This is a genomic window from Arthrobacter terrae (assembly GCF_015708085.1).
Lineage (GTDB): Bacteria > Actinomycetota > Actinomycetes > Actinomycetales > Micrococcaceae > Arthrobacter_M > Arthrobacter_M terrae.
This window is the reverse complement of record NZ_JADNYM010000026.1, coordinates 1-55,822: the sequence shown is the minus strand read 5'-3', so window position 1 is coordinate 55,822 and position 55,822 is coordinate 1. Positions and strand designations below refer to the sequence as shown.

Sequence of the window (55,822 nt, the reverse complement as noted above, 5' to 3'; positions counted from 1 at the left end):
ACCGTGGCGAACGCCTGGCGAAGCTCCCATACGGACGGCCCGGAGATCTTTAGATGGGTATCCCGCCACTGGGTGGCATAGAGGGAACCAATGTTGTAGCCGCCGACGAAACCGATTTCCTCGTCGACGATCAGGAGCTTGCGATGATCCAGCCCCGTGCCGCGGACATTGGTGAAGACGATGGAGGGCCGCAGAACGGGGAAAGGCAAAACGTGGATCGCCGGATGAAAACGGAAAAATGAACGTGGCACCACCAGATTCGCAAAGACATCGTAAATCACGAAGACCTCCACGCCGCGTTCCGCGGCTTCCGCCAGTGCGGCTTTGAATTCCCTGCCGACCTTGTCGTTCTTCCAGATGTAGGTTTCCATCAGGATCCGCTGCTTGGCCTGCCGGATCTGCGCCAGCATCTCCGTATACAAGTCTTCGCCGTAGGTATAGATCGTGGTGGTGGAACCGGCCACCTCGCTTTCGAACGTCCCCGGACGCGGGAACCCCACGCGCTTGCGTCTGCCGTGTTTACGGATGGTGTCCATGACGACCAGTCCTGCGATGACTGCGCCCTGGAGGGCAAAAAAGCCGACTACAGTGCGTTGGATGGTGAGTCTGAGGATCCCGGTTGCGCTCTTGAGTTGGTGCAATCTCATGAAAGAACCTTAGCAAGCCCGCAGGCGCACCCTGTGACGGAGGAAATGCCGGCGCTGGATGCCACCGCGCGCCAAAGCATCCGGACCGCCGTCAATGCCGCGGCTGTCCGCCCACTGCCGTCGAAATGGGCTTTGGGGAAGCATCCTGTCCTTCAGCCCGGCGCGATGCTAGCGTTGAAGTGACGAGTAATTTGGGCTGTTCGCCGAAGGTTTACGGCGCGGCGGGGCCGTCCAACGGAAAAGGAGCGATGCCATGAGCCAGTATGTTTACGGAATTATCGAATGGATTTTCTGGATCATTGCCATCGGGAGTGCGTGTCTGGCCTTATTCCGCGCGGACGTCGTATCGGCCGGAAGCTCGCCGGGCGTTCGTCAGCGCAACGGTCTCCTGTTTGGTTTGTGGATCCTGGCGGCAGTGACCGGAGTGCTCGGTCTGGTCACCGCTGCTATGGCCATGCGGGCATCCCTCTAGTCGCCGCCGTGACAGACAGACTGTCTGTGTGTCTGTGTGTCTGTCTGCCGATCATGGCACGGTCTAAGCGGTGCCTCCGACGGCCAGCAGTCCGCCGTCGAGGTTCAACACCTGACCGGTGATCCAAGCGGCATCGCTGCTGGCCAAAAATGCGACGGCGGCGGCTACGTCTTCTGGTGTCCCTAGCCTGCCGAGCGGATACTGCGCGGCAACGGCTGCCTCGCGTCCGGCATAGAGCGCCCGCGCGAACTGCGTCTTGACCACGGCGGGAGCGACAGCATTGACGCGCACGGTCGGTCCCAACTCGGCTGCAAGGGAATGGGTCAGGTGCTCTACGGCGGCTTTACTAATACCGTAGAAGCCGAGCCCGGAGGCCGGTGTCTGCGCGGAGACGGACGACATATTGATCACGGCGCCGCCGCGGGAGGCGAAGTCGAGTTCGGGATGATGGTAGGTGTCCTGCACCCAGGCCAGGGTTCCAAAGATGTTAACCTCAGCAATCTTTCTGGCCGCGGCCAGGTCCAATTCCATCAGCGTTCCGTAGACCGGATTGATGCCGGCGTTGTTGACCAGAATGTCCAGCCTGCCGAAACTACGAGCGACGGCGTCCAGCACCTCCCGCCGATGCTGCGGATCGTCGGCTGCTCCGGCGAGAGCGAGTACCGACCCTTCGGGGAACTGCGCTGCCGCTGCGGCCAGCGGTTCCGGTGACCGTGCTGTGATGCAGACCCGGGCGCCCTCGGCTACCAGCCGGTGCGCCACGGCCAGCCCGATGCCGCGGCTCGCCCCCGTGACAATCGCTGTTAATCCGTCCAGGCGGTTGGAATCCATGATAATCAAGGTCTCCGTTCGGAGGTGTTTGCCGGCCAAGCTCTGTGTTTGTGAGCCGAGCCCTGTGTTTGTGAGCCCGGCACCGTATTTGTGAGCCGAACCATGGGTTTGTCAGCCCGGCACCATGGGTTTGTCAGCCCGGCACCGTGTTTGTCAGCCCGGCACTGTATTTGTCAGCCCGGCACTGTACAGGTGCCGGGCTGACGCTGGGGGAAGAGGCCGCTCGACCACCACCCCTGTCGCTCCCATTCTACGTCAACGATGCGTGACAAACGTGTCACGCACTGTGGCTGTGTAGACCCTACATGAATACCGCTGCAGTTGATAGCCGGTAACTCTCCTTCGAGCCACGCTTGGGCCCCAGCACCGTCGGCTCGGTTACGGCCAGCCGGTGCTCAAATGGCTATGCAGCGGAGGGGTGCGGTTCCGGACCGCGATTCGAGCGTCTGCCGTCTGGTCGTCCTCGCACGTGGCTGACTCGGTCCCGCAGCTGTGGTCCCTGACCAGACCGGTCCCGCCGATTTCGCGCAGGACCTCAATACCGCGCACGGCTGCAGCTTTGCTGGGATAAGACATAGAGACCGCCAGGAGCGAGCCACCGCCACCAAGCATCTTGATCCGATACCCACCGTCGGACGCATCAACCAATTCGAAACTGCCAGCCAATGTCGGGCTCCTGACCGCAACGGGGACGTTACCCTGCCAATACTAAGCAGGCTGACTACCAAGGCGCGAATCCGGAAGCTGCCTGAACTCTTTTACGAAGCCAGGCATCCGCAGCGAGCCTAAGCGTCAGGCATACGCAATCAGGAGAAAGGCCAGACCGCCGGCGACTAATGCTTCCGCTAGTCCTTGGGGTTTAGCCACCGCCTGTGCCGAAGTGTCCCGTCGCGGGGTGGCAAAGGTGGCAAGGAGCCAGATGACCGCCGCGATCACCAATAGCACCCCACCGTAGACAGAGAGCAGAATGGAGCCGAGCAGGTGGACGGGCGGGCCGGGCTTGCCGGCGCTCACGGAAAACACCGTGACAATCCAGTAGCTCAGAGCCAATTGGGTAGCGCGGTATATTAGCCAGCCGCGGTGCTGGTGTCTGGCCCATTCGGGACGCCGGGGGAGACATTGCAACAGGAACCAGGCCGCCGCGAGCAGCAGGACGGCGCCGACGGCCGTCACGGCGCCGCCGGGCATCAGATGGAGTGCTACCGTCGCCAGCGACAACGCCATCAGGGCCGTCAGCAGCTGGTTGAGCCGGGCCGGCCAGGATTGCAGACGAACCGCACCGGCTACAGAATTCAGTGCAGACAAAAGAAAAGCAATGGCCACAATGGACCAATAATCGAAGTTAAGCTGCACTACAGGCGTCCTTTGCGCAAGGGGCTCCAGAAGCACCGGCACCGGTACGAACACCGGCAAGTGTTAAGAGCGTCTTACTGTTGTATCCGAATAAGATATTTATCTGCTGGGAGTGCCGCGGACTGGTGTAAGGAGGCGTGCATGGTTCAGCGACGAGCTGCCGCTGCGCCGGTGAGTCCCGCTTGGCCCTATCCGTGCGGGACGGGGCCATGTCCGTGACGGTTCCGTTCAGCGCCACATCCAGACCAGACTGGGGACGGCGCAGTTGCTCGGTGGTGCTGGCCGGGGAGGGTCAAGGTGTCTGAACTGTCCATGAACGCCGTCGACGCCGCTGGCGGTACGTTCGCCAAGCCGGTGCCCAGCGCCCGGGGAAATTCCGGACTCCACATGGGTGCCGGCGGTTTCGTAGCCGTTAGCCTCTCTACGGCCTGCCCCCTGTGGATTGCCGGAGAGGGTCGTCGGCAGTATGGCGGGTGAACAGGCACAGGCGCACGACGACGACGTGCTGGCGCAGCAAGTTACGCGGCTCTACCGCTTACCGGCCGCGGAATTCACTGCCGCCCGGAAGGAAGGCGCTGCGGCTGCGCACTCCGCCGGGAGGACGGGATTGGCGCAGCGCATCGGCACCTTGGCAAAACCGTCAGCGGCGGCATGGTTGGTGAATATGTTGGTCATCCATCGCCCACAGGAAGTTGACGGGCTGCTGCGAGTGGGGGAAAAGCTCCGGCAGGCCCAGGCGGAGTTGGACCAGGCGAAGATGCGCAGCCTCAGCCGGGAGCGCCGCGGGCTGCTCGCCAAGCTGTTGAAATCCGGCCGGGAGCTGGCCGCGGACCTGGGTTCAAAGGCCAGCGACGCCGTACTCCGGGACGTTGAACAGACGCTGCGCGCGGCCACGACCGACGCGTGGGCCGCCGCCGCTGTCCGGACCGGAACGCTGACGCGCGCTATATCAGCAGACGGCTGGGGCACGGTGGACCTTTCCGGAGCCGTGGCGGCGCAGGTGCGCCAGGCCGGGAAGACCGCGTCGGGTGAAATAGCGGACGAATCTGCAGACGGCGAATCTGCGGGGCCACGATTGACAGCCAGGATGCGGGAAGCGGCACAACGGAAGACCGAAGCAGCAGATCGCGCGGCAGCGGAGGCGGAACGGACCGCGGAGGGCCTTCGGCAACAGAACCGCGAACTTACAGCAACGCGTACTGCGTTGCGCACCCGGCTCGGTGAGCTGACGGACCTTGCCGACGAAGCAAAGCGCAACATTGCCGCCGCGGACCGGGAAGTGGAGCGCCTGCAGCGGCAGCAGGAGCACGCGGCGCGCGCCGCAGCCACGGCCCGGAACGCTGCCGAGCGGGCGGCGGAACGGCTGCGGGAGCACTGACGGGCAACGGTCTACCGGGGGAGCCGGTTTAGGAAAGCGGCTGCGGAAGGAATGGGTGCGAAGTGGCCGCCAGCAGGGTCCCGGCGGGCAAAGCAGGGTGTGAAAAGATTGAGCATGCCCCAGATGCAGCATTCCAGCAAACTCCGAGACGTCCGTTACGAACTCCGTGGCCCCATCCTTCAGGCAGCCAAAAAAATGGAGGCGCAGGGACACCGGATTCTGCGGATGAACCTCGGTGACCCGGCACCTTTCGGTCTCGAAGCTCCGGAATCGATCGTGGTGGACATGATTCATCACTTACGCGGGTCCCAGGGATACAGCGACTCCAAGGGCATTTTTTCCGCTCGGACCGCGATCTCGCAGTACTACCAAACCAAGGGCCTGATGCAGATCGGCGTGGAGGATATCTTCATTGGCAACGGCGTCAGCGAACTAATCTCGATGACGCTCCAGGCCTTCCTGGAGAACGACGACGAAGTTCTGATCCCGGCTCCGGACTACCCGCTCTGGACGGCCGCGGTGACGCTGACCGGAGGCCGCGCGGTGCATTACCTATGCGACGAGGCCAATCAGTGGTGGCCGGACATGGCAGATGTCGAGGCCAAAATCACCGATCGGACCAAGGGGATTGTCATCATCAACCCCAATAACCCCACGGGTGCCGTCTACCCGCGGCACATCCTTCAGCGGTTTGCCGACCTGGCCCGCAAGCACGACCTGGTGCTGTTCTCCGACGAAATCTACGAGAAGATCCGCTACGAGGACGCGGTCCACGTGCACACCGCGTCGGTGGCCACCGACGTGTGCACGCTGACATTCAGCGGTTTGTCCAAGGCCTACCGGATGCCCGGTTACCGGTCCGGCTGGGTAGCCCTGAGTGGTCCGCGCGCTGCCATGTCGGAGTACCGCGAAGCGCTGGAATTGCTCGCTTCCTTGCGGCTGTGCCCCAATGTCCCGGCCCAGCACGCTATTCAGACGTCCCTGGGCGGCTATCAAACGATCGATGATCTGGTGGCGCCCGGCGGCAGACTGCGCCAGCAGCGGGACCGTGCGCACGAATTACTCACCGCGATACCCGGCGTCAGCGCCGTCCCTGCCGCCGGGGCGATGTACCTGTTCGCGCGACTGGACCCGCAGCTGTACCCCATCGAGAACGACGAGCAGTTCGTGATTGACCTGCTGCAGGAACAAAAAATCCTCATCTCGCACGGGACAGCGTTTAACTGGCCGACGACGGACCACTTCCGTTTTGTGATTCTGCCGGCCGTGGCGGACATCGAAGAAGCAGTCCGCCGGATTTCTGCTTTCCTTGGCGCCTATCGGCGCTCGTCGGCAGCGCGTGCCATCCGGCTGTCCGGCACCAGCCGGAGCAGCACGACGGCGGTATAGCCGGCCAGGCCCTGTGGGGCTGGAGCAGTGAAAGTCCCTGTTCCGGCGGTCAGTGAGTATTCTGGGCCCATGGACAAACCCAACCGGCAGAGACTGAGCCAGGGCAGAGCACTGTCCGGCTCAATGGCGGAAATACTCCTGCGAAGGCCAGAGACTCGGGGCTGCTGACCATCCTGATTGCGTTTGGCGCCAACTTTTTGGTCGCCGTCGCGAAATCGGTGGCCGCCGCGCTCACCGGTTCGGCGTCGATGACGGCCGAGGCGGCCCACTCCTGGGCGGATACCGGCAATGAGGTCTTTCTGATCATTGCGGACAAGAGATCCAAAAAGAAGGGCGACCCGGCGCACCCTTACGGCTACGGCCGTGAGGCCTATGTCTGGGCCATGCTCGCCGCATGCGGGCTCTTTACCGCCGGGGCCGCGGTGTCCATCATGCACGGAGTCCAGCAGCTTTTCACACCGGAACCGGCATCGGATTTCCTGATTGCCTATATTGTCCTGGCGGTCTCGTTCGTCCTGGAGGGCATGTCCTTTCTGCAGGCCCTCCGCCAGGCCAGGAAGCTCGCGGCCCGGCACAAGCGGGGCGTTCTGGAGGATGTCATGCTCGGCTCCGATCCCACCCTGCGGGCCGTGTTTGCCGAAGATTCGGCTGCCTTGGTGGGCCTGGCCATTGCTTTCGCGGGAATCTTCCTTCATCAGGTGACTGGATCGGCAGTTCCGGACGCGCTGGGTTCGATCCTGGTCGGCCTGCTGCTGGCCGTCGTCGCCGTCGTGCTCATCGACAGGAACCGCCGCTTCCTGGTCGGCCAGGCGGTTACTCCTGAGCTTGAACAATCCGCTCTACGGATGTTGCTGGAGCATCGGGACATTGAGCGCGTCACCTATATTCACCTTGAATTTGTCGGCCCTAACCGGCTGTACCTGGTGGCTGCGGTAGACATGGCGGGCAATTGCCCGGAGAGCGACGTCGCGCTCGCTCTCCGCCGGGTGGAAAGGGAAGTGGAGGCCAACGATCTCATCGAAGAGGCCGTGCTGACGCTTGCGACCAACGAAGAGACCTCCCTTGAGGAGGATGCGCTGTAGCCAGCCCGGACGGCGCTGAGTAGGGTTGCTGAAAGGAAACAGCAGTAAACCTCGGAAAGGGTCCAGTATGAGTGAAGAAAACATTCCCGAAGAGCAGGTTCAAGAAATGGGACTGAACATATTCAGCGATACGTCGGGCATGCCGGATGCGGCTGGTGCCGGCACAGGCGACCCGGCCGCGGACGATGATCCCTCAACACCCGGGGCTAACGGCCCCGATCCGCTCAGCGGCCGCGGCCCGGATGATTATCCAGGGGCAGCCGAAGCCAACCCGGAGCGTTGGCGCGATGATCCGCTGATAGAAGGCGGTGAAGCGGCGCCGGATGGTTACCGTTCAGAGCAGTACCTGGAAGACCAGACGGAGGAAGCCCGTTATGAGTCCGGCGAGGAGCAGATTCCGCCGGATGAACCCACCATGGGCGAGGCAGCTGAAGACGTGGACTTTGGTGAAACACCCACCGGGAACGAGGCCGACGGCAGCGACGATGATGCGAACTTCGGTGGCTCACCGCTGGGCCGGTTCGGAGCCGGAATCCTCGATCAGGACGATCTATAGGGCTATCACTTCGGCCTCCGGTGCCAGAAGTCCGGAAGGCGTCTTTGGCGGGTAGCTGTCGGCAACATAAGATCATTACTGTTTGGTGAAATCCCGGCGGGCACTGTCCGCGGGTAACGACAGCCAGATTTTTTGACAGTCCGCAGTTGACCTCTCAGATTGGATCACGGGTGGATCTCACCTTCATGGTCGTGCTTGTCATAGCGCTGGCTCTCTTCTTCGACTTTACGAACGGGTTTCACGACACAGCCAATGCCATGGCTACGCCCATCGCCACAGGAGCTATTAAACCGAAAACTGCAGTGGCGCTGGCAGCTGTGCTAAATCTGGTGGGTGCCTTCCTCTCAACCGAGGTGGCCAAGACTATCTCCGGCGGGTTAATCCGGGAGGGCAGCGAAGGCGTCCAAATAACCCCTGTGATGATTTTTGCCGGGCTGATGGGCGCAGTTTTGTGGAACCTTGTCACCTGGCTGTTCGGTTTGCCCTCCAGCTCTTCGCACGCGCTGTTCGGCGGCCTTATCGGTGCAGCCGTGGTAGGGATCGGTTTACACGCGGTGGACCTGAGCGTGCTGCTTTCAAAGATCATCCTGCCCGCCGTGGTGGCGCCGCTGATTGCCGGCGGCGTTGCCTATCTGTGTACCAAGCTCGCCTACCGGATCACTCGGCGGACGGACCCCGACTCCGGGGACAAACTGGTGCAAAAGCGCGGCGGATTCCGTTATGCCCAGGTGTTCTCCTCCTCGCTGGTTGCGCTGGCACACGGCACCAACGATGCGCAGAAGACCATGGGGGTCATTACACTTGTGCTGATTTCCGCGAACATGCAAAAGGTCGGATCCGGACCGGAGCTCTGGGTGGTCGGTGCCTGCGCCCTGGCCATCGCCCTGGGAACGTACACGGGAGGGTGGCGGATCATCCGCACTCTCGGCAGCGGTCTTACAGACGTTAAGCCGGCCCAGGGCTTCGCCGCGGAAACGAGTACCGCAGCAGCCATTCTGGCCTCCTCGCACCTCGGTTTTGCGCTTTCCACCACCCATGTGGCTTCGGGGTCAGTGATCGGTTCCGGTCTCGGACGAACTGGTTCCACCGTACGGTGGGGGGCCATCGGCAAGATCGCGCTGGGCTGGCTCTTTACTCTTCCGGCAGCCGCCATTGTCGGCGGCCTGGCGGCCTTTATCGCGGGCGTGGGGACCATCGGCGTGCTGATTGACGCCGTCGTCGGTCTCGGGGCCATTCTCTTTATCTTCGTCCGATCCCAGCGCGGCCACGTGGACCACGCGAACGCCATCAGCGACGTCGACGCCGTCGGTGAGACGGTCCATATCCCGAGTAAGAAAGAGCGCGACAGGCTTGCAGCCAAGGCCCGTGCCGCCGAACGTGCCGCTGAAAAGGCCGCCGCCAAGGCAGTGCAGAAAGCGGCAGCCAGGGTCGCGGCACAGGCCGCAGTCGAACAGGCCACCCGGGCCGCGGACGGGCCCGGCGCCGGCACCGGTTCGTTGCCGGCAGTACAGTCCAAATCCTCGGACGCAAAGCAGAACGGCAAATCATGATTAATTGGGGAGCCTTTCTCGTCGTGGCCGTGACCACGCTGATCTCGGCCGTGCTTGTAGTCGGTGTTTACGCAACTGGTGTACGGCTCTACGCGGTGAGCGTGGACGAGCAGGTGCCCAGCACGAAGGTTGCACGAGCGGCTGCATATCTTTGTTTCGTCATTTGCATCGCGGCGGTGCTGTTGGGAGTCGCCCTCGTCGTGCCGGCGCTGTCCGGGCCGATCCTGGGGTTCTTTGGTTTTCCGTCATGATTGTGCCAGCCCTGCATTAGGCAGGCGTCACCCGAGCAGGGGACCGGGGCCTTGGGCCCCGATACCCAGACGAATCAGCCGGGAGAGCGTGTTGCCGTCGTCGTGAACCGGAACTCCGTTCAACTCGGCGATCGCATATCTTGCTCGCCGGTCGCGACCTTGGCGCGGCGGTGCCGAATGTCTCCGTCAGCGGTAAGAACGAGCTGGCCCGGCCAGCGTACTATCGGTACAGTGGTTGGCGCTAAGCGTGTGATCGTGGTCCCCGACTGCGGGTCTTCGGGTGCCGTTGAAGTTGAAGTCACTCGCGGAGGTCACTCTCTTCGGGCATGTGTCTTTCTCAGAAGTCGACTGTACTGGGTCCATAGTCGGCTGCCTTTCGCTGGGGCATCTGGGATCACTGGCCCTTGACGGATCCGGCGTTTTGTCCGAGGTGGCGGTACAGCGTCGCGCGGCTCTACCAGATGAGGCGTGCTGCGTCTTCGGCGGTGCGTCCCTTCAACCGGGCGTCCTTCGCATCCCGGCGTTGACGCGTCCAACGATCAGCCCGCGCTCGTACTCAGCCTCGTACTCAGCCAGGGAAGCCAGCAGGTTCAGCATCATCCGCCCAGTCGAGGTCGCCGGGTCAATCCCGTCCGGCTATCAGGGTGACATCGGCGAACACATCCCGCTTTTACACCCCTGCAGTGACCAGCGCGTCAAGTTAAAGCTGCACGTCCTCATTTGACTCAAAAACCCCGGACCGGGAAGCGGCTAAGACGCTTTACGGCACGACGTCCACAGCGCAGACGCTGCTCCATAGATAGTGTGCACGCGACAGGAGAACAAAAGTGCCTCGTGGAGCGGGCCTTCTACGTGTTCTCACTGCGTGTCATTACGGGCTGCAACTTCAGGAATCGATCCCTCCGTGACGAGAATCGACCCGGCGGGGGAGGCGGCTGGCACACGATGTCCAGTGTCCGCGCGGAACCGGAGCCAATTAGCGACCCTTGTATTCGTCGTCGGTGATGTGTTCGCCCCAGGTGGTGGCCTTGGCGGGGTCCTCTCCGTTTTGAAGCATGGCGATGTGTTCCATGAAGCAGCCCGGTGCAGCAGCGTGCCGGTGCTCCTCGCCTGGCTGGGTGTAGAGCGTCTGGCCGGGGTGGACCTCGATGATGGTGCCGTCACGGCCGCCGAAGCGGCCTACGCCCTGGGTGACGCGGAGGTATTGGCCGTGCCCGTGGGAGTGCCAGGTGGTTCGGGCGCCGGGAGCGAACCGGACGGTCGCGACCACCATGGTCTGGGCAGCCTCGCGGGGCAGCGTGATCGGGTCGAGCCGGACGTCGCCGGCGAACCGGGCTGCCGGCGGCGAGGGCTGCCATAGTGCCTACCAGGGGCTCCCCGTTCGACGAGTACTTGACAGCGTCCGACAAATGCCTCGTCGCCGTGGCCCCCTCTTTTGTTGGTCCGGCCATTCAACTCGGTACTGGCCGCCACAGTGCCGCGCTCATATTCGAAAGTGGTTTTTTTGAGCGAAATGCCTACGACTTGTGGATGTTGTCAAAGGCCACCGCAACGGAGCCGCTCTTGTGGATCGACGGTGATGAGGCAAGTGCAGGCCCAGCGACGGACCCTGCCGCACATACGGCCACTGCCAAGGCGACTAATAGACGATGCATGACATTCTCCTTAGGACGAGGTGCCGGGATGTCCCGGCACCTTCATTGTGTCTGTGTCTGACGGGGGCGTCTGTACGCGCTTTCGCGTAGTGACCGTGCCCGCGACGAGTTGGCCCAGACGCGCAGGCTGCAGGCGGGATGCTCTGCGTCCTCCCTCCGCCTACGCTGCGCAGACTCCCGTTAGGAGCGAGAAAGTGGCAGAATGATGGAGCAACCTCGGCAAGGTGGTTTGTTATGCGCGATCGCAGCGGCGAAAACGTGGAGCTCGGGCTCAGCTACGAGCTATGCGGCATTTCCGACAGTGACGCATTTTTCGCCGCGACCTCAGCCATGCTTGTTGCCGTGTTCCATTGCGACGGTGCCACCTGGAACCACCTCGACCTGGACCGGCAAAGCGCAGTCCTGCGCGGGACGCCAGCCGAGCTGGAGAAGGCGCCCGTAGCTTCTTTGCTGGCCCATCACGCTCGAGATCACCCAATCATCCAGAGTTACCTGGCGTCCCCGTCGTTCGCGCCGCGGCGGATGAGTGATTTGGCAAGCCAAGTGCAGTTACAGCGCACCGGGAGCTACAGCGAGGTTCTTCGCCCTCTCGGCATTCATTTTCAGTTGTCGATGCTGACCGTACGCTTCGGCCGGATGACCGGAGATGGTTGGGTGCTGAACCGGGTTTCGCGCGACTTCACCGATGACGACATGGAGCTAGCGCCGCGCGTTCAGGCGATGCTAAGCCTGCTCACCTGCCGGGGCACCGGGCCGGAGGTACTGCGCGCTGGTGAGGCGCAAGCAGCCAGTGGTTTGACCGACCGGGAGTTGGAGGTTCTGCAACTGATCGCGGGCGGTCTTACCGCCGTCGCGGTCTCCAGGGTTTTGCGGATAGCGCCGGCCACGGTCCGCAAGCACTTGGAACGGGTGTATGCCAAGCTCGGCACGCACGACCGGCTCCTGGCGGTCCATCGTGGTCAGACGCTGGGTTTACTCACGGCGACCCGCGCGGATCTGGATCTGACGTCGTAGAAGTTGACCGAAGGCAACGTGCGTGGCGCAGGCAAGGTCACTGATACGACAGATCGTCTCATACTCCGGTCGCCGGAACTGTCCCTGGTACAGCCAGGCGAAATACGCCAAAGAGCGTACCGCTGGAGCCATCGTGCGGTAGAGATTGTTGCCAGGGTTGCTCCCGCTTAGAATTTTGTGCACAACCATGACGATAGGGTGCTGCGCATGGAACGTGCCTACGATTTAACGGGCAGGCAGAGGCAGCTGCGAACTTCCGACAAGAACGACGCCGCCGGCGCCATGGACGCGCTCATCGAACTCCTTGACCGGCCCGAAGACCCCGATGTGCGGGCGGTGGAACGTTCACTGGGACAGTGACTCACCAGTTTCCGGACCGGATTCCGGGCCGGCGGCAGCCAGAAAATGTTTAGTGAGTTGTTCGCCCTGGTGATAGCACACAAGTTCTCCGTGCCGGCCCAGATCGGTGCTGCATTCCGGGCCCTGGCCGCTGTGGAGGGAACATTGCTGTTCATTGATCCGGGCATGGATTTGGTGGCCGCAGCCCGCGCCGAGGGTAGCAGGCTGGTATCGGGGAAATTGGGTATGGCAGCCTGAAAGATGAGTTTGAGCAACGCATGGTGGCCCTGCTGCCAATGCTTGACCGGCTGCCCCCGCCGGATCAACAAGATCAGCGAGGATCTGGAGCAGGGCCGTTTCTCCATCAACGTACGCATGCTGGCCCACTCCGCCGACCGCCGCTACCTCACCGGCCTGTGCCAGCAGCTCGTCGTCGCCGTCCTCGCCGGCGCAGCGGTGTTGGGTGCCATCATCCTGATTACCAGCAACAAGGGTCCTTTGCTGACCGGACAAATCCGCCTCTACGCTGTCTTCGGTTTTGCACTGCTCTTTGGTGGCTTCGTCCTCGGCCTGCGGGCCCTGATGCTGGTCTTCAAGCGCAACGCCGACGGCTGAGGCGGGAGGATCGGGCAGCTCCAACATCCCCGTCCTGTTGACGTCGCAGGTGCTGACCGAAGGCACCGTGCGCGGCGCAGGCAAGGTCACTGATGCGACAGATCGTCTCATACTCCGGGCGCCGGGACTGTCCCTAGTACAGGCAGCCGAAATACGCCAAAGAGCGTATATAACAGGCCACGAGAGTCTGCAACGCTTGGAACGTGCAGCCGGGGGACTGCACGCTTTTGCTAGCAGACACGACGCTTGAGAGGTGCATTACTATGACCAATTTTCCCATCAACCACGAAGCACAGTGGCCCGATCAAGAGGGCAAGGGTTTTCACATTCACGCACTCGGTCATGTCACATCCCAAGGTCAACTGTGGCTCCAAGTGACTACCTCGACCAACAGTTGGGGGCTCGGTTTTACGAGCGGCGCCTCGGCGCAACTGACTTCCGCGGACGGCACTATCATCTGGGAGTCCGGCCTTCACACCGCTGGCGTCGACGCCAAGTCTGTCTTTTGGGGTCGCTCGATCCGGACGGACGCCTATTCCAACGAATGGGTGCCGTCCGACAAACTCAGTCAGGCAGTTGGTCTGTCTTTCCTGCTAGGGCACACCCCGCATGACCGGTGGGCCGAGGACTGGAAGAAGATCGATGACGGCGTCAATCAGGCCGGCAAGTCCCTTGCGGACGTTCTGGCGCTCGCCGCCAAGGTCATGTTGGCGGTCAAAGTCCTCTAAGGGGACGGACACTCAGCAGGGAACGGCGAGCACGCGGAGCCTGCTGGCTGCCCCGGTGCCGGGAGCGGCACCGAGCGCGCCGACGTCGGCGCCGGTATTGTCCGGCGCCGACTGCCGGAAATCATAGATTACCGTGGGGAATCATCGCCAGATTGAACGATGGCGTGCAGTTTCTCACCTTTCAGGGAAACGAGACGTAATGGTTCAGCAACGGCCCAGCGACGGCACTCCGTTTGCGGGCGAGAAGATGGGATGCGACACGGGTGAAATGGTGGTCATCCATCGCATGTTCCGACGTGTCTTCACCGATGCCCCTGCACTCGTGCGCAGGGTGCCGATTGGAGATACTCAGCGTTCCAGGGTGATCGGCGACCACGTCGCAGAGATTGCCCGGAACCTTCACCAGCATCATGACGGCGAGGATCTCCTGCTCTGGGATCGACTTCGGACCCGCTCCCCATCCTGCGCGCTTCACGTCGAACACATGCGGGCGCAACACGCCGCCGTCGCCGAAATATTGAGAGAACTCGAAGCGGAACTGCCCGCTTGGCAACGCGATGCTGATAGTGAAGGGGCCGACAAGGTGGTAAGAATCCTCGAAGCACTCAACACAATGCTCTTCACCCACCTCGGCAATGAAGAAACACTTATCCTTCCGGCCGCCTCAACGTCCCTTTCGCAGCGCGAATGGGACGAACTCGGGGAGCACGGCAGGACTAGCATTGCGAAGAATCGGCTGATGATCCAACTCGGTTTCATCCTCGAGGCTTTCACGCCGCAGGAACGAAACATATGGATGAAGGCGAACGTCCCCGGAATTGCCCGGGTACTCTACAACCTGCTCGGCCGCCGACAATACGAGTCATATTACCGTCTGATTTACGACGCAAGGCCGTCATAAACCAAAATAATGGCAACCGTCGCGCCAACACCGCAGAGGCGGCCGGCGCGGGGGACCAATGATGCCAAGAAGACCATGAGCGGCGCTTTGCCGTGTGCGCCGCGGCGGCACTGTTCGGCATTTATTTGATTGTGCCCGCGCTGCATTACGCGATTAGCCGCCCAGAATGCTGCGGAGCGTGTCGGCATTGCGGACCGCATTCCCGCCGCCGTCGTTGTTGAAGTATATGAACACGTCCTTGCCAACGGCCTGCCATTCGCGGATCCTCTCCGCCCACCACCGTAGGTCCTGGTCTGAGTAAGACCCGCCGTAAAGATAGTCGGAGTCGGGACCATGCATGCGGACATATACAAAAGGCGCTGTGGCCCGCAGAATGCAGGGCAGACTGGCCCCGCTCATGACGCAGTAGGCTGCCTGATGGCGTTCGAGCAGGGTGTAAACCGCGTCGTCGTTCCAGCTGTGGTGGCGGAATTCGACGGCGACCTGGACCCAGGTCGGGAGCAGCGTCAGAAAGTAGTCCAGCCGGGCATCATCGCGTTCCAAGGTCGGCGGGAGCTGGACCAGCAGGATGGCTCGCTTATCGCCCAGTTCGTGCCATGACCGTGCGATCCGGTCAATCCAGACCTCCGGGGCATAGAGCTTTTTGCCGTGCGTCAGGCCGCGCGGAGCTTTGACCGACAGAAGGAATTTTTCCGGCAAGCGGCGGCGCCATCCCGCGAAGGTTGATTCCCGGGGCCAGCGGTAGAAGCTGGCATTCAGTTCGACCGTTCCGAACCTCCGGCAGTAGTAGCGGAGTCGGTCACGGGCGGCGGTCCCAGGTGGGTAGAGAACGTTGTCCCAATGGTCATAGCTCCACCCCGATGTTCCAATGTGGACGCTCAATCCCGGACTCCGCCTTTCCAATGGGGTACTGCTTAGGATCCTATTCTCTTAGTACTGGGTCCCGAGTCGGCAGCCCCTTACCGCGGCATTAACTGGGGCTCGCTCGACAAGTCCAACTCGCTGATGACAAGCGCGCCAATCGGTGCTGACAGGTCCGGTCAGCACCGATTGCTTCGACCCTCTGGTAATCGACCTAGGCGGTAAGAGTGCCGGATTCAAAGTGTGGTATTTCGTCGCGGTTTCCGCGAAGGGCTCCGGACGGACTGTCCCCTGAAGGGTGGGCGTTCCTCAGCGTGTCAGCAGCTGCGCCTGGTTCCGGCATCGTCGGCGATGGCGTTCTGGGTCGTAGTTGCTGACAGCGGCCGGGCGGGCGGCGCCGGGGTCTCACAACACGTTTAGGTACTCCTCGGCCGCGATGTCCTGCCAATAAATCCCTTGCTGACCGGCATCGACGAGGTAAATCGCAAATTCCCCGTTCGCCCTTCCCTCAGGGTCAACAGGCAGAGACGCCTGCGTAACCGGTTCAGGTTGAAGCGGCACCTGGAATGAGGGCCAGCCGGTCAGGACGGCACGGTCCCATCGGGCTGCCCCAGTTGTGGACGCCCACCTGCCCACGTTCCGTACCACTGCCCCTGCATCGCTGAACCCGGGCGTCGGCTGCTCGTATGCCTCGGTACAGGGCATAGAGTCAGCCCGCAGCCACGGCAGGCCCTGATCGAAAGCGATCACGCCAAACACAGGACCATTTGCAGAGTTGCCTGCCTCGAAGGTGGGGATTGCTGTCTCAAACCCGTGCTTCCCCGCCCACGCATGGACCGCCGACCATAGGCTCGCCACGTCGTACAACACCAACGGATCCCCACGCAGGTCACCCCACGCGCGACTTGCTGTAGATCGGAGACCAGTACGTCATGAAAGGAGACCCCGCTCAGATTGGAACTGACGAAGATGGTGCCACGTACCTGTCCGGTCTCATACCAGGCCGCTTCGAAGTGAACCGTCCCGGGTTTGATGCCGTCGTCTTTTTTGAGAAATGATGACGATATGCCGAAGCATTTTCCCCCCGAAGTCCGCACCCGAGCCGTGCGCATGACCCTGGACAGGTTGTCTGAATACCCGTCTGTATATATCGCGTGTAAGGCGCTGGCACCCAAGCTCGGCGTCGGTGCCGAGTCTTTGCGGCGGTGGGTGATTCAGGCCCAGATTGATGCCGGGGACAAGACCGGGCCCAGCAGTGAGGAACTGGAGGAAATTAAGCGCCTGCGCACGGAGGTCCGCGACTTGAAGGAAGCGAACGAGATCCTGAAACAGGCCTCGATTTTCTTCGCGAGGGAGCTCGACCCGCGCCGCCGCTGATCTGTGCCTTCATCGATCAGATGAGGGAAGACGGCCACGCAGTCGAGTCGATCTGCACGGTCCTGCGTGAGCAGGGCGTGCGGGTCGCTGCGCGGTCGTACCGGGCCTGGAAGCAACGCCAGCCCGCGCAGCGCACCATGGAGGACGCCCGCATCACGGACGTGCTGCGCCGGCTCCGGACCTTGGATGGGAAGGGCAGGCCCGCGCCGGAGGTAATCTACGGAAGACGGAAGATGACGGCATGGCTGGCCCGCAACGGCTTCCCGGACATCTCCAAGCACACCGTGGACCGGCTCATGCGCCAGGAAGCCATGAACGGGCTCGTGCGGGGACGCAAAACCCGCACGACCGTCCAGGGCGAGGACAGTCGCAGGGCCAATGACCTGCTCAACCGCGACTTCAACGCCCCGGCACCAGACCATACCTGGATCACGGACTTCACCTATGTTCCGGTGTGGTCGGGGTTCGTCTACGTCGCACTGGTCATCGACATGTATTCGCGCGCGATCGTGGGCTGGGAGACTTCGACCGTGAAGGACACCGCTTTCGTTGAGCATTGCCTGCGCATGGCCCTTTGGCGGCGCCAAGATGTCGGCCGGCCCGTTCCGGCGGGATTGATCCACCACTCAGATTATGCCGAGGAATCCGTTAAGCCGGACAACGAGCTCCTCACCGCGTCGTTCCGTGGTTCAGGGATAGATTCCTCGGCTTAACGTTTTGGCTCTCTTTCGTCCCACAGGTAGCCGCTCCACCACAAAGGTATGACAGCAGTACCCCGGCCTACAGCGCCGTCCCCATGCTCGCCAAAGCGAAACAAGGACTATCTGCCGCCGCCCGCCCCGCCACCTGACGGTTATACACACGAGGGTTGACCTGACCACTGCCAACCATCAAAGCTCGACAGCACCCATAATCGACGAATCATTAAGCCGAGAAACAGGACGCCAATCCGCCCAACCACGGGCCAACAGGACCAGTCCTCGGTTTAACGGATTTCTCGGCATAATCTGAGTTAAACCGAATTCGGCTTAACTCAGACGCCGGGAGCCAATACACCTCGATCCGGTACACCGACACGTTGGCGCTGGAGGGTCTGGTGCCATCGATCGGGTCGGTCGGGGACGCGTACGATAATGCTGCTGCCGAGACGGTGATGGGACTGTTCAAGAATGAGGCAGTCGCCAAGAGTTCGCCATTTCGAACCGGCGCCCTCAAGACGGAAACCGATGTCGTGGAGGTCGTGTTCGAGTGGGTCCACTGGTACAACACCCAACGCCTGCACTCCGCCCTCGGATACCAGACACCCGAGGAATACGAGCAAACATACTATGCTCGAAAAACCGGCCCGTCAGCCGACGACGCCGCCAACAAAACGGCGGCATGATTCCCGGGACGGTTCATGGTGCACTCATGGAATAACCAGAATTCTTGGTGCCCTCAAGGTAAGTGAAAGGTAGTCAATCATGACGGAAAAGTCATCCCCGCCGCGCGGCAGTTGGTTCTCAGCCTGGTGTGGTCTAGGGGTTGGCGTATGCCTCATCCTTCCCGTTCTCCTGCGGTTGGACGACGAAGGATGGACAGGACCAAACATATTCTTCATGGTGGTCGGCATAGCGCTAACCGTCGTCCGGGCTGCCAGACTAGTTTCACTTGGCTGGACCAAATGCAGAAAGTCCCCGCAGAAGCAAGAAAAGGATGTTTCTAGTCGCGAACAGCTGCCTTAAGAGGACTGCCTAGTTATTGTCGTGCCCCCTCCAAAGCTCCGCCCAGTGTTAATAGAACAGCTTCTGAGCGACACAGGTATCCCACAGGGCGTTCCCCATCGGGCGACCTTGACCAGCTGCCGTGAACCAGTTGTGGTCCAGTGGTTAAATGTCTCATAGCAGCGCTATCACCGGTGTTTTATTTTTCTCATGATGGCCGCCCCCAAATGTCGGCGGGCATTCCATACAGTTATTCACTGAAAATGGCGTCGGGTGAGAGGTGAGTGAACCGACGACTTCGGTGTCCATTCACATGCTCACCAAGAACTTTCTAAGACTGCCAAAAACCTCACTCCCCACTGCCTTGCGCTCATACCGCGCGGGAACAGTCGGTCACGGGTACACGCCCGCCCGGTGCATTCGTAGCGAAAGTCGCGGTTGGTATTGATGCCGCCTTTGGCGATCCTTTCCGTGTAATACTCCACTCGCAAGGCTTCCGGCTCATCCTCGTCCGGTTCGGGCGGCAGTGCGCCCCCTTCACCTTTCCACCGGTGCAGTTGCTTGTCAGGCACCTCACTCGAGCCAGTGCGGTCACTGGTGTTTGGTTCAGATTCTGCGTTCGTTCCCATGCCGATTCCTTGGCCGGATGCTGCCTTGCAGCAAGGCCTCCATTGACTGGACATTCTCGCCTGATGGACGTGGAAGAGGGGTTTGAGCGGCTGACCTTGAAACGGTACTCCGGCTGAGCGGCCCCCTGCTCGACCCCCTGTTCGACCCCCTGTTCGACCCCCTGCCGGCCGTTGTCGCGGAGATATTTCTTGCTGTGGTGCCTCCGGCTCAGCAGCCCTTGCCTATACGACTGAATTGTGCTGGGGTGGTTCCTAAGCCGCTGCGGCTTGGGCCGCTGGATCGGGGAGCCATTATGACTGACGTGGAAGACCGTGTGCTGCCGGTGTTGCGATACCGGCAGTTCTGGAAAGACCTTTTCGTCATCGCCGGTCTCTTTTCAACCCTTAGTTGGACCGGAGCTTTGGGATTGGTCCTGATCGGCGGCGGAATACCGGCGGTCCTGGCCCTGCTCATGCTTGCAGCGGCAGCGGCAGCGGCAGCCTGGGCCTTCATGACCCGGCGGAGATACCGAAAAGCCCCTGCCCCAACCGACGTCGGCTCGGAACCCATGAACAAGCACATCCGTTCCTCGGGCCATCGGAATGCGCGGAACGGATCTTCAGCGGCGATCTTGCTCTGCTTCACCGCGGCCCTATGTTGGCTGGGCGCCTTGGCAGTGCTAGGCGACGGCGGCGACGGAACCTTCGCGGTGTTGACCGGCCTGCCCCTTATATCGGCCATTGCGGCCTGCTTTACGTTCCGGAGATGGAAGGGATCGCTGTTGCACAGAGCGCGCTAGGTTCAGGAAAGCTTCTCCGGTTCTTGAAAACGAGGGTCCGGCCGACGCCGGCGGCCTACTTCAGCGGCACGTAAGTTTCCGGCTTCGACCGAATCATATTGGTGATCCGGGCGGTGGAAAGGCGACGGCCGGCTTCGTCCCGCATGATGATTTCATGGGTCGCCAATGAGCGGCCCAAATGGATGGCCGTGCAGGTGCCCGTGACGAGTCCCGCTGCCACACTGCGGTGGTGCGTGGCTCCGATCTCGATTCCCAGCGCCTGGCCCCCGGCGCCGGCGTGCACCCCGGCGGAAAACGAGCCCAGCGTTTCCGCCAGCACCAAATGTGAGCCGCCGTGCAGGATCCCTGCCACCTGAGTGTTCCCCTCGACCGGCATCGTGGCTACCGAATGCTGCGCGCTGATCTGCTGGAAGTGGATGCCCATCTTCTCTACCAGCGCGCCGATCCCATAGCTACTGAGCCAGTCATGCATTTCCTCCGGGACGCCTGCCGCCCGCAGCGCCGCGGCAAATGGGTTCGGTGTGAGTTTGTCGGTCATGATGACTAGGCTGGCACCTGTGAGCGAAACTACCAAAACGGCCCCTGAGGCAACGGCACAGCAGGCAGCATCCGACGTGGCACCGGTGGCCATTCCGGCCGGTTCAGATCCGGGCCGTCTGCTGGTCATTGACGGCCACTCAATGGCGTTCCGGGCATTCTATGCTCTGCCAGCCGAAAACTTCTCCACGGATACGGGCCAGCATACCAATGCCGTCTATGGGTTCACTTCGATGCTGTTGACCATGATCCGCCAGCACAAACCGACTCATGTGGTTGTCGCCTTTGATCTGGACACGCCAACCTTCCGCTCGGTCGAATATACCGAGTACAAGGCCGGCCGGTCCAAGACCCCGGAAGAATTCCACGGCCAGGTTGATCTGATCATCAAGGTGATGGATGCCATGCGGATTCCCACCATTTCGCTGGACGGTTACGAGGCGGATGACATCATTGCCACCTTGGCGGCGCAGGGTGAGGCCGCTGCGTGGGACGTTCTGGTGGTTTCCGGGGACCGGGACGCGTTCCAGCTCATCACGGACAAGGTCTCCGTGCTGTATCCGAAAAAGGGAATTTCCGACATCCCGCCGATGGATGCCGCCGCCGTGGAGGCGAAGTATTTTGTCCGCCCGGACAGGTATTCCGATCTTGCCGCACTGGTGGGGGAGAGCGCGGACAATCTGCCAGGGGTACCCGGTGTCGGGCCGAAGACCGCGGCCAAGTGGATAAACCTGTACGGCGGATTGGACGGCATTCTGGCGAATATCGGGTCCATCGGCGGCAAAGTCGGTGATGCGCTGCGCGAACACGAGGAAAGCGTCAAGCGCAACCGCAGGTTGAACCACCTGCTGCGCGATCTTCAGTTGCCGGTGCAACTGGAAGCAATGGTGCTTCAGCGTCCGGACCGCGGCGACATTGAGGAGCTGTTTGATGCTTTGCAGTTCAACACACTGCGCAAACGCCTCTTTGACCTTTTCGAGGAAGAGGCGGAAGTTGTCGAGAACGACGGCCACACCCCGCCGGTGCACAACACCCTGCGCAGTGCCGCTGAGCTAAGAACATGGTTCACCGAAACAAACGAAGCCACCGTAGGGTTGGCCCTGGTCACTGACGGAGCAGCCGCCGGGCTCAGCGCCGCCGGGCCTGACGCCGTCGGCCTTGCTTTTTCCACCAACAGTGCGGCGGCTTACGTCGGGTTAGCCGGCCTCGACGCCGCTGCCGATGCCGCTCTCGGGGACTGGTTGGGCAGCCAGGATGCACCGAAGGCCGTCCACGATTTCAAGTCAGTATACAAGGCACTTTGTGCACGAGGACTGGAACTTGCCGGCATCGTCGATGACACGGCTCTCTCTGCTTACCTGATCCAGCCGGATCGGCGCAGCTACGACCTGGCCGACCTGAGCCAAGTGCATTTGAAGGTCACGGTGGGCGGGTCAGGTGCCGATGCCAGCGGTCAATTGGAGCTGGAACTGGAAGATACGACGGCGGCGGATGCCGTGCTGAAAGCGTACGTGACTCTTCAGCTCAGCGAGCACTTTGTCGGCCAGCTGCTGGAGCGCGGCGCCAACAAACTCCTGGGCGAACTTGAGCTTCCGCTGGCGAAGGTGCTGGCCGGGATGGAGATGGCCGGAATCGCGGTCTCGTCCCCGAAACTTGACCGGCTGCTGGGCGACTTCAGCGCCACCATCAGCGCCGCCCAGGCCGCGGCCTTTGAAGCGATCGGCCACGAGGTCAATCTTGGCTCGCCGAAGCAGCTGCAGACCGTGCTGTTTGATGAACTTGGCATGCCGAAAACGAAAAAAATCAAGACAGGGTTTTCCACGGATGCGGATGCCTTGGCGGATTTGGCGGTGAAGACCGGGCATCCTTTCCTGCTCCAGCTTCAGGCATACCGTGATGCGTCGAAACTGCGGCAAACGGTGGAGGGCCTGAACAAGGCAACCGCCGAGGATGGCCGGATCCACACCACGTACGCACAGAATGTGGCGGCAACCGGGCGGCTTTCCTCCACTAATCCAAATTTGCAGAATATTCCGATCAGAAGTGAAGAAGGCCGCCGGATCCGCGAGGTATTTGTGGTGGGGGAAGGGTATGAAACGCTGCTGACGGCGGATTATTCACAGATCGAAATGCGTATAATGGCCCATCTTTCGGGAGACCAGAGCCTGATTCAGGCGTTCCGGGAGGGTGAGGACCTGCACCGGTTCGTGGGTTCGCACGTCTTTCACGTCGCCACCGAGGATGTCACCAGCGCCATGCGTTCGAAGGTCAAGGCGATGTCCTATGGCCTGGTCTACGGTTTGAGTTCGTTCGGCCTGTCCAAGCAGCTGGGCGTTTCCGTGGACGAGGCGCGCACGCTCATGAAGGACTACTTCGACCGGTTCGGTGCGGTGCGGGATTACCTTCGCGGCGTGGTGGAGCAGGCAAGGAGCGACGGCTTTACGGCCACGATCGAGGGCCGCCGCCGCTATCTGCCGGATCTTTCCAGCGATCACCGGCAGCTGCGGGAAATGGCGGAACGGGCCGCGCTTAACGCGCCCATTCAAGGGTCAGCTGCGGACATTATTAAGAAAGCCATGCTGGGCGTGGATGGGGCGCTGCGGGCACAGCAGCTATCCTCGCGTATGCTGCTGCAGGTTCACGATGAATTGGTGCTGGAGGTCGCGCCCGGGGAGCGCGAGGAGGTAGAGAAGCTGGTGGTGGCGCAGATGGGCCAGGCGGCGGAGCTTTCCGTGCCGCTGGATGTCCACGTCGGCGCCGGCGTCAGCTGGCACGAGGCCGGGCACTAGCGGGCACGAGGCCGGGCACTAGCGGTCGGCTGTCTCATGCTGCCATGCACCCCGGGTGCTCAGCAGCATGGTGACCCAGGCCGCTGAGGTGTTCACCAGCAACAGGGAAATGAGCACCAGCAGCTGAATCAGACCGGCGTCGAGGGGGCTGGCCCCGCCTAGAATTAGGCCAACGAAGGTACCTGGCAGCGTGACCAGGCCCGAGGTCCGGGTCTGGTCAATGCTGGGAAGCACGGCTTCGCCGGCCACCGGCTTCGCGACCATAGATCGTGCCTCGGACCAGAGAAAACCCAGTGCCACGCCGGCTTCCACTTCGCCGCGGCGCACGATCAGCTCATCCTCTACCCGGCGCCCGGTAAGTGTTGTGCTGGCCATCGCTGAGCCAATCTGCTGGCCCAGAACTGCTATTATGGCCAGCGCGTTCCACGGCAGAACCGAGCTGAGGAACATAAGTGCCGCCGTCGGCAGTACGCCTCCGATTATCGGGATGCCGGCGAGCCACCACCGTCCCGATGGCGCAACGCGGTGCCCGGACGTCCATACCGCCACGGTAAACATCAGCGCAACAAACCCCAAGGCGAGCTCTGGATGCCCGGCCATCCGGGAGATCAACAGTGCCACGACGGCGAGCTGAACGAGCGCCCGCAGACCGGCAATGACAATCTCCCGCGCACGGCGGCCCAAGGCAGCGCGCCACACCATCGTGGCGAGAGCCAGCAGAACCGCCAGCAGGACCCAGCTCACCGGCCCGGTGTTCAGCAGAGTTGAATTGTCCACGCAGTGAATTATGCCCGCTGGCGGGACAGGCTCAGTCTCCTCTACGCTTGGAAACTGTGACAATCATTGCGGAACCGACCGAAGAATTTCCCTATCAGATCCGCAGCTTCCCGGCGAAGTCCGCTGCCGACGGCGTTGAACCGGCCTCGGCGAAGTGGACGGAGGCCGTTGCCTTTGGCTTTCATGCCGGCGCGCCGGAAGACCTGGACATCGAAAAATCTTTGACGTCCGAGGAAAAGGACGGGCGGATCCACACCGGCGCTTATGCAGCGTCAGCCCTGGACGGAGCCTGGGACGCTGACTACCCGGTGGCCACCTATGCCAGTTACCGCAAGACGGTCAATGTAGGAGCCGGCAAGCTGCTGCCGGCGCATCTGATCAGCGCTGTAACGGTCCGGCCCACGCACCGGCGGCGCGGGCTGCTGCGCACCATCATCACTGCCGACCTTCGCCGTGCCAAAGCCGACGGGCTCGCGATCGCCGCGCTGACGGCGTCCGAAGCCACCATCTATGGTCGCTTTGGGTTTGGCGCGGCCACTCATGCCGCCACTATCGAGGTGGACAGCAGCCACGGTTTTGCGCTCAAGTCGGCGCAGCCGGGCCGCGGAATCGTGGAAATCGCGGAGCCGGGCGTATTGCGGGAGCTGGAGCCCCGGATTTTTAACCGTGTCCACGCGGGTACCTTCGGGTCGATTGGCCGGCAGGACTCCTACCGCTACCGGGTGTCCGGTTACTGGAATTATGGCAAGCCCGGCCGGGATAGGACCGTGCGGGCGGCGTTGTATTACGGCCAGGACGGAAAATGCGAGGGCTATGTGTCCTACCGTGTGCTGGAGACTGAAACGCCGGCCACCCTGAAGGTGATCGATCTACTGGCTGCGGACCATGCCGCCCACCTGGCCCTATGGCAGTTCCTGGGCTCAGTGGATTTGGTGCAGCGGATCCGCCGGGAGGGCGTTCCGATGGCCGATCCGCTGCCCTGGGCTCTGGCGGACAAGCGGCGTTACCAGGTCACAGAGGTAGAGGATCATCTGTGGCTTCGGATCCTTGACACGACGGCGGCTCTGCAGGCCCGGCACTACTGGCTGGACGGCACTGTGACACTAAAGGTGATGGACGCACTCGGTTTTGCCGGCGGTGTTTACCGGCTGCACACGCTCGACGGCGTCGGAACCGTTACGGAACTGCCCGCAAGTGAACCGGCGGACCTGGAATTAGGCGCAGCGGAGCTGGCGCAGTTGTATCTGGCCGGAGTCAGCGCACAGACCCTGCTGGCAGCCGGCACGGTGGGCGAGCTGCGCACCGGCGGGGCGGCCGCCGTCGACGCTGTATTTGCGGCACCCGTACCCGCGCACTCCCTGACCGACTTTTAGACGGTGTGTGACCCGTCGCCGGCGTCCGGTTTTTGCCTTCGATTAGCGAAGTGACTAGACTAAATAGGCGCGTAGTGCGCACATAAACGACTATTCATCCTATCCACATCGGAGCCCCTACTACATGACCATCACGACCCCCGAGAAGACCAGTACCCCCGTTGTCGCCATTAACGACATCGGGTCGGCTGAGGACTTCCTCGCAGCTGTTGACGCCACCATTAAGTACTTCAACGACGGAGATCTTGTTGAAGGCACCGTCGTCAAGGTTGACCGCGACGAAGTTCTGCTCGACATCGGTTACAAGACCGAAGGCGTCATCCCTTCCCGCGAATTGTCCATCAAGCACGACGTTGATCCCGGAGACGTTGTTTCCGTTGGCGATCTCGTCGAAGCGTTGGTGCTGACCAAGGAAGACAAAGAAGGCCGCCTGATCCTCTCCAAGAAGCGCGCGCAGTACGAGCGTGCCTGGGGAGACATCGAGAAGGTCAAGGAAGAGGACGGCGTCGTCACCGGTACCGTCATCGAGGTTGTCAAGGGTGGGCTTATCCTCGACATCGGTCTGCGCGGCTTCCTGCCCGCTTCCCTGGTCGAGATGCGCCGCGTCCGCGACCTGGCTCCGTACATCGGTCAGAAGATCGAAGCCAAGATCATCGAGCTGGACAAGAACCGCAACAACGTGGTCCTGTCCCGCCGTGCCTGGCTCGAGCAGACCCAGTCCGAGGTTCGTTCCACGTTCCTCAACAAGCTGGAAAAGGGCCAGGTCCGTCCCGGCGTCGTTTCCTCCATCGTCAACTTCGGTGCCTTCGTGGACCTGGGCGGCGTAGACGGTCTGGTGCACGTGTCGGAACTGTCCTGGAAGCACATCGACCACCCGTCCGAGGTCGTCGAAGTCGGCCAGGAAGTCACCGTCGAGGTGCTCGAGGTGGACCTGGACCGCGAGCGTGTTTCGCTCTCGCTCAAGGCTACGCAGGAAGACCCGTGGCAGACGTTCGCCCGGACGCACGCTCTGGGTCAGGTTGTCCCCGGTAAGGTCACCAAGCTGGTTCCGTTCGGCGCGTTTGTCCGCGTCGAAGACGGCATCGAGGGCTTGGTGCACATCTCCGAACTGGCCGTGCGCCACGTGGAGCTCGCCGAGCAGGTTGTTTCCGTGGGCGACGAGCTGTTTGTCAAGGTCATCGACATTGACCTGGAACGCCGCCGGATTTCGCTCTCGCTCAAGCAGGCCAACGACGGCGTCGACGCCGACAGCACCGAGTTCGACCCGGCACTGTACGGTATGGCTGCAGAGTACGACGAAGAGGGCAACTACAAGTACCCGGAGGGCTTCGACCCGGAGTCCAACGAGTGGCTTGAGGGCTACGAGACGCAACGCGCCGTTTGGGAGCAGCAGTACGCTGATGCCCAGGCCCGCTGGGAAGCGCACAAGAAGCAGGTTGTCCAGCACGCCGCCGACGATGTCGCGGCTGCCATGACGACCAGCGAAAGCGACTCCGGCTCGTCTTCCTCCAGCTACTCCTCGGAGCCTGTCGCTACCGAGTCGGGTGCCGGCACACTGGCCTCCGATGAGGCACTCGCGGCTCTGCGCGAAAAGCTCACCGGCAACTAGCGTGCACCGCTGCCCCTAACGCGAACGACTTCGTCGCCACGTAGGGACCCGGCAGCGCTGCACTTGGACCGCTGCCCCTAACGCGAACGACTTCGTCGCCACGTAGGGACCCGGCAGCGCTGCACTTGTATTCGCAGCACTTGCAATGAGAGGACCTCCGCCCGCGGGCGGAGGTCCTCTTTGCATGCCGAGGACCGAGGCCCACCACGAAAGCGTCCGGTATGCGTATCCGCGCAAATGCAACACCCTGAACTTTGTGAACCGCCGGGATTCGCGCCCGGGACAATGTCCACAGCCTGGGACCTCCGCCGGTGACTCAATACCGGCAGCAACCGGGGACTCAGCTGACGTCTACCCATGCCGTTGTGCCGAAGGTCGGCACCGCCTTACCGGCTGACAACGCTGCGAGGTGATGCGTGGCGGCGGCGATGGCTTCGGGTGTGTCTTGCAGAGCTACTTCCAGCAGCACACCCGCTGGACCGTAGCTGCTCCCGCGAAGCGTCATTCCGGCGGCGCGGAGCCCATGTTCTAGCCGCCCCGCTTCTGCGTGGCTGGCAGTGAGGGTGAACAGACGAAGCCGTTGCCGCCGCACCAGGTCGGCGGCGTCCAGCGCTAGGGAAACTGAGGACGAGTACGCGCGGACCAGACCGCCGGCGCCGAGCAGCACGCCGCCGAAATACCTGACGACGACGGCACACACGTCACTGAGGTCAGCTGCCGCGCCGTTTGAGTCCCTACTGCCTGCTTCGTGCCTGCGCAGTACCTCAAGCATTGGCGCGCCGGCGGTTCCGGACGGCTCGCCGTCGTCGTTGGAGCGCTGGATATCCCGGTCCGGACCCAGAATCAGCGCAGAACAATGGTGGCGGGCGTCGTAGAATTCCTTGCGTAGTGAGCCAAGCATGTCGGAGACCGCGTCTTCGGTCTCCACGCGGCGGAGCACGGTAATGAAGCGGGATCGCTTGATTACCAGTTCGTGCCGGAACTCCGGGCCGGCCGCAGGAACGGTGTATTCCGCCGGCTCGGCGGCAGCGCTGGATGGCTGCGCACTGGCGGGAACGCTCACCTGATCAGCTTAGTCTGTAAGTATGCTCAAAATTGGTCTGACCGGCGGGATTGCCAGCGGAAAGTCGCTGGTGTCCAGTTATCTGCGCAGCCTGGGTGCCGTCCTGATTGATGCGGATGTGCTGGCCCGATCAGTGGTGGCGCCCGGGAGCGAAGGGCTCGCGGCTGTGGCGCGGCAGTTCGGCCCGGGAGTGGTCGGCTCGGATGGCATGCTCGACAGGGCGGCGCTTGGAGCGCTGATTTTTGCTGATTCCGCCGAGCGCGACGCCTTGAACGCCATCATCCATCCGCTGGTCCGCTCCCGTGCCGCGGAATTGATGGAGGCGGCCGCTGCGGCTAACGATAATGCGATCGTGGTGCAGGACATTCCATTACTGGTGGAGACGGGCCAGGGGAGCTCATTCCACCTGGTGCTGGTGGTGGATGCGCCGGTTGAACTGCAGATTGCCCGCATCGTATCGCTCCGCGGGCTCAGCGAAGCAGATGCTGCGGCGCGGATCGCTGCGCAGGCCGTGCGCGGGAACCGGCTGGCTGCCGCCGACGCCGTCATCGATAACAGCGGGACGGCTGCAGCGGCGCTTCGTCAGGTGGATCAATTGTGGGAGCAGCGGCTGCTGCCCTTTGTGGACAATCTGCGGCACGGCAGGATGGCGCGCCGGGATGGACCGGCAGTACTGGTGCCGCCGAATCCGCAATGGCCGGCTCAGGCAGCCAGACTCTCGGCACGGATCATGGCGGCCGCCCCGGATGATGTGCTGGCGGTGGACCACATCGGTTCCACCGCGGTGCCCGGCCTTCGCGCAAAGGATGTGCTGGATCTGCAGGTTCGCGTCCGTTCGCTGGCAGATGCTGACCGAGTGGCACCGGCTTTGGCTGCCGCCGGCTTTCCCCGGCTGCCGGGCGACTGGCACGATACGCCACATGATCCGAACCAGGACCCGGCACTGTGGCAAAAGCGGTTGCATGCCTCGGCAGACCCGGGGCGCCCGGCTAATGTCCATGTCAGAGTGCAGGGATCCGCCGGCGCACTTTTCGCGCTGGCCTTTCGGGACTGGCTGCAGGCAAATCCCTCGTCCTGTGCCGAATATCTGTTTGCTAAGCGAGGTGCCGCCGCACAGCACTCTGATGCCATGGGGACCGGTGCCTATGCCGATGCGAAGGAGCCGTGGTTCAGGGACGTTGCCTTCCCGGCAGTATCACGCTGGAGCGCCGCTACTGAATGGACGCCACCGTGGACCGATTTCCCGCGGCCGTAGCCGGGCCGCGTCCGGAACCAAAAAGAGCCGCCGCAGCGGATGCAACGGCAGCTCTCCTCAGCTCCTGGATAACTTCGTGGATAAGTTCCGGGGGGACTATTACTTCACAGCGGGGCAGGCCTGCTCCATGCCGTTGAACACGAAGGTGGGCTGCCCATTGCCGCAGGCATCCTGCAGTTCGTTGGTCAGGTTCACTAGCGCAATGGCCACGATGATGATTCCCGCGATCCAGAGCACCGAAACAATGATGCTGACAATGATTCCGACCTTGGCGGGGGTGTTCTTGAATCCCGCTGCCTTTGATTTTTTGAGCGCAATGATGCTGACCACGAGTCCGGCGATGCTGATCAGGAAAGCCAGGACCAGGCCGATGATGCCGAGCGTTTTGCCCGGATCCTGTACTGTGGCGCCTTGGTAGCTCTGCTGCGGCTGCTGTCCGTAGGGAGCCGGCGGCTGGGTGCCATAGGCAGGCGGGGCTGCGTGCGCGTAGGCCGGCGGGGCAGACTGGCCGTAGGCAGGAGTGGGTTGATCGGACTTTGCGGGCTCCTGGCCGAAGGGGGCAGGCTGTTGCGGGTTGCTTTCAGTCATGATGTCCTCTGTCTTAGGTGCCGAGTAGATACTGGTGGTTCCCCAGCCATTCTTCCATGCAACCAGCGCTGCGCCGGGCTCGGGGAAGGGATGTTCCATCGATGCGGCAGTCGGCCGCCTTACCCGTGTCGGTGGCAAGCGGTAGCGTTAGGGTATGAGTCTTGCGCAGGAAATCAACCGTATTGTGGCACCCTTTGAGGTCATTAGCGACTATCAGCCGGCGGGGGATCAGCCTGCCGCTATTAAGGAACTGACGGAGCGGATCAACAACGGCGAGAAGGATGTTGTTCTGTTGGGCGCCACCGGAACCGGTAAATCGGCGACGACGGCGTGGCTGATCGAACAGGTTCAGCGCCCCACGCTGGTGATGGTGCAGAACAAAACACTGGCCGCACAGCTGGCGAATGAGTTCCGTGAACTTCTGCCGAACAACGCCGTCGAGTATTTCGTTTCGTATTACGACTACTACCAGCCGGAAGCATACGTACCTCAGACGGACACCTTTATCGAAAAGGATTCCTCCGTTAACGAGGAGGTTGAGCGGCTCCGGCACTCGGCAACCAACACTTTGCTGACCCGCAGGGATGTGATTGTGGTGGCCACAGTATCCTGCATCTACGGACTGGGCACGCCGGAGGAATACGTCGCCGGCATGGTGACGTTGCGTCGCGGTGCCCAGATGAGCAGGGATAATCTGCTGCGCAAGTTTGTCAGCATGCAATACGCGCGCAATGACATCGATTTCCACCGAGGCACATTCCGCGTGCGTGGGGATACGGTGGAAATCATCCCCATGTACGAGGAACAAGCCATTCGGATCGAGTTTTTCGGCGACGAGATCGAAAAGATCTACACCCTGCACCCGTTGACCGGAGAGGTTATCCGCGAAGAGACCGAGATGTACGTCTTTCCGGCTTCGCATTATGTTGCCGGCCCGGAGCGGATGAACCGTGCCGTCAAGCAGATCGAGGATGAGCTGGCCGTCCGGCTCCAGGAGCTGGAGGGGCAAAATAAGCTGCTGGAGGCCCAGCGGTTGCGCATCAGGACCACCTACGATCTGGAAATGATGCAGGAGATGGGCTTCTGCAATGGCATTGAGAACTATTCGAGGCACATCGACGGACGAGGACCAGGGACCGCACCGCACTGCCTGCTCGATTATTTTCCGGACGATTTCCTGCTGGTCATCGATGAATCCCACGTGACGGTTCCGCAGATCGGGGCGATGTATGAAGGTGATATGTCGCGCAAGCGCACCTTGGTGGACCACGGTTTCCGTCTGCCCTCGGCAATGGATAACCGGCCGCTGAAGTGGGACGAGTTTCTCGAACGGGTGGGCCAGACGGTCTACCTGTCCGCGACACCCGGGAAGTACGAGCTGGCTAAGGCGGACGGAACTGTCCAGCAAATCATCCGTCCCACGGGACTGATCGATCCGGAAATTATTGTCAAACCAAGCAAGGGACAGATCGATGATCTGCTGGCGGAGATCCGGGTCCGGGTGGAGCGCAACGAGCGTGTCCTGGTCACCACGCTGACCAAGCGGATGTCGGAAGACCTCACAGACTATCTGCTGGGACACGGCGTCAAGGTCCAATACCTGCACTCTGACGTGGATACGCTGCGGCGTGTTGAACTCTTGCGCGAACTCAGGATGGGCACCTTTGACGTGCTGGTGGGAATCAACCTCCTCCGCGAGGGCCTGGACCTGCCCGAGGTGTCACTGGTGAGTATTCTGGATGCGGACAAGGAAGGCTTCCTGCGCTCTGCCACCTCGCTGATCCAGACCATTGGCCGTGCGGCCAGGAACGTCTCCGGTCAGGTGCATATGTATGCGGACAGAATCACTGACTCAATGGCCAAAGCCATTGATGAAACCAACCGGCGACGCGTCATCCAGGTGGAGTACAACACGGAGCACGGGATCGATCCGACGCCGCTGCGGAAGCGGATTGCAGACATTACGGACACCTTGAACCGGGAGGATGCGGACACCCGTGAACTGCTGGAGGCCGCGGGTAAGGGACGTGGGAAAGCACGCGGCAAGGCGCCGGTTCCGGTCCGCCACGATGGACTCGCGGCCGTGCCGGCCGAGGACCTGCTGGACCTGATCGCTCAGCTGACGGAGCAGATGCATTCCGCCGCCGCGGATCTGCACTTTGAGCTGGCGGCCAGACTGCGTGACGAGGTGGGGGACTTGAAGAAGGAACTGCGTCAGATGCAGTCTGCCGGGCACGCATAGGCCTGCCCGGCACGATGGACTAGAGTTTGCGGCACATTCCCAGCAAGCGCGCGAAGATTTCCTCGCCGTCTTCGGTGATGCCGTCATGATGATAATCGGCTGTTTCCCATGCCTGAAGTCCACGCACCGCTGCCGCCGTTTCCATCGACAGATCGTGATCAACATAAATGTCGTTAAGATAAACGGCCGCGGCCACCGGCACGGTGTTCCGGGCCAGTTGCCCCGGATCATACAGCGCCGGCCAGTTGTCCCTGCAGGCGAGCATTTCTGCCACGTCCGCGAGCGGTACCAGCGCCGGATCCTGCGTGAAGTACCAGGGATAGACCATTTCGCCGGTGAGCAGCGGCGCCTCGCCGCTGGGTTGGAAGTCTGCGTATTGGTCTAATACCCGCCACGCGGACCAGTTGGTGGCGTCGCCTTGGGCGTAGATCGACTCGTGCAGCAGCGCGTAGAGCGGATTGGGCCGACGGCTGACCTGGGCCGAGACCTCGGCCAGGAACAAATCCGACAGTCGCCAGCCTTCGGCGGTGGAGACGAACGCATCTTCCAATAAGTAATGCAGGGCATCCATCCGGGTATTGCCACCGAGGAAATTTCCGACCATTTGGAAGCGCTCGGGCGTTAGCCGCTCGCCCGTCGGAAGATTCTCCGTTACGTTTTCCAGGTGCCGGAATATCCGGCTGGTTAAGGCACGGTCCTCGGGGTAACGGGCAAAATACTCGGCGTTGCGTTCAGCTACCCTGGCGTACGTGGCCTGATAGACGCGGTCCGGAGAACCGGTCAATGGGGCAAGGCCTCCGGTGATCAACACCTCACGCAGGCCTTCGGGTGCGAAGGAGAGATACGTCAGGGCGCAGAACCCCCCGAAGCTCTGGCCATAAATGGTCCACGGCCCGCCCGCAATTGCGGCTCGGATAAGTTCCGCATCGGCAACGATCGAGTCAGCCCGGAAGTTCGAAAGGTACTCTGCCTGCGCTGCTGCGTTGCCTACCGAGGGCAGGGTCTGGCGTGTGGCGGGCGTGGACAGACCGGTGCCGCGTTGGTCCATCATCAGCACACGGAAGGACGCGGTGGCTTCCTTGAGCCAGCCGTTAAGGGAGGTAGGGCGAATGCCGCGGCCGCCCGGACCACCCTGCAAGTACAGCAGCCACGGGAGCCCGGCCACATCGTCGGGCGTGTGAGCGGAGGCAGTTATTTCCCGGGCGAAGATTTCCAGCTGTGTCTCCTTGGGCCGGGAGTGGTTAAGCGGAACGCTGAACCAATGATCCGTGAGCCGCATCCCTCGGGTTTCATGCGTTGTGCCCTGCCGATGTACACGTTGCTGCAGCCCACTATCGCGCGTCGCAGGAAGGGACCGTTTATCGCTCATCGGAGCTCCTCGCCGGCCGTTGCCTGGAGTCTACCGAAGCTGGCCAGGGCCTCACCGCTGAGTCGAAAGACCGACCAACCATCCATCGGCGCAGCACCGAGCCCCTGGTAAAACCTGATCGACGGCGCGTTCCAATCCAGGACGCTCCATTCCATCCGTGCATAACCCCGATCGGATGCAATGCCGGCGAGTGTCCGCAGCAGTGCCTTGCCATGTCCGGCTCCGCGCGCTTCCGGCCGGACGTAGAGGTCCTCCAGGTAGATCCCGTGCGTGCCCTCCCACGTGGAGTAGTTCAGGAACCATAGCGCGAAGCCCATAACGGCGTCCGACCCGCCGGCTGCAGGTACCGAAGTGACCGCGTCGGCCCTGCCGTCGTGGTCAATTTCATGCTCCAGCGCCACATGCGCAAAGATTTGAGGATTAGTGCCAAAGAGGGCCTGCATCAGCATCTCTTCGGTGTTCCGGACAGCATCTGGTTCCTTCTCATAGATCGCCAGATCATGGATCAGGGACAAAATCGCGGGGACGTCGGCGGGCACTGCGGCACGAATAAAAGACATGTTCCGAGCCTATCGTCTGAATCGGCCCGCCCCGGCCTGCCGGACTTCACCGGCAGCGCAGCGAAGACTCAGAGCCGGCTGAAATTCAGAACGCGTACCACCGCGGTCCCGGCCTCGTCCGATGCCGCCAAATCCACCTCTGCCGCCAGGGTCCAATCGTGGTTACCCGCCGGGTCATCAATGATCTGCCGCACCTTCCAGATGCCGGCAGCGGGGGTAATCTCCAGCAGCGACGGGCCCCGCGCGGTCGGCCCGTCGTTGAGGTACTCGTGCTCGTCCCAATATGCATCCAACGCATCAGCCCAGCGGTCAGCGTTCCAGCCGGCGCCGTCGTCGAGCGCCCCCAGCGCCGTAAAATTATCCGCGGCCGCCAATTCAATGCGCCGGAACATTTCATTGCGCACCATCACCCGGAACGCACGCTCATTACCCGTCAAGCTCGGGGGCGGGGGCGGCGGCGCATCGTGCGGCCGTGGCGCGGCACCGCTGGTCAGCTCTTCCCACTCGTCCAGCAAACTTGAATCCACCTGCCGCACCAGCTCGCCAAGCCAGGCAATAATGTCCTCCAGGTCTTCACGCAACGCGTCCTGCGGGACTGTCTGGCGCAACGCCTTATAGGCGTCTGCCAGGTAGCGCAGCACAATGCCTTCCGAACGTGCCAACGAGTAGAACTGGACAAACTCACCGAAGTTCATGGCGCGCTCATACATATCCCGGACGATCGACTTCGGCGCGAGCTCGAAGTCACCGACCCACGGGGCGCCCTTGCGGTAGACCTCGAATGACTGCTGCAGCAGCTCACCCAACGGCATCGGATAGGTGACTTCATCGAGCAGGGCCATCCTCTGGTCGTATTCCATCCCCTCGGCCTTCATCGCTGTGATGGCCTCGGTGCGAGCGTGCCGCAGCTGGGCGGAGAGGATCTGCCGTGGCTTTTCCAGCGTGGACTCAATAACGGAAACCGCGTCCAGTGCGTAACCGGCAGACTCGGGATCCAGCAGCTCCAGCGCGGCCAAGGCAAAAGGGGAGAGCGGCTGGTTCAGGGCAAAGTTCAGTTGCAGGTGCACGGTCAGCCGCACGGTGCGGCCATCACCGGTCTGCTCCTCGGGTGGGATGCGCTCCAAAATCCCGGCTCCCAAGAGCTCGCGGTAAATACCGAGCGCCTTGCGCATCAGCTTCAGCTGCGCTGCACGCGGTTCCCGGTTATTGGTCAGCAGCCGGCGTGCCGCCTGAAACGGATCGCCAGGGCGCTCCAGTAGGTTGAGCAGCATGGCGTGCGTAATGGTGAAACTGGACGTCAGAGGTTCCGGTACGGACTCCACCAGGCGGTTGAACGTCGGCTCACCCCAGCTGACAAAGCCGTCCTGCGGCTTCTTTTTCACCACCTGGCGAAGTTTTTTCGCATCATCGCCGAACTTGGCGTGTGCTTTTGCCATGGCCCTGACATTTTCCACCACATGCTCGGGCGCCTGGACGACGACGGTCCCCGCAGTGTCGTAGCCGGCCCGCCCCGCGCGGCCGGCGATCTGGTGGAATTCGCGCACCTGCAGAATCCTGGTGCGGACGCCGTCGTATTTGCTCAGCGCTGTCAGCAGCACGGTCCGGATCGGCACGTTAATACCCACGCCGAGGGTGTCTGTACCGCAGATGACCTTCAACAGGCCCGCCTGAGCGAGTTGTTCCACCAGCCGGCGGTATTTGGGCAGCATCCCCGCGTGGTGTACGCCAATGCCGTGCCGGACCAGCCGGTTGAGCGTCTTGCCGAACCCGGCGGCGAATCGGAAGCCTGCAATGAGCTCGCCGATCCTGTCCTTCTCCTCGCGGGTGCAGACGTTGATGCTCATGAGGTTTTGTGCCCGGTCAATGGCTTCGGCCTGGCTGAAATGCACCACATAAACCGGGACCTGCTTGGTGCTCAGCAGTTCCTCAAGCGTCTCGTGGATGCTGGTCTGCACGTAGTAGTAGTGCAGCGGGATTGGACGCTCCGCGGAGGAGACCGTCGTCGTCGTCCTGCCGGTCAGCTCCGTCAGCTCGCGTTCAAAGCCTGCCACCTCCCCGAGGGTCGCGGACATCAGCAGGAATTGCGCCTGTGGGAGCTCCAGCAGCGGGACCTGCCACGCCCAACCGCGTTGCGGGTCGGCGTAGAAATGGAACTCGTCCATGATCACCACGCCCAGGTCTGCGGCGGCACCTTCGCGAAGGGCAATATTGGCCAAAATTTCCGCGGTGCAGCAGATGATTGGCGCGTCCTGGTTGACCGACGAATCTCCGGTGATCATCCCCACGTTCTGGGCGCCGAAAATGTCGCACAGGGCAAAGAACTTTTCCGAAACCAGAGCCTTGATCGGAGCGGTGTAGTAACTGCGTTGTCCGGCCGAGAGTGCCTGAAAGTGAGCGCCGACTGCCACCAGAGATTTGCCCGACCCAGTGGGAGTGGACAGAATAACGTTATTGCCGGAAACGAGTTCCATCACCGCTTCCTCCTGCGCCGGGTACAGGCTCAGTCCACGCTCTTGGACCCATCCCAGGAAGGCCATGAAGACGGCGTCCGGGTCGGGGCTGCCGGAGGTGCGGGGAGGAAGCTGCTGCGCAAGATTCATGATGCCTCAAGCTTAAGGGCTAATACTGTGGCACGATCATCCCCATGGAATCGAAGATACCCGAAGGGCTGGCACTGCAGGGGCAGGCACCCGAGCGGCATGGCCAACGGGGGACGACACCGGTGTGGGATCCGGAGCAGTACGTCCGGTTTGGTGATTTACGTGACCGGCCGCTTTTTGACCTGACCGCGCGTATTGGTGCGCGGCAGCCGCGCCGGGTGATTGATCTGGGCTGCGGTCCGGGGACCCTGACCGCGTCATTGGCGCGCCGCTGGCCCGGAGCGAAGGTGGTGGGGTGGATTCATCGCCGCAGATGATCCACGCGGCGCAGCAGATACTGGCGGCACCCGATGCGCCCAAGAACCTGTCCGTTGCATTGGCGGACATCGCCGGCTGGATGCCGGAGCCGGAGACCGATGTACTGGTCTCCAATGGGGTCGCCGCAGAAACGGAAAAAATCGTACGCTAAGGCCTGGCTGCCGTGACGCATTCGAGGTAGACGGTGTTCCAGAGCACGATGGCGGCGGTGAGGAGATTGAGCCCGCTGGCTCGGTGGCGTTGTTGTTCATATTCGCGGTCCCGGATTTCGCCGAGGCGGTTGAAGAACACTGCGCGTGCGAGTGCGTTGCGTGCTTCTCCCTTGTTCAGCCCGGCATTGACCCGTCGGCGCAGTTCCACGTTTTGGAGCCAGTCCAGGATAAAGATAGTACGTTCGATGCGTCCGAGTTCGCGCAAGGCAACGGCCAGTCCGTTCTAGCGTGGGTAACTGCCAAGCTTGCGCAGCATGAGTGAGCCGTGACAGTACCTTGTTTGATCGAGGTGGCCAGCCGCAGGATCTCGTCCCAATGAGTGCCGATGGCCTTGATGTTGAGGGTGCCACCGATGAGGGGTTTGAGTGCGTCATAGGGGGTGTCTCCCGTTTGGATGTATAGCTTGGTCTCGCTCAGGTCTCGGATTCGGGGGTGCGAAGCGGAAGCCGAGTAAATGCATCAGGCCGAAGACGTGGTCGGGGAACCCGTTTGTGTCTGTGTAGTGCTCCTCGATGCGCAGATCTGACTCGTGGCAGAGCAGTCCATCGAGGACATAGGTTGCGTCCCGGACGCCAACGGTGACGACTTGGCACTGCATGGTGAGTGCTGGTCCGATATGTGGGTATAGAACATCCGACCAGGTTCGGTGCCGTACTTGGCGTTGACGTGGCCGGTGCTTTTGGGCGCGGCCACCGGCTTTGAATCGCTGCCCGTCGGAGGATGAGGTGGTGCCGTCGCCCCAGTTCCCGGCGAGGGGTTGACGGGACTGGGCATTGACCAGTTCAGCGAGGGCGGCCCCGTAGGTTTCGTCTCGGATGTGCCGGGCCTGCAGCCAGGACAATTTGGCATAGGTCGTACCGGGGCAGGATTCAGCCATCTTGGTCAGCCCAAGGTTGATGCCGTCGGCCAGAATCGTTGTCAGCAGGAGCTTCTTATCCGTGGCCGTGTCTGCGTTCTTCAGGTGAGCGAAGTGGCGTGTGAAGCCGGTCCATTCGTCGACCTCCATGAGCATGTCGGTGATCTTGACGTGCGGCAGCTGTGCCGCTGTCTGATCGATCAGCACCTGTGCGGCATCCGGCACGGCCGCGTCGACTGGGGTGATCTTCAACCCGGAGGCGGTGATGATGGCATCGGGCAGACCGTCGTTCTCGGCAAGACGGTCGGCCAGCGCCAATTGCTGTTCCAGCAGTGCATGCCGGTCGTGCAGGTATTTCTCGCAATCGCTGGATATTCCCAAGGGCAAGGTGCCAGCGAATTTGAGGTTGACGAATGTTTCCGCGGGACGAGGTATTCGTCGAAGTCCTTGAATTGGCGTGAACCCTGTACCCAGATGTCGCCTGAGCGCAGTAAGTTCTTCAGCTCCGACAGCGCACACAGCTCGTAATATCGTCGGTCGATCCCCTCGTTGGTGAAGACAAGTTTGGTCCAGCGCGGCTTGACGAATCCGGTCGGCGCCTCTGCCGGCACCTTGCGCGCGGTATCGATGTTCATGACCCGCAGCACCTCGGTGGCCGCAAGTAGGTCCTTGGCGGCCGGTGCTGCCCTCAGCGTGAGCACGGCCAGGAACGCAGGTGCATAGCGCACCGTTGGGTAGCTTTCACTGATGCGGTGTAGGAAGTCGAAATCCCCAGGTTGGGCGAGCTTTTGCGCCTCGTCCACACTGGCTGTGAAGGCATCTCATGACATGACACATTCGATCGCCATGTACGGGTCGGTACCGTTCTTCTTGGCATCCATCAAGGCGTTGCCGGTGTCGGTTCTTGGCTGTATTGAAGAGCTTGCCGATGATGCGGTCGTGCATGTCGATGATTTCATCAGTGACGGTGGCCGTGCTCTCTGCCGCCACCGCCACCAAAGTGGCGTAGCGGCGTTGTGGTTCGAACTTGGCCAGATCGGCCGGCGTCATCTGCCCGCCCTCACGGGCGATCTTGAGCAGACGGTTCTGGTGGATCTGGCGTTCGATGCCGGCGGGCAGGTCCAGCGCCTGCCAGGCTTTCAAGCGCTCAATATGTTCGAGTATGTGCCGCGAGTTCGGCTTGACCGGCGATTGGCGCAACCAGGCAAGCCGGGTGAATTTTCCTTCTTCCCGGCGTTTGAGTAGATCGTCCAAACGCCGGCGGTGGTCACCGGACAGGGCATCCGTCAAGGCGGCGTAGATACGGCGGTTGGCCAGCGTGATGGCTTCGGCGCAGATGTGTTCAATGACGTCCAATGCCGGAATTACGACGTGCTGTCGGCGAAGGGCCTCGAGCACGCTGCCTGCCAGTACGATGCCCTTATCGGACTGCAGGGCCAGTTCCGTGGCCGAATGCAGAGCATCGCGGTAGTCAGTAAGGCCAAGGGGCTTCATGCCGAGGTAGGCGCGAAGTTCAAGCAGATGCTCTCGGCGGGTTTCTTCCCGTGCGGCATACGCCGGCCAACAGATCAGGTCGATGCCAAGTTGCGCGCCAATCCAGTGCAACAGTGCGGTGGGAACATCTGCCTCGGCAGAGAGGCCTTGCCCGGGAAACGCAGCAAACACGACTGCGCAGCAACGCCTAAACGAATCGCTTCGCCACGTCTCTGGCCGATCATTGCCACGTCTGATCCGATGAAGGTGTCCTGCCTATCACCTCATCCTCAGCATCGGGCAGCGCGAGCAGGCTTTCGCGCTCGGCGGTAGACAGGATCGAACGACGGTGCATTGGTGTTCCTCTCAATAACGAAGGAAATGGAGAACCAAGGGTAGTGAAAACCTGATGTCATCGGTCGGCGATAGACATGCGCAGGCTAAGGGCTATTGGTGCCGGATTTCTTACGCTGGCCCCGTTCGACAGCCCGGTAGATGGTGGATCGGCTGATGGAGAATAGTTCGGCCATTTCGGCCATGGTGTATTCCCCCGCATCGTGCAGTTCCAGGAGGTGGGCTTCCTGCTTCACGGTGAGTTTTGGCTGTTTTCCCCGGAGTCGTCCGTTGGCCTTGGCAACCTTCATTCCTTCGCGGGTGCGCATGCTGATGAGATCGGCTTCGAACTCTGCGATCATCGCCAACACGTTGAACAGCAGTTTGCCCATTGGATCCGTGGGGTCATGGACGGAGCCACCGATGTTGAGTTTGATTTCGCGGCTGGCGAGGTCGTCGGCTATTTCGTGGGCGTCACGGACGGAACGGGCCAGGCGGTCGAGTTTGGCAACGACGAACGTGTCCCCGGCCCTGCATGCGGCGAGGGCTTCGCGGAGTCCGGCTCGGTTCTTGTTCCTGCCGGTAAAGCCATGATCAACATAGACGCGTTCCGGCTCAACGCCAAGGGCTGCCAAGGCATCACGCTGGGCGGTGAGGTCTTGCTCTTCCGTGGACACGCGGGCGTTATGTAGACACTTTGGCCGTGTCTCACTGGTGGTGTTGCCGTGGCTTTTGAATTGAAGTTTCCCGAGGAATGTCAGTGGTCGTTCCTAGAGTGGCTGACGTGATCTTATTCTACTTTTCTTCCCTCGGTTGGGCTGATTGGGATGTTTCATCGAGCCCGCCGATTCGAGAGGGCATGCCGGTGTTGATCGATGATGATCTGCAGCTGGACGACGAGCACGGTCCCCGGCCCGTAGCCGTGATTAACCAGTGGCTTCGGGATCTGCCCATCAACGGCGCGCACAGCCCCCGCACCTGGGAGGCTTACGCACTTGCGGTCAAGAGCTGGGCCGAGTTCCTTGCCTCGCACAAGGTCAGTCTCCTTGCCTCAAGGAAAGATCTCAGGGACGGCATTTCCCTGTACGCGCAGCACCGGTTATCCGGCGATTTGGGTGACCGGCTGAGCTCATCGAGCTGGAATATGGCGGTGAAGATCATCGCGGGGTTCTACCGGTGGGCGGCGGCCGAGAAATACATCGACGCCGAACCGTTTTCCTACGCCTCGCAGACCCTTTGGCGCCCGGATGGCTCCAAGGTTGAAATCCAGCGCAATTTGGCAACGCTGAGAACCGCCAATGCCCACACCGGAAGGAAGTATTTGGAGCAACCGTTTGTGGATCTGCTGATGAACGCGTTGGCGGGAAATTCACCTGATGGATCCTCTGACCCGCGGTTCCGTGGAAATGAAACCGGCCGAAACGAAGCCCTCATCGGGTTTGCCCTATCCAGCGGGCTTCGAGCCCAGGAATTCGCATATTTGACTATTTACGAGGTCCCGCCGCTGCCGGGACGCAGCAGCAGTATCCCTGTCACGTTGCCTCTGGCGCCACCTACGACCAAGGGCCGCAAGGGCCGCAGTTCGTGGGTGGACTTCGACGCACTGTCAGCCGTGCACACGTATATGGACATGGAACGGGCCACCGCGGTGCAAAGCTCCTCGTGGGATCCGGAAAACGCCCTCAGGATCGAGGAGCCAACGCATGATGGGGCAAAACTTAATGGGGGCTATCGACGCTGGCGGCATTTGACGGTCCAGGAGCGGCGCCGGTTGGTCTGTCCCGGAGGCGGCAGCGCTCTGATTGGGGTGCAGCGTGATGGGTCTCCGTTCACGGATTGGGCAACTGTTTTACGGCGGACCTCGGCGAGGATCAGGGAGTTCCATGAGCCACGCTTCCCGCACGTACACCCGCATATGCTGCGCCATACGTTCGCGATGCTCACCTTGGAACGGCTTGTCCGGGGGTATTACCAGCAGGCCGCCCGGCTCCTGGCCGATACCGGCGGCGACGATGCCATGTCCCTCTATCTCACCAAGGCCGATCCATTGTTGGTCTTGCGGGATCTTTTGGGTCATTCCAGCGTGGAGACAACTCAAGCATATTTGCATCTATTGGATACTCAGCGCATCTTCCAGGAAGCGTCCGACTCAGCCCGCCCGAGCACGACAACTGCAGACGCAATCAGCTGCGACGGAGGGGACGTTCTCTGATGGGCGCTCATCTTCGCCCCCCGTTGAGGGTTGTCTTCGAGTTGCCCTCGGCAGTTATTTATGAGCGTGATTTTGCGGATTTGCCTGATCCGATGCTTGCCACTGACATCGCCGCCGGCCTAGTTGCTGCGACCTACCCACACGGACCGATCAGAACGAAGTCTGTCGCGGTGCAGTATGTATCGACGATGCGCCGCCTCGCACGGGATTTATCCGCAGGTGGGTTCAGAGGTGGCTTCGCCGATATGAGTACGGCCGCTGTCGTCCGGTACTGGCTTGCCTGTGATTTCCATCGGGAACGCCGGATCCGTGCGGTCCTGTCCTCCTTCCATACTGCAGGCGGCCAGCTACAACCGGGCATCGTGGACCACCTTGCCGGCCGACGGATCAACCAGATCAAGCCCAGCCAGCCGAACAAACCCTACAGTGCTGCCGAATGGGAACGCCTCGCGCAAGCCTGCAACACCATGATCAAAAGCGCCAACACCGACCATCGACGGGCCGTGGAGGCCAGCGAACGAGGAATGGAGTCGTCTGATGCTTCTCTTAGCGAGGAACGTTTGGCGTGGATCATTCGGTCCTCCGGTCCATTGGCGATCAGGTCTTTGATGGAACTGTTCCCTACGGCCACCGTGGAAACTCACCAGCTGGTCGTATCCCTGCGTCGGTCCCTTTTCCCTGATCAAGATGTGGCCTTTGCCTACAATCTGCTGTTCGCCATCCGCACCGGGATCGTTCCCGACGGCATCGACGCGCTGCTCACTGGGGATGTCACCCGTACCGGTCCCTCATCGATCCTGCTGAGCTATATGAAAGGCCGGACGGGCAAGGAATCCCTCGTCCTCTCGCGAGCTGCCGTCCGGGTTCTGGATCAGTGGCTTGAGCATTCGGCGCTCTTACGTGGTCACGCCGGCGACCAAGGATCGCAACTGTGGTTAGGCACCAATCAACGGACTAAGGAAGGTGGGCGAACTATTTTCACGACTCCCCGGACGCAGTACCGCAGACGTGTCTGGGCGCAGCGGGCCGGCCTCATTGATGATGACGGCGGCCGCCTGCAGATTCATGGCGGCAGGGTCCGGGCGACCTTTCATCATCTGAAGGACCGGTCGGCGTGGACCGGACGGACAACCATTGATCCGAATCACAGTGCCAAGGTGGAAGCCGATCATTACCTCAGTTCACACACACCGGCTCAGAAGGACGCCATCGAGGGCATCATCGAGGACGCGCAGACAGACATCCGCCGAAAGGCAGCTCCGCCGCTGGTCACCAACGAACGGGACGCCGCCAAGTTCGCCCAGCAATTCCCGAACCTCGTACAGGAAGCCGAGCTGGACCTACCAGCCGTGCAGAAGCTTCTGGACGCTGAGCAGGATGTTTTTGTCGCGGCCTGCGCTTCACCGATGAAAAGTCCCTACGCGCCCGTGGGGAAGCTCTGCCCCGCCCGCCCTTGGGTATGTCTTCTCTGCCCGTTGGCGGTTTTCACAGCCCGTCATTTGCCGAATCTGCTCGGCCTCAAAGAATACTTCTCCGCCCAAGCTGCTCAATTGCCCTTGCCACAGTTCATGGGAGTGTTCGGGCCCTACGCCGCCAGATTGGATGAGGAAATCTTGCCACGATTCAGTACCTGGGAAATCGCTGCAGCAGCTGGCAATCACCAAACTCTGCCTTTGACTTTAGAGGAACAAGGATGTTATTGACTCTCGTACCGCCCTGGCATCCCAAAACAGCCAAACTCATCCGTTTGAAGGGCAGGATATCTTCGACGCTGCCGGGCTTGAGGCGTCCATCGACGTTCACCGGCCGAATTTCGATCACGATGTATGGGACATTTCCGGGCTCAAGGATGCACCCGCGACGATGGGAACATATCGCAAGCAACTCGATTTCACACTGATCATCAATCTGCAATGGCGGCTTGTCGCCAAAGAGTATTTGTTCTCCCGCCTCGCCCCTCGGCACCCGGTTGTTGCCGGCTCGGCTTCAGCATTTCGGGTTCCACTCAATCCCTCCACCCTTTGGAACGAGCTCAGACGGTTGACGCGATGGTTTAATCATCTTTCCCAGACCGGGGTGGAACACCTGGCCGAGGTCAATCAGCGGCACTGCATCTCGTATCTGAACGTAGTGGTGTGGAAGGAAGCAAAGCCAGGAGAGCCAGTCAGCCCCTCAACGATCGCCGCGCATATCCACTCGACCCAAGTCCTCCAGCAGTACTCCGGAATCCTCTCTGAAGGCTATGCCTCTGACTTTGTCCCCTGGGGCGGCAGGAGCGCCGACGATATTGCCGGATATATTCGGTCCACGGAGAACCAGGTTCCGCCGGTACCGGATACGATTTTGCGGCCGTTATTGGCCAATTCCTTCTACCTGATTGAGACGATCGGACCTCTGTTGGCCGCAGAAACTTCCCGGGCACGAGAATTCGATGAACTCCAAAAACAGTCGATTGGGGGTCTGAAACTATCGGCGAGACCCCGGCTAAGAATTGCGATAGAACGACTGCACCAAGCCGGAGTCGCCGCCCCGCGTTTATCCGCGTCCGGTATCACCAAGCGCATATCCCAGGGCTGGGATGCTAAAGATCCCCTCCTGAACTTGGCATGGCACTCGGTCGTGACCACTACAGTTGGCGCGATGGGGCATCGGCGTGATCTCGAAGCATTGCGTCCCTTGTTGGTGGCATGGGTGAACGAATGCGGCATTGAGGAGCCATGGTGCCGCGACGGCGCTCTCGTTCCGCGGCTGGATAACCAGGAACAAATACCGTGGGCCATTCCGGCCGATCGATCAGCACTCGGAACGATGAAGTCGGCCGTCGAATCCGCGGCCTTCTTCGTGATCTCTGCGCTCTCGGGGATGAGAGCTTCTGAGCTGCACGAGATCCGCGGTGGCAGCCTCGCTCGGGAGGATATGGGCAATGGTATCTACCGTCACAGGATTTCATCCCGGCGGATCAAGGGCCAACAATTTGGGGGCATTGACGATTTGTGGGTCGTGATCGAAGACGTCTACCGTGCGCTGGGCACTGTTGAATCAATCCAGGACGCCAAGTCGGGAGATTTGCTTTTCACGAAGCAGTCGAACGCTGCTCACTCGCGATACTTGCGCCTCCGTAAGTGGATGAGCGGTCCCTGCGGGCAGCGGCTTGGATTGGCAGTGGTACCGGAGGGGCCGGTCAGCCCCAGAGCCCTGCGCCGGACGCTGGCGCTGGCAATTGCCCAGCGACCTCACGGTCTGATGGCAGCGAAGTATCACCTCAAGCACCTGAGTGTGGCAACGACGGAAGGATATGCGGCCCGGCCCGGTGGACACCAAGCAGCGTTCCGCGCCGAGATCTCCGCAGCGGAAGAATCCGAACACTTACGGCTCACCGTCGCCGCATACGAGGATTACAAACAGGGGAAGCTTCCCTCCGGCCAAGGCGCCAGGGAGCTGACTAGAGTTTCGCCTCCGTCGACGAAACCCTGACCAGCCACCAACCAGGACAGGCAACCGTCATCGATGACCGCCGTGTTGAACGGCTCCTCAAAGCCAAGGCCGAGAGCTTGTTCGTAGGAGCTGCCAATTATTGTTGGTTCACGGATCCGAAAAAAGCGCTATGCCTTCAACTCGCCCAAACTCCCGACGCTACGGAGCCACTCATAGGGCTCTGCGATTCAGGACGCTGCCCCCAGGCGACACACCACGGCACCCACCGCGAAGCATGGGCCAGCCACGCTGACTCCATCAAAACAGTCTTCCTCGGAAATCCGCGCCTATCGAAGCCCGAACTTGGCCGTGCTCAAGTAACGCTAGACCGGGCCAATCGGATACTAACGGAAATCGACGACGCAGGAGCAACACATGAAAGCTGACCGATCCCAAGTAGAGAACCGAATACGGGCAGCTATCCAGACACTGCTCGCCGATGAAATCCCTCCCGGAATGAACCGTGATATCACCAGCCTCTGCGCCTTAGCCGGCGTTCCACGAGCAACCGTGTATCGGACCTATCCACACCTAAAAGCCATCTTCGAAGAACAACGTTCACATCAACAAGACACCGCCACAAACACAGACGCAGAGACCCACCAAAAAATACCTTTTGAAAAGGACCGGCTGCAATTGAAACTCACAGCGATGACAACCAAAGTCCATGAACTGGAGCATTTCAAATCCACTGCACTATCAAGGCTGGCAGCACAGCACGAGGAGATCCTCCGGCTGCGATCCCATCACACCACGGACGACAACGTGCAGAGTATTTGGTAAGCATTCTTGCCATGGCAAAGACCCCGTTCGTTCCCGATCCTAGATGGCCGCTAAACCCATAAATCTCGCTGCTCCACACGGTCTGCATCGGCTCCAGATAGGATCGATGATATGGGGAATCTACTGATCGATGCCGTTAATGTGGTCAAAAGCTTCGGCGGGAACAAAAGCACACCGGTAACACCGGTTTTGCGCGGAGTCAGCGTGCAAGTCCACCCTGGGGAGCTCGTGGCTATCGTGGGCCCGTCAGGCTCTGGCAAATCAACACTGTTGTATTGCCTATCAGGGTTGGAAGCATGCACCTCTGGGACGGTGGAGCTCTTTGGCCTCCCGATCGAGGCCATGTCCGGTAGTGAGCTTGCTTCTGTGCGGCAGAAATCGGTGGGCTTCGTGTTTCAAGCCTACAATTTGATCCCGTCACTAAGCGCCCGCGAAAACGTGGCCCTCCCCGCACGCCTGGCACGGGATAACGAAGCACTATCCCGCGTTGACGCGGCACTATCAGCCGTTGGCCTCTCTGACCGCGGAAAGCATTATCCGGCGCAGCTCTCCGGTGGACAGCAACAGCGGGTCGCGATTGCCCGCGTACTGGCAATGACTCCTAACCTCGTCTTTGCCGATGAACCCACCGGTGCCCTCGATTCACAAAGCGGCGCAGCCGTCCTAGGTCTTTTGCGGGACATTGCATCAGGTGACAGTTCAGTGGTGCTGGTGACGCATGATTTAGAAGCCGCCGCCCGCGCGGACCGGGTCCTAGTACTACGCGATGGCATCATTCATGAGGAACTCCATCACCCGGATCCGACCGCAATCCTCGTATCCGTCGAGCGGGCCAGAAAAGAATCGGCCTCACCCGAGTCGGTGGCCTGAGAATGTTACGACTCGTCCTAGCAGAGCTCCGACACAACCTACGACTGTGGGTTGGTGCGTTCATTGTCATCGCCGCCGCTGCCACAATCTTAGCAATCTCCGCCGGCCTATTCTCCACAGCCTTCGATCTGTGGACCACCGACCTGATCGGGGATCAAGATATCGAAGGCATCATTGGATTCGCGGCCATGCCAGCCTTCCTGGTGGCCATCACAACGGTCGTGGTTATCACCTCGGTTGCTCAACTCACTGTAAGCGAACAACGACATTCCTACGCCCTCTGGCAACTCGTCGGGGTCTCACCACGCAAAGTCACCGGCGTCGTCATGCGCCAACTTGCCATCTTGTCGCTGCTAGCAGCAGCCACAGGTGTGCTGGTGGGCTGGCCCTTCATTCAGCCCTTATTCGACTGGCTGGGCACAAGAGTCCCATCACTGGCAGGGCTGACGGCATCCCTGTCACCGGTAGCCGTGGCCCTGGTGGTTTTGGCTTCAGTTCTACTGACACTAGTTGGTGGGATCCGCCCAGCTCGGGCTGCCGGGGCGACCCCGCCAATTATGGCCTTGCGCTCTTCTGCAACGCCTCACGGCGGGATGAGCATTGCCCGATGGATCTGGTGCGCCCTGCTACTGCTCGCTGGTGTTGGAATGGGCGCTGGAATCCAATCGATTCCACTCTCAGGTATCGGATCAACAGGCGTCTTCATTCCGTTCGTTTTCGGATGCGCAGTGGCTTGCATGGGACCAATACTGGTACCGCTTCTTCTAAGGGCCTGGACAGCCCTGATCCCGCTCACATTGTCACCATCGTGGTTTCTTGCTCGCAATGCCAGCAGGTACCGTGTCACCCAAAGTGCCAGCGCCATCGTTCCGCTCTCATTGGGCCTTATCCTGGTCGGTTCATTTACCAGTGTTCTGGCCATGTTTGACCAAGCACTCACACTAGAGTCCGGGAGGGGTGGACCGCCCGCCGACACGACAGCAAACCTGGTCGTTTACGGGGCTCCTTTGATCCTGGCGACGCTGGCGGCCGCAGTGACCGTGTTCATGTCAGGACGAGCGCGTGAACGGGAAAATGCACTTATTCTCGCTGCAGGAACAACCCGTGCCACCATCATCGCCACGGCTGTTCTCGAAGCTGTCATCTACACGGCGACAGCAACAATTCTTGCCTTGATTGTCCTCATCCCGTCATTGGGAATCGTTTGGGCGGGCATGGATAAAGTAGTTCCCCGCACGGAGTTCATCTTCGACTGGATTCCCTTCGCCGGCCTTGCTGTGCTCGGGTTAGCAGCCCTCATCATCTCGACTGTTGCACCCACCATTTATGCCAACCGAATCAGTATCCGGGCAGCCCTCGCAGCATAAGTACATGGAGCTGCACTAGAAACGATTTTTGAATTCGAAGATCGGAATCCGCCCATAGGCCGGACAAGAACCTAGTAGATAAGCGACAGCAACTGAAAACGTTGGAGTTGAGCTGAGACGGGGCTCTAGCGGACGTGTCTCACGCCCACATATCGCCCATAGCCGACCATGATCTTAGACATGTAGGTCAGTGTGTCATATAGGACCCCGTCACCGGACTTGTTACCGGACACCCTATACGGACACTTGATAAGCCACACTTTGCAAAGCAGGAGGTCAGCGGATGCTGTGTTCGGTGGAGGACCGGCTTGCGGGACAACCTCAAATAGCTACACGAGACACGCTTCAAAGATGCTAAATCTGCAGATCGTGCTAGAAACTCGGACTGGATGTTCCGGGGGAACCCTATTCGGTCATCCCAATTGCAACTAGACACTTGCCCGGACGGACTCTTCCTCCCGTCATGTAACCGGTTGAAGCCGCTATGCTCAAGCGTGACAAGAGCCCCCTCTGCCGGGACTTATTGATCAGCTAAGGGGGAGAGCTCTGATGAGTAAAGACGCGCGCCTTGACCTGCCTGCGGAATGGACAGGAAATTGGTGGCTTCCAGAGAACCCCGAACACCCCGTCCCAGGCGTATTGCGATACGAGCCCGAAGAAGGTCTCAGACTCTTGCTTATCGGTGGTTTCGAGGACCGAACTTTTCATCCCATTGATGGTGGTATGGACGAAGCGGATGAAACGTTTACCTGGCCGCTCCTCTTGGGCAGTGCTGATAATAAAGAAATCACGCTCCTCGACTGCCTCTCGGTGAGCAGCGAGTCCTACGGGCTGGGGGTCGGCGGCCTTCATAAGCAGACAGTCTCCGCACTGACCGCCCTTGTCGGAGTGCACTTGAAGAACGTCGACCAGGAGGCTTTCACTAAGTGTGAGGTATCGGTGGAGAACCTCAACCTATGGTCCGACTCATCGGTATTCACCAAGACGCTTGGAATAAAGGACGAAAAGCTCAACGGTGAAGGTTCGATCCACGTTAAACCCACAAATGAACCCTCGGTGGCAGTGAGCGGAACGATGATCAGCCTCGCACACGTCCATACACTGCCCCACTTCGACCACATGCGCGGCCAAACGCGCGGGCGGATGCGAGACACGGTCCACGTGAGGTTCGAGCCCACGAAGGCCTGCTCGCTGGCGGGCGCCCGCGAATATGCTCGCGCTATCCAAGACCTAGTGTCCTTAGCGACCCATACAGCCTGCGCAATTCTGTGGATTCAGCTGCGTATGCCTCCGAAAGACCGGGACTACTACCCGGAGGGATATCCGATTCGTGACCGCGAAGTCAAGGTGTACTTCCAGGGCACCGTTCGCGGGGACGCCGAAGCGAAAGCCCTGAATAGAAATGACGTTCTCTTCACGTGCCACGACCTCCCGTTCGAGGAGATCATGCCCAGATGGTGGGATATTCGCCAGAGATTCCAGCCGGCGTCGAATATGATCCTCGGCCTGCGCTACGCGCCGGCGCGATACGTGGAAGGGAACCTGTTGACCGCCACAGGTGCCGCGGAAGTATTACACCGTGCGCTAAGAATCGACGAGTCCCCAATCCCTAAGGAGGACTTTGGTCCTCTACGTGAAGTCCTCCTGGATCAGACTCCGGACAAGTACCGCTCTTGGGTCAAGGGAAAACTACGCAACGAACCTACACTGCGAGAGCGCCTGATTGCTCTCGCAGCTCTGCCGGACGAGGAAACGATGTCAACATTAGTCCCCGACATCGACCAGTGGGCCAAAGTGACAACACAGGCTCGTAACGACCTGGCCCACAATGGCCAGACACCCAAACAATCCATAGATCAGTTGCTAGCGAGCGTGAAAGTGACGAGCGCGGTCGTTATTTTTAACCTTCTCCAGGTACTAGGAGTCCCCGGAGAACGGCAACGCGAAGTCATCCATCGCAACAGCGAACTTCACCAGACAGCGATGCAAGCCCGAATCCACCTGACCGTCTCCGAAAAATAGACACCGAACCCACTATCTAGCGAGCGGGAATGGTCATCGGCGAAGCTCAAGGACGTCAGGCACTCAAGAGCCTTGGCTGACAGTAGATACCTCGCGTCATTGGGATTACCCAACCCGGACTGCATAGGAGTGAGCTAAAACTTCTTTGCTCTATGACCAGACGATTAGCTCATCACCGTCCCGCAGGAGGTTCCACCTGCGGGTGGATGAAGAGAAAGACTCAGTCGTGTTTGGATGAAGCATGAATATCCAACAGATCCGACTCCTGCGTATCGCCGTCGTCATGCTTGCGCTTGGGTCGATCCTGGCCCAAGTTTTCATCACGCCGCACGTCGCGAGGTCCTTCGCGGAAGCATATCCTGAGGTCGCCTACCTGGAGCGCCCGTACACTATCGCCGTCATCGTTGCGATCGCCGGCTTTGAGCTGGCACTGCTGGCGGTCTGGCAAATTCTCTCGATTGTGAAGCGGGGAGCAGCGTTCACCGGGTCACCAATGCGTTGGGTCAATTTCATGACAACCTGCTTCCTCTTCACCGCAGCGACATTGATCGGGATCATCATGCACGCCACTTTCATTGCAAACATTGGTACCCCCGCTATGCTCTTCGGGCTTCTCGCCTCTATCGCTTTCGGAGCAAGCGCGCTTGTCTTGAGGACGGCAGTGAAGCGCGGACTCCTAACCCGGATATTCCAAGATGACCCTGAGCAAGGCATCCCTGGCCCGTAGACCGACGTGCTTCACACTTTGCGTACGTGTTAATTACGCTGGTGCCGTCAGAAAGGTTTCGCCTGTCCCGGTCAAGGTTCCCCAGCGGACAGCCCAACAGACCTCGAGTCCATGGTTGCGACAGGCGCTCAGACTAGCCGGTGGAGGACCGGCTTACGGGACAGTCGACTACGTCTATACGAGACACCCTATGCGGAGAGTGAACCGTTCCTGGTTTGATGCCGCCGGGTCTAGGAATCCACTGGAGGCAATGAAGTCCGATCCGTCTGCATTGGCAAAATCCCCAAACGGTTGACTTTAGTTAGTATAGAGCGTTGACTTTCCAGTATGGAAAATGACTCGGTTGGTTCACTCGATGCTCTATCGACTATGAATGAGGGTCACAAACAGGCCATAAAGCGTGTTCGCTCTCCGTGGTGGTACTACCCGATTCTCGGTATCGCTTTTGCTGGCCTAGAGTTGGCTTTTGCCCTGAGCGCCACTCTCGTACGCACCCTTGTTATCGTGGGTGTCATCGTTGTAGCGCGACTGGCGGAAAGAGGGTATCGACGAGTCAAAGGAACCTGGGTTGGGGGTCTTCGAAGCGGGAAGGCTACATGGCTGTCAATTGGTTTTCTTCTGATCGCAGTGGGAACAATCGTTGCCGGAAGTCTCCTCACGAACAACGTTGGGCAGCCATGGCCAGCATGGATCATGGCAATGGCAATCCTGTTTGAAACGCTTATTTACGGGTTTTTCTTTGACCTCTCAATTCAGCGAAAACTGCGCCCAGCCCAATCATGAACACGGGAGTTGGCGCATTCAACGAGACGATCCACCCGGCCCGACGGCTGTATATTTGCTCGTTCTTAGCCACCGTCGACGAGGCAGAATTCGGGACGTTGCGCGACGCGGCGGGGATCAGCGACTCGTCATTGAGCAAACACTTGGCAGCACTCGCTGACGCGGGATACGTACGCATCCTCAAACCCACCGGCCGAGGTCGGGCACGCACATGGGTAGCGTTGACAACCGAGGGGCGTGAAGCATTCGCCAGTCACCGTCGAGCCCTTCAGCTCGTTCTGGGAGCCTAGGCCTTTAGGCGGAAGACTCGCACAACAAGAAATGGCGGGGCGAACAGGAAATTCTGTTATACCCACCATTTCTTTAGACCTTCGGTTCAAGGCTGCAAAGCACTCAAGCTGTGCAGGCTCTCGCGAAACTGATGCCACCGACCGCTGCCGAAAGTACCCATGCGATTGTTCCCTCCGGGGTCAGTACGACGATGGCAGCTCCAACTAATGCGATAGCGCAGTCAACGGTTATTGCGTTCGGATTGGAGATGGCACCGGAGGTCGTCAAGCTGACGGCCCGCACCTGTACCCCGTTGATGTACGTCTGGAGATAGCTCCCGTGACAATTGGACAGCGGCTCCCCCTGGGGCAGGAAGTAACTGCTGCCGTCTGTACCGACGCAGTTGTAGTAATACTGACCAGCTGGCTCCCTGGGGGAGACTATGTTGCTGCTGTTGTTACTGGCTGGTCCTGCCGCCAGCACGCTCAATGGCACGGCGACACCCATTTTGAAGTGTGCTGGCCGCGAGGTGACAACGCTCGAGGAGGAATGATTGGCGCCGCTGTGCGAGACTTCCGCCGCATTGGCCGGTGAGGCGACAAACAAGCCCGCCAAAATGATTATCGCACTTGTAAGAATGGCCATGGTTCGATTTTTCACGAAATACTCCGTTCCTTTCACGACTACAAGTCGTCCCACATTTGCGGGGATGAAAGCCGTGTACGTGAATGAGGCTACGTCTTGGACGCCTGTCCAAGGAGCGATTTCCTGACATTTTTCATTGGTCTGGAGTGACGACTGTGCAACACTCCATATATGGGGATGAAACAACACGCGTCAGATTTCGCTATTGCCGCTTATCTCGGAGAGTCAAACACGGCGTCCTTGATTCTGAACGCAGCAGTAATCGAATTCGATGAGTTGGGTTTCGAAAAGGCGAGTTTCGCGAGCGTCGCAAAGAGAAGCGGCGTGTCCAAGTCGCTCGTTAGCTACCACTTCCCTACTAAGACAATGCTCGGGTGCTCCGTCTTGAATACGGCTTATCCTTCGGGCATATTTATGGGCTCAGTCCGGCACGTCGACTCACCGGTGGCTGAGCTGCTCTACGCGGCCACTAGTGTCGCGTTGCACGTGGTTCACACTCCGTTGGCGCGAGCTGCGATCAAACTTCGCCGCGAGCTGGAAGGCAATGCTGTTGGACTTCCATGCCGCTATAGCGGTTGGACTGCACACGCTGCTGGCTTGTTCGGCGAGGCGCAACGAGCTGAACTGATTGATGCGACGGTGAACATCGGTTTCCATTCACGCCTCGTTGTCGGAACAGTGGCGGGCCTGATCTCAGTGGCAGAGTCAACGGGAAGTTTCGTCACTTTGCCTTCCGATGTGAACGAAGCTATCCGTTGCCAACTTTCCGTCATGGGCTCTATTGGCGACTTACCCGTTCCATACCCAGAGGCTTGGTGAACGGAAAAATCCTTCTTACTACGTGATGCAAGCACCTCGTCGTCTCGATTTGCCGTGCTGAGTGTGTCGGGGCTTCCGCTCCGCTCCGCGGCGCAGTCGGGACGGAAGAGAAGCGGCTTCGTCGAGTTCTTCCGATGCCACCGTCAAATGCCCACGAGACCCCTTAAGAGACCAACGAATTAGGGTGAGTCTTCCAATGGGCAGTTCCACGTGACGACCGGATTACGGGACTCTTCGAAGAAGTGCAATTGATCGCCTCATATGGATGTCACGAGGCTTACTCCGAACAGCAACCTGGCCTGTTACGTCCTATGCACAGATGACTTTCGTTCGTAGGATGAGGCATGAGTAAAACTGCCAGACGAGTCATCTGGATAGCCGGATTCCTCATTATGCTCTGGGTTATGTATCAGTTGTTTAGTTGGCTGGGCCCCTTGCTTTTATTGCTAACCGGAGCAATTGGCGGAGTCGCCACTGTCTTTATCAATCGAGAGATCAAGAGGAACAAATAGCTCTCGCATCTTCAAACCCGGCCTACTGGACCACCCAACCCATTATGTCCAGTTGTGTCCACGAACCGGCAAAAGCGGCTGCTCATGGTCAACTGTTTCCCGCTGAAGGTTCAGCTTACGAACGCTGGGGTATGGCCGTTAGCTCCGGGTCGTGAACTGGACCTGGATGCGCTTGAGCTCAGCGCGTGGAAGCACAGCTGTCACGACGCCACCACCTGGGAATTGGGCTCCGATGCCGTACACGAATGGGTCCGTATCGACCTCTGCACCGGGCACGTCAATTCCGTTGACGACGGTCCTGGCCTGGCCGTTGACCATCCGGCCGGTTACTGCGGGTGCGTGCTGGTCCCACGGGTTGCCGTCCGGCCATAGCTCCTCCCGGTACTGATTCATGAGGATGTGGTTGACGTGGTCAACCAGGAGGTTTCGAACCGAGGAACGTTCGGATGGATTGCGGTGCCAGGTGGTTCGCACGGCCTCCCACAGCTGCGGATAGCGCAGTCGCTCCACGTACTCGATCAGCCAGGGAGGCCGCGGCCATGGCGGAACTTCCTCGATCGACCTGCGTGTCGTCTCGTCCAGGTCCGCGAGGTTTACCGGGTCTGAGCGGTCATCCGGATTTCTCCAGAGCGTATAGGTGATGCTCGCCGTCATTTCGCTATACCCAACCTCACCCCCGCTGTAGCTCAGACCCACGGCATCCCAGTCCTCCAACGCTGGTTGGGGCATGAGCCCCATCACCGGAATGGGCATGAGTTTCAGGCTCTCGACCAGTTCCGCGCCGGGATCGGGGGCGTCTTCGGGGAGAATTCCAGCCGCTCTCATACCTCGACTATGAACTCTTGCACCTGGAACAAGCCAAGGTGCCCGGCGAACGATCCTTCAACGGGCGTTCCTTCAGCGGATTGATCAGAGGTTGAGCGCGGACAGCACCCTCGTGCGAAGCAGCTGGCACTCGCTGACGTACGCTCGGGGCCCTCCCGGCGGTCGGACGACGACGCGGGGCTCCCCGATGATGCGGTGACTTTTGAATTGCTCTCGGGTGAGGTCGATCTCGAGGCCACCGGGGAACCCGTTCCAGTAATGGACTTCGTCCTCCTCGTTGCCGCCTCTGAGGTGTGTCAAGGATGTGAGACAGTCGGCTAGTTTCTTTTTGGTTAGGCAGCGGCTGGAAGCGGCTGCTGGTTTGGCTTGAAATTGGTCATGGCGGTGGCCGGTGGAAGGCCTTTGTTGTGGCTGTGTGGGCGCCAGCGGTTATAGAAGACCTCGATGTA

General features: G+C 60.7%; 59 protein-coding genes and 4 pseudogenes (1 of these 63 cut by a window edge). 37 read left to right on the top strand and 26 right to left on the bottom strand.

The annotated features are described in order from the left end of the window. Positions 1–647: the 5' portion of a phospholipase D-like domain-containing protein gene (locus IV500_RS17740; protein ID WP_196398146.1), read on the bottom strand. It extends 607 nt beyond the left edge of the window; only the first 647 of its 1,254 coding nucleotides appear in the window; its start codon is at positions 645–647; its stop codon lies beyond the left edge, outside the window. 253 nt (positions 648–900) lie between these two features. On the opposite strand from IV500_RS17740, the gene IV500_RS17735 reads away from it, so the two are divergent. Then, entirely contained in the window at positions 901–1,119 is a 219-nt protein-coding gene (locus IV500_RS17735; protein ID WP_196398145.1) for a hypothetical protein, read from the top strand. 63 nt (positions 1,120–1,182) lie between these two features. Here IV500_RS17735 and IV500_RS17730 read toward each other — a convergent pair whose 3' ends face one another. From IV500_RS17730 to IV500_RS17720, 3 genes are all read right to left on the bottom strand, one after another. Continuing rightward, positions 1,183–1,950 carry an SDR family oxidoreductase gene (locus tag IV500_RS17730; RefSeq protein WP_196398144.1) on the bottom strand — a complete coding sequence of 256 codons (768 nt, stop codon included), beginning with the start codon at positions 1,948–1,950 and terminating at the stop codon, positions 1,183–1,185. 378 nt (positions 1,951–2,328) lie between these two features. Beyond that, entirely contained in the window at positions 2,329–2,616 is a 288-nt protein-coding gene (locus IV500_RS17725; RefSeq protein WP_196398143.1) for a YegP family protein, read from the bottom strand. A gap of 126 nt (positions 2,617–2,742) precedes the next feature. Beyond that, positions 2,743–3,303 carry a hypothetical protein gene (locus IV500_RS17720; protein ID WP_196398142.1) on the bottom strand — a complete coding sequence of 187 codons (561 nt, stop codon included), beginning with the start codon at positions 3,301–3,303 and terminating at the stop codon, positions 2,743–2,745. Between the two features lie 297 nt (positions 3,304–3,600). Between IV500_RS17720 and IV500_RS17715 the strand changes: the two genes are divergently transcribed. From IV500_RS17715 to IV500_RS17685, 7 genes are all read left to right on the top strand, one after another. After that, positions 3,601–3,780, top strand: a complete 180-nt coding sequence (locus IV500_RS17715) for a hypothetical protein (RefSeq protein ID WP_196398141.1) — start codon at positions 3,601–3,603, stop codon at positions 3,778–3,780. Further along, on the top strand, positions 3,770–4,681 hold the full coding sequence (locus IV500_RS17710; protein ID WP_196398140.1) for a hypothetical protein: 912 nt from the start codon (positions 3,770–3,772) through the stop codon (positions 4,679–4,681). The genes IV500_RS17715 and IV500_RS17710 overlap by 11 nt, the downstream gene beginning before the upstream one ends. Positions 4,682–4,795: 114 nt before the next feature. Next, positions 4,796–6,070, top strand: a complete 1,275-nt coding sequence (locus IV500_RS17705; RefSeq protein ID WP_196398139.1) for a pyridoxal phosphate-dependent aminotransferase — start codon at positions 4,796–4,798, stop codon at positions 6,068–6,070. Positions 6,071–6,267: 197 nt separating this feature from the next. Beyond that, the gene (locus tag IV500_RS17700) at positions 6,268–7,152 is read left to right on the top strand and encodes a cation diffusion facilitator family transporter (protein WP_376770226.1); all 885 of its coding nucleotides are present in this window, start codon (positions 6,268–6,270) and stop codon (positions 7,150–7,152) included. 67 nt (positions 7,153–7,219) lie between these two features. Further along, positions 7,220–7,708: a hypothetical protein gene (locus tag IV500_RS17695; protein ID WP_196398138.1), complete on the top strand. Its 489-nt coding sequence runs from the start codon at positions 7,220–7,222 to the stop codon at positions 7,706–7,708. A 170-nt stretch (positions 7,709–7,878) separates the two neighbouring features. Further along, a complete protein-coding gene (locus tag IV500_RS17690) occupies positions 7,879–9,258 on the top strand; it encodes an inorganic phosphate transporter (RefSeq protein ID WP_196398165.1) in 1,380 nt (459 codons plus the stop codon). Then, a complete protein-coding gene (locus IV500_RS17685) occupies positions 9,255–9,509 on the top strand; it encodes a hypothetical protein (RefSeq protein ID WP_196398137.1) in 255 nt (84 codons plus the stop codon). Before IV500_RS17690 ends, IV500_RS17685 begins: the two co-directional genes overlap by 4 nt. A gap of 454 nt (positions 9,510–9,963) precedes the next feature. On the opposite strand, the pseudogene IV500_RS17680 reads toward IV500_RS17685, so the two are convergent. From IV500_RS17680 to IV500_RS17670, 3 genes and pseudogenes are all read right to left on the bottom strand, one after another. Beyond that, positions 9,964–10,142, bottom strand: a pseudogene (locus IV500_RS17680) (recombinase family protein); the annotation flags it as partial. Between the two features lie 343 nt (positions 10,143–10,485). Then, a pseudogene (locus IV500_RS17675) lies at positions 10,486–10,851 on the bottom strand (cupin domain-containing protein); the annotation flags it as partial. A gap of 175 nt (positions 10,852–11,026) precedes the next feature. Continuing rightward, entirely contained in the window at positions 11,027–11,164 is a 138-nt protein-coding gene (locus IV500_RS17670) for a hypothetical protein (RefSeq protein WP_196398135.1), read from the bottom strand. A 234-nt stretch (positions 11,165–11,398) separates the two neighbouring features. On the opposite strand from IV500_RS17670, the gene IV500_RS17665 reads away from it, so the two are divergent. The 7 genes and pseudogenes from IV500_RS17665 to IV500_RS21660 all read left to right on the top strand — a co-directional run bounded on the left by IV500_RS17665 (position 11,399) and on the right by IV500_RS21660 (position 14,761). Next, positions 11,399–12,178 (top strand): helix-turn-helix transcriptional regulator, encoded by a 780-nt coding sequence (locus IV500_RS17665; RefSeq protein WP_196398134.1) that lies wholly within the window; start codon positions 11,399–11,401, stop codon positions 12,176–12,178. A gap of 207 nt (positions 12,179–12,385) precedes the next feature. Then, positions 12,386–12,538 carry a hypothetical protein gene (locus IV500_RS17660; protein WP_196398133.1) on the top strand — a complete coding sequence of 51 codons (153 nt, stop codon included), beginning with the start codon at positions 12,386–12,388 and terminating at the stop codon, positions 12,536–12,538. Between the two features lie 45 nt (positions 12,539–12,583). Further along, entirely contained in the window at positions 12,584–12,775 is a 192-nt protein-coding gene (locus tag IV500_RS17655) for a hypothetical protein (protein ID WP_196398132.1), read from the top strand. Positions 12,776–12,778: 3 nt separating this feature from the next. Beyond that, complete coding sequence (locus IV500_RS17650; protein ID WP_196398131.1) at positions 12,779–13,132, top strand: hypothetical protein; 354 nt, start codon at positions 12,779–12,781, stop codon at positions 13,130–13,132. Positions 13,133–13,395: 263 nt separating this feature from the next. Then, positions 13,396–13,860 carry a hypothetical protein gene (locus IV500_RS17645; protein WP_196398130.1) on the top strand — a complete coding sequence of 155 codons (465 nt, stop codon included), beginning with the start codon at positions 13,396–13,398 and terminating at the stop codon, positions 13,858–13,860. A gap of 199 nt (positions 13,861–14,059) precedes the next feature. Further along, positions 14,060–14,464, top strand: a pseudogene (locus tag IV500_RS21665) (hemerythrin domain-containing protein); the annotation flags it as partial. 135 nt (positions 14,465–14,599) lie between these two features. Then, positions 14,600–14,761 carry a hypothetical protein gene (locus IV500_RS21660; protein ID WP_230855139.1) on the top strand — a complete coding sequence of 54 codons (162 nt, stop codon included), beginning with the start codon at positions 14,600–14,602 and terminating at the stop codon, positions 14,759–14,761. A 153-nt stretch (positions 14,762–14,914) separates the two neighbouring features. Here the strand turns inward: IV500_RS21660 and IV500_RS17635 are convergent, their stop codons facing one another. Then, positions 14,915–15,643 carry a DUF72 domain-containing protein gene (locus IV500_RS17635; RefSeq protein WP_196398128.1) on the bottom strand — a complete coding sequence of 243 codons (729 nt, stop codon included), beginning with the start codon at positions 15,641–15,643 and terminating at the stop codon, positions 14,915–14,917. Between the two features lie 384 nt (positions 15,644–16,027). Beyond that, on the bottom strand, positions 16,028–16,492 hold the full coding sequence (locus tag IV500_RS17630) for a hypothetical protein (RefSeq protein ID WP_196398127.1): 465 nt from the start codon (positions 16,490–16,492) through the stop codon (positions 16,028–16,030). 195 nt (positions 16,493–16,687) lie between these two features. Between IV500_RS17630 and IV500_RS17625 the strand changes: the two genes are divergently transcribed. The 3 genes from IV500_RS17625 (at position 16,688) to IV500_RS21655 (ending at position 18,383) form a co-directional block, all read left to right on the top strand. Then, on the top strand, positions 16,688–16,999 hold the full coding sequence (locus tag IV500_RS17625; protein ID WP_196398126.1) for a transposase: 312 nt from the start codon (positions 16,688–16,690) through the stop codon (positions 16,997–16,999). A 20-nt stretch (positions 17,000–17,019) separates the two neighbouring features. After that, positions 17,020–17,712 (top strand): DDE-type integrase/transposase/recombinase, encoded by a 693-nt coding sequence (locus IV500_RS17620; protein WP_196398125.1) that lies wholly within the window; start codon positions 17,020–17,022, stop codon positions 17,710–17,712. A 383-nt stretch (positions 17,713–18,095) separates the two neighbouring features. Then, positions 18,096–18,383, top strand: coding sequence for an integrase core domain-containing protein (locus IV500_RS21655; RefSeq protein WP_196398124.1), 288 nt, complete (start codon positions 18,096–18,098; stop codon positions 18,381–18,383). Between the two features lie 636 nt (positions 18,384–19,019). On the opposite strand, the gene IV500_RS17610 is transcribed toward IV500_RS21655, so the two are convergent. Next, positions 19,020–19,331, bottom strand: coding sequence for a hypothetical protein (locus IV500_RS17610; protein WP_196398167.1), 312 nt, complete (start codon positions 19,329–19,331; stop codon positions 19,020–19,022). Positions 19,332–19,624: 293 nt separating this feature from the next. Between IV500_RS17610 and IV500_RS17605 the strand changes: the two genes are divergently transcribed. Next, entirely contained in the window at positions 19,625–20,110 is a 486-nt protein-coding gene (locus tag IV500_RS17605; protein ID WP_196398123.1) for a hypothetical protein, read from the top strand. Between the two features lie 55 nt (positions 20,111–20,165). Here IV500_RS17605 and IV500_RS17600 read toward each other — a convergent pair whose 3' ends face one another. Next, positions 20,166–20,648 carry a hotdog fold thioesterase gene (locus IV500_RS17600; protein ID WP_196398122.1) on the bottom strand — a complete coding sequence of 161 codons (483 nt, stop codon included), beginning with the start codon at positions 20,646–20,648 and terminating at the stop codon, positions 20,166–20,168. Between IV500_RS17600 and polA the strand changes: the two genes are divergently transcribed. Next, the gene (gene polA, locus IV500_RS17595) at positions 20,647–23,436 is read left to right on the top strand and encodes a DNA polymerase I (protein ID WP_196398121.1); all 2,790 of its coding nucleotides are present in this window, start codon (positions 20,647–20,649) and stop codon (positions 23,434–23,436) included. The genes IV500_RS17600 and polA overlap by 2 nt on opposite strands. Positions 23,437–23,454: 18 nt before the next feature. Here polA and IV500_RS17590 read toward each other — a convergent pair whose 3' ends face one another. Further along, positions 23,455–24,213 (bottom strand): ABC transporter permease, encoded by a 759-nt coding sequence (locus tag IV500_RS17590; protein WP_196398120.1) that lies wholly within the window; start codon positions 24,211–24,213, stop codon positions 23,455–23,457. A gap of 56 nt (positions 24,214–24,269) precedes the next feature. Between IV500_RS17590 and IV500_RS17585 the strand changes: the two genes are divergently transcribed. Then, positions 24,270–25,586, top strand: coding sequence for a GNAT family N-acetyltransferase (locus IV500_RS17585; protein WP_196398119.1), 1,317 nt, complete (start codon positions 24,270–24,272; stop codon positions 25,584–25,586). Between the two features lie 124 nt (positions 25,587–25,710). Beyond that, positions 25,711–27,195, top strand: coding sequence for a 30S ribosomal protein S1 (gene rpsA, locus IV500_RS17580; protein ID WP_196398118.1), 1,485 nt, complete (start codon positions 25,711–25,713; stop codon positions 27,193–27,195). Between the two features lie 340 nt (positions 27,196–27,535). Here the strand turns inward: rpsA and IV500_RS17575 are convergent, their stop codons facing one another. Then, positions 27,536–28,258, bottom strand: a complete 723-nt coding sequence (locus IV500_RS17575) for an IMPACT family protein (protein ID WP_196398117.1) — start codon at positions 28,256–28,258, stop codon at positions 27,536–27,538. 22 nt (positions 28,259–28,280) lie between these two features. Here IV500_RS17575 and coaE point away from each other — a divergent pair, with 22 nt between their 5' ends. Next, a complete protein-coding gene (gene coaE / locus IV500_RS17570; RefSeq protein WP_196398116.1) occupies positions 28,281–29,513 on the top strand; it encodes a dephospho-CoA kinase in 1,233 nt (410 codons plus the stop codon). A gap of 99 nt (positions 29,514–29,612) precedes the next feature. On the opposite strand, the gene IV500_RS17565 is transcribed toward coaE, so the two are convergent. Then, positions 29,613–30,101 carry a DUF4190 domain-containing protein gene (locus tag IV500_RS17565; RefSeq protein ID WP_196398115.1) on the bottom strand — a complete coding sequence of 163 codons (489 nt, stop codon included), beginning with the start codon at positions 30,099–30,101 and terminating at the stop codon, positions 29,613–29,615. A gap of 154 nt (positions 30,102–30,255) precedes the next feature. Between IV500_RS17565 and uvrB the strand changes: the two genes are divergently transcribed. Continuing rightward, the gene (gene uvrB / locus IV500_RS17560) at positions 30,256–32,343 is read left to right on the top strand and encodes an excinuclease ABC subunit UvrB (RefSeq protein ID WP_196398114.1); all 2,088 of its coding nucleotides are present in this window, start codon (positions 30,256–30,258) and stop codon (positions 32,341–32,343) included. A gap of 19 nt (positions 32,344–32,362) precedes the next feature. Here uvrB and IV500_RS17555 read toward each other — a convergent pair whose 3' ends face one another. From IV500_RS17555 to IV500_RS17545, 3 genes are all read right to left on the bottom strand, one after another. After that, complete coding sequence (locus IV500_RS17555; protein ID WP_230855130.1) at positions 32,363–33,712, bottom strand: alpha/beta fold hydrolase; 1,350 nt, start codon at positions 33,710–33,712, stop codon at positions 32,363–32,365. Then, the gene (locus IV500_RS17550) at positions 33,709–34,272 is read right to left on the bottom strand and encodes a GNAT family N-acetyltransferase (RefSeq protein WP_196398113.1); all 564 of its coding nucleotides are present in this window, start codon (positions 34,270–34,272) and stop codon (positions 33,709–33,711) included. Before IV500_RS17550 ends, IV500_RS17555 begins: the two co-directional genes overlap by 4 nt. Positions 34,273–34,340: 68 nt before the next feature. Beyond that, positions 34,341–36,872 (bottom strand): DEAD/DEAH box helicase, encoded by a 2,532-nt coding sequence (locus tag IV500_RS17545; protein ID WP_196398112.1) that lies wholly within the window; start codon positions 36,870–36,872, stop codon positions 34,341–34,343. 44 nt (positions 36,873–36,916) lie between these two features. Here IV500_RS17545 and IV500_RS17540 point away from each other — a divergent pair, with 44 nt between their 5' ends. After that, positions 36,917–37,189, top strand: a complete 273-nt coding sequence (locus tag IV500_RS17540) for a class I SAM-dependent methyltransferase (protein WP_312875976.1) — start codon at positions 36,917–36,919, stop codon at positions 37,187–37,189. Further along, positions 37,168–37,341, top strand: a complete 174-nt coding sequence (locus tag IV500_RS22195) for a hypothetical protein (RefSeq protein ID WP_312875975.1) — start codon at positions 37,168–37,170, stop codon at positions 37,339–37,341. Before IV500_RS17540 ends, IV500_RS22195 begins: the two co-directional genes overlap by 22 nt. Here IV500_RS22195 and IV500_RS21995 read toward each other — a convergent pair. The 6 genes and pseudogenes from IV500_RS21995 to IV500_RS17530 form a co-directional block, all read right to left on the bottom strand. Beyond that, a complete protein-coding gene (locus IV500_RS21995) occupies positions 37,338–37,607 on the bottom strand; it encodes a Tn3 family transposase (RefSeq protein WP_281064066.1) in 270 nt (89 codons plus the stop codon). The two genes, IV500_RS22195 and IV500_RS21995, sit on opposite strands and share 4 nt — an antisense overlap. Beyond that, positions 37,517–37,798 (bottom strand): Tn3 family transposase, encoded by a 282-nt coding sequence (locus IV500_RS21990; protein ID WP_312875977.1) that lies wholly within the window; start codon positions 37,796–37,798, stop codon positions 37,517–37,519. The genes IV500_RS21995 and IV500_RS21990 overlap by 91 nt, the downstream gene beginning before the upstream one ends. Further along, the gene (locus IV500_RS21985; RefSeq protein ID WP_281064065.1) at positions 37,773–38,576 is read right to left on the bottom strand and encodes a Tn3 family transposase; all 804 of its coding nucleotides are present in this window, start codon (positions 38,574–38,576) and stop codon (positions 37,773–37,775) included. The genes IV500_RS21990 and IV500_RS21985 overlap by 26 nt, the downstream gene beginning before the upstream one ends. Further along, the gene (locus IV500_RS21645) at positions 38,507–39,061 is read right to left on the bottom strand and encodes a hypothetical protein (RefSeq protein ID WP_230855129.1); all 555 of its coding nucleotides are present in this window, start codon (positions 39,059–39,061) and stop codon (positions 38,507–38,509) included. The genes IV500_RS21985 and IV500_RS21645 overlap by 70 nt, the downstream gene beginning before the upstream one ends. Continuing rightward, positions 39,000–39,976, bottom strand: a pseudogene (locus IV500_RS21640) (DUF4158 domain-containing protein). Before IV500_RS21640 ends, IV500_RS21645 begins: the two are co-directional and overlap by 62 nt. 195 nt (positions 39,977–40,171) lie before the next feature. After that, positions 40,172–40,741 carry a recombinase family protein gene (locus IV500_RS17530; protein ID WP_196398111.1) on the bottom strand — a complete coding sequence of 190 codons (570 nt, stop codon included), beginning with the start codon at positions 40,739–40,741 and terminating at the stop codon, positions 40,172–40,174. Positions 40,742–40,848: 107 nt separating this feature from the next. Between IV500_RS17530 and IV500_RS17525 the strand changes: the two genes are divergently transcribed. From IV500_RS17525 to IV500_RS17480, 10 genes are all read left to right on the top strand, one after another. Continuing rightward, entirely contained in the window at positions 40,849–42,276 is a 1,428-nt protein-coding gene (locus IV500_RS17525; protein WP_312875974.1) for a tyrosine-type recombinase/integrase, read from the top strand. Between the two features lie 245 nt (positions 42,277–42,521). Further along, positions 42,522–43,979, top strand: a complete 1,458-nt coding sequence (locus IV500_RS17520; RefSeq protein ID WP_196398110.1) for a hypothetical protein — start codon at positions 42,522–42,524, stop codon at positions 43,977–43,979. Positions 43,980–44,139: 160 nt separating this feature from the next. Further along, on the top strand, positions 44,140–45,750 hold the full coding sequence (locus IV500_RS17515) for an integrase (RefSeq protein ID WP_196398109.1): 1,611 nt from the start codon (positions 44,140–44,142) through the stop codon (positions 45,748–45,750). Positions 45,751–46,125: 375 nt separating this feature from the next. Then, positions 46,126–46,533 (top strand): hypothetical protein, encoded by a 408-nt coding sequence (locus IV500_RS17510; RefSeq protein WP_196398108.1) that lies wholly within the window; start codon positions 46,126–46,128, stop codon positions 46,531–46,533. A gap of 111 nt (positions 46,534–46,644) precedes the next feature. Beyond that, positions 46,645–47,403, top strand: a complete 759-nt coding sequence (locus IV500_RS17505) for an ABC transporter ATP-binding protein (RefSeq protein WP_196398107.1) — start codon at positions 46,645–46,647, stop codon at positions 47,401–47,403. 2 nt (positions 47,404–47,405) lie between these two features. Next, the gene (locus IV500_RS17500) at positions 47,406–48,770 is read left to right on the top strand and encodes an FtsX-like permease family protein (RefSeq protein WP_196398106.1); all 1,365 of its coding nucleotides are present in this window, start codon (positions 47,406–47,408) and stop codon (positions 48,768–48,770) included. Between the two features lie 549 nt (positions 48,771–49,319). Continuing rightward, positions 49,320–50,792: an ApeA N-terminal domain 1-containing protein gene (locus IV500_RS17495; RefSeq protein WP_230855127.1), complete on the top strand. Its 1,473-nt coding sequence runs from the start codon at positions 49,320–49,322 to the stop codon at positions 50,790–50,792. Between the two features lie 241 nt (positions 50,793–51,033). Further along, entirely contained in the window at positions 51,034–51,519 is a 486-nt protein-coding gene (locus tag IV500_RS17490; protein WP_196398105.1) for a DUF2975 domain-containing protein, read from the top strand. Positions 51,520–51,846: 327 nt separating this feature from the next. Continuing rightward, positions 51,847–52,302 carry a hypothetical protein gene (locus IV500_RS17485; protein ID WP_196398104.1) on the top strand — a complete coding sequence of 152 codons (456 nt, stop codon included), beginning with the start codon at positions 51,847–51,849 and terminating at the stop codon, positions 52,300–52,302. Further along, the gene (locus IV500_RS17480; protein ID WP_196398103.1) at positions 52,299–52,592 is read left to right on the top strand and encodes a transcriptional regulator; all 294 of its coding nucleotides are present in this window, start codon (positions 52,299–52,301) and stop codon (positions 52,590–52,592) included. Before IV500_RS17485 ends, IV500_RS17480 begins: the two co-directional genes overlap by 4 nt. A gap of 103 nt (positions 52,593–52,695) precedes the next feature. Here IV500_RS17480 and IV500_RS17475 read toward each other — a convergent pair whose 3' ends face one another. Next, positions 52,696–53,217, bottom strand: coding sequence for a hypothetical protein (locus IV500_RS17475; protein WP_196398102.1), 522 nt, complete (start codon positions 53,215–53,217; stop codon positions 52,696–52,698). Between the two features lie 171 nt (positions 53,218–53,388). Between IV500_RS17475 and IV500_RS17470 the strand changes: the two genes are divergently transcribed. Further along, a complete protein-coding gene (locus IV500_RS17470; RefSeq protein WP_196398101.1) occupies positions 53,389–54,036 on the top strand; it encodes a TetR family transcriptional regulator in 648 nt (215 codons plus the stop codon). A gap of 650 nt (positions 54,037–54,686) precedes the next feature. On the opposite strand, the gene IV500_RS17465 is transcribed toward IV500_RS17470, so the two are convergent. Together IV500_RS17465 and IV500_RS22440 are read right to left on the bottom strand one after the other, a co-directional pair. Continuing rightward, complete coding sequence (locus IV500_RS17465; protein ID WP_196398100.1) at positions 54,687–55,373, bottom strand: hypothetical protein; 687 nt, start codon at positions 55,371–55,373, stop codon at positions 54,687–54,689. A gap of 84 nt (positions 55,374–55,457) precedes the next feature. Further along, positions 55,458–55,673, bottom strand: coding sequence for a YunG family protein (locus IV500_RS22440; RefSeq protein WP_446680233.1), 216 nt, complete (start codon positions 55,671–55,673; stop codon positions 55,458–55,460). Positions 55,674–55,822: the final 149 nt, after the last annotated feature.

What these genes read in the sequence shown, in the direction of transcription:
- IV500_RS17550 (WP_196398113.1), bottom strand. Translation starts at nt 34,272, where the DNA reads ATGTCTTTTATTCGTGCCGCAGTGCCCGCCGACGTCCCCGCGATTTTG.
- IV500_RS17705 (WP_196398139.1), top strand. Translation starts at nt 4,796, where the DNA reads ATGCCCCAGATGCAGCATTCCAGCAAACTCCGAGACGTCCGTTACGAA.
- IV500_RS17620 (WP_196398125.1), top strand. Translation starts at nt 17,020, where the DNA reads ATGAGGGAAGACGGCCACGCAGTCGAGTCGATCTGCACGGTCCTGCGT.
- IV500_RS17645 (WP_196398130.1), top strand. Translation starts at nt 13,396, where the DNA reads ATGACCAATTTTCCCATCAACCACGAAGCACAGTGGCCCGATCAAGAG.
- IV500_RS17695 (WP_196398138.1), top strand. Translation starts at nt 7,220, where the DNA reads ATGAGTGAAGAAAACATTCCCGAAGAGCAGGTTCAAGAAATGGGACTG.
- IV500_RS17540 (WP_312875976.1), top strand. Translation starts at nt 36,917, where the DNA reads ATGGAATCGAAGATACCCGAAGGGCTGGCACTGCAGGGGCAGGCACCC.
- IV500_RS17555 (WP_230855130.1), bottom strand. Translation starts at nt 33,712, where the DNA reads ATGAGCGATAAACGGTCCCTTCCTGCGACGCGCGATAGTGGGCTGCAG.
- IV500_RS17490 (WP_196398105.1), top strand. Translation starts at nt 51,034, where the DNA reads ATGAATATCCAACAGATCCGACTCCTGCGTATCGCCGTCGTCATGCTT.
- IV500_RS17650 (WP_196398131.1), top strand. Translation starts at nt 12,779, where the DNA reads ATGAGTTTGAGCAACGCATGGTGGCCCTGCTGCCAATGCTTGACCGGC.
- IV500_RS17730 (WP_196398144.1), bottom strand. Translation starts at nt 1,950, where the DNA reads ATGGATTCCAACCGCCTGGACGGATTAACAGCGATTGTCACGGGGGCG.
- IV500_RS17565 (WP_196398115.1), bottom strand. Translation starts at nt 30,101, where the DNA reads ATGACTGAAAGCAACCCGCAACAGCCTGCCCCCTTCGGCCAGGAGCCC.
- rpsA (WP_196398118.1), top strand. Translation starts at nt 25,711, where the DNA reads ATGACCATCACGACCCCCGAGAAGACCAGTACCCCCGTTGTCGCCATT.
- coaE (WP_196398116.1), top strand. Translation starts at nt 28,281, where the DNA reads ATGCTCAAAATTGGTCTGACCGGCGGGATTGCCAGCGGAAAGTCGCTG.
- IV500_RS17545 (WP_196398112.1), bottom strand. Translation starts at nt 36,872, where the DNA reads ATGAATCTTGCGCAGCAGCTTCCTCCCCGCACCTCCGGCAGCCCCGAC.
- IV500_RS17500 (WP_196398106.1), top strand. Translation starts at nt 47,406, where the DNA reads ATGTTACGACTCGTCCTAGCAGAGCTCCGACACAACCTACGACTGTGG.
- IV500_RS17665 (WP_196398134.1), top strand. Translation starts at nt 11,399, where the DNA reads ATGCGCGATCGCAGCGGCGAAAACGTGGAGCTCGGGCTCAGCTACGAG.
- IV500_RS17655 (WP_196398132.1), top strand. Translation starts at nt 12,584, where the DNA reads ATGTTTAGTGAGTTGTTCGCCCTGGTGATAGCACACAAGTTCTCCGTG.
- IV500_RS21660 (WP_230855139.1), top strand. Translation starts at nt 14,600, where the DNA reads ATGATCCAACTCGGTTTCATCCTCGAGGCTTTCACGCCGCAGGAACGA.
- IV500_RS17600 (WP_196398122.1), bottom strand. Translation starts at nt 20,648, where the DNA reads ATGACCGACAAACTCACACCGAACCCATTTGCCGCGGCGCTGCGGGCG.
- IV500_RS17625 (WP_196398126.1), top strand. Translation starts at nt 16,688, where the DNA reads ATGCCGAAGCATTTTCCCCCCGAAGTCCGCACCCGAGCCGTGCGCATG.
- IV500_RS17660 (WP_196398133.1), top strand. Translation starts at nt 12,386, where the DNA reads ATGGAACGTGCCTACGATTTAACGGGCAGGCAGAGGCAGCTGCGAACT.
- IV500_RS17735 (WP_196398145.1), top strand. Translation starts at nt 901, where the DNA reads ATGAGCCAGTATGTTTACGGAATTATCGAATGGATTTTCTGGATCATT.
- uvrB (WP_196398114.1), top strand. Translation starts at nt 30,256, where the DNA reads ATGAGTCTTGCGCAGGAAATCAACCGTATTGTGGCACCCTTTGAGGTC.
- IV500_RS17470 (WP_196398101.1), top strand. Translation starts at nt 53,389, where the DNA reads ATGGGGATGAAACAACACGCGTCAGATTTCGCTATTGCCGCTTATCTC.
- IV500_RS17710 (WP_196398140.1), top strand. Translation starts at nt 3,770, where the DNA reads ATGGCGGGTGAACAGGCACAGGCGCACGACGACGACGTGCTGGCGCAG.
- IV500_RS17685 (WP_196398137.1), top strand. Translation starts at nt 9,255, where the DNA reads ATGATTAATTGGGGAGCCTTTCTCGTCGTGGCCGTGACCACGCTGATC.
- IV500_RS17480 (WP_196398103.1), top strand. Translation starts at nt 52,299, where the DNA reads ATGAACACGGGAGTTGGCGCATTCAACGAGACGATCCACCCGGCCCGA.
- polA (WP_196398121.1), top strand. Translation starts at nt 20,647, where the DNA reads ATGATGACTAGGCTGGCACCTGTGAGCGAAACTACCAAAACGGCCCCT.
- IV500_RS17510 (WP_196398108.1), top strand. Translation starts at nt 46,126, where the DNA reads ATGAAAGCTGACCGATCCCAAGTAGAGAACCGAATACGGGCAGCTATC.
- IV500_RS17475 (WP_196398102.1), bottom strand. Translation starts at nt 53,217, where the DNA reads ATGGCCATTCTTACAAGTGCGATAATCATTTTGGCGGGCTTGTTTGTC.
- IV500_RS17485 (WP_196398104.1), top strand. Translation starts at nt 51,847, where the DNA reads ATGGAAAATGACTCGGTTGGTTCACTCGATGCTCTATCGACTATGAAT.
- IV500_RS17505 (WP_196398107.1), top strand. Translation starts at nt 46,645, where the DNA reads ATGGGGAATCTACTGATCGATGCCGTTAATGTGGTCAAAAGCTTCGGC.
- IV500_RS17605 (WP_196398123.1), top strand. Translation starts at nt 19,625, where the DNA reads ATGACTGACGTGGAAGACCGTGTGCTGCCGGTGTTGCGATACCGGCAG.
- IV500_RS17465 (WP_196398100.1), bottom strand. Translation starts at nt 55,373, where the DNA reads ATGAGAGCGGCTGGAATTCTCCCCGAAGACGCCCCCGATCCCGGCGCG.
- IV500_RS17670 (WP_196398135.1), bottom strand. Translation starts at nt 11,164, where the DNA reads ATGCATCGTCTATTAGTCGCCTTGGCAGTGGCCGTATGTGCGGCAGGG.
- IV500_RS17610 (WP_196398167.1), bottom strand. Translation starts at nt 19,331, where the DNA reads ATGGGAACGAACGCAGAATCTGAACCAAACACCAGTGACCGCACTGGC.
- IV500_RS17495 (WP_230855127.1), top strand. Translation starts at nt 49,320, where the DNA reads ATGAGTAAAGACGCGCGCCTTGACCTGCCTGCGGAATGGACAGGAAAT.
- IV500_RS17515 (WP_196398109.1), top strand. Translation starts at nt 44,140, where the DNA reads ATGGGAACATATCGCAAGCAACTCGATTTCACACTGATCATCAATCTG.
- IV500_RS17520 (WP_196398110.1), top strand. Translation starts at nt 42,522, where the DNA reads ATGAGTACGGCCGCTGTCGTCCGGTACTGGCTTGCCTGTGATTTCCAT.